General features: G+C 36.8%; 66 protein-coding genes and 1 rRNA gene. 6 read left to right on the top strand and 61 right to left on the bottom strand.

Going from position 1 to position 57,478, the window contains the following annotated elements; genetic code table 11:
* Positions 1 to 72 precede the first annotated feature (72 nt).
* On the top strand, positions 73 to 798 hold the full coding sequence (locus ACPLVE_RS00335; protein ID WP_424608799.1) for a ribonuclease HII: 726 nt from the start codon (positions 73 to 75) through the stop codon (positions 796 to 798).
* A 5-nt stretch (positions 799 to 803) separates the two neighbouring features.
* Positions 804 to 1,166 carry a YraN family protein gene (locus ACPLVE_RS00330; protein ID WP_424608797.1) on the top strand — a complete coding sequence of 121 codons (363 nt, stop codon included), beginning with the start codon at positions 804 to 806 and terminating at the stop codon, positions 1,164 to 1,166.
* On the opposite strand, the gene trpS is transcribed toward ACPLVE_RS00330, so the two are convergent.
* The 29 genes from trpS to pta form a co-directional block, all read right to left on the bottom strand.
* A complete protein-coding gene (gene trpS, locus ACPLVE_RS00325) occupies positions 1,163 to 2,146 on the bottom strand; it encodes a tryptophan--tRNA ligase (protein ID WP_424608795.1) in 984 nt (327 codons plus the stop codon). The genes ACPLVE_RS00330 and trpS overlap by 4 nt on opposite strands.
* 25 nt (positions 2,147 to 2,171) lie before the next feature.
* Positions 2,172 to 3,038, bottom strand: a complete 867-nt coding sequence (locus tag ACPLVE_RS00320; protein WP_424609156.1) for a YitT family protein — start codon at positions 3,036 to 3,038, stop codon at positions 2,172 to 2,174.
* Between the two features lie 13 nt (positions 3,039 to 3,051).
* On the bottom strand, positions 3,052 to 4,584 hold the full coding sequence (locus tag ACPLVE_RS00315; RefSeq protein ID WP_424608793.1) for a YifB family Mg chelatase-like AAA ATPase: 1,533 nt from the start codon (positions 4,582 to 4,584) through the stop codon (positions 3,052 to 3,054).
* A gap of 15 nt (positions 4,585 to 4,599) precedes the next feature.
* Positions 4,600 to 5,433: a ribosome biogenesis GTPase YlqF gene (gene ylqF, locus ACPLVE_RS00310; protein ID WP_424608791.1), complete on the bottom strand. Its 834-nt coding sequence runs from the start codon at positions 5,431 to 5,433 to the stop codon at positions 4,600 to 4,602.
* 47 nt (positions 5,434 to 5,480) lie between these two features.
* The gene (gene rplS, locus ACPLVE_RS00305; RefSeq protein WP_424608790.1) at positions 5,481 to 5,828 is read right to left on the bottom strand and encodes a 50S ribosomal protein L19; all 348 of its coding nucleotides are present in this window, start codon (positions 5,826 to 5,828) and stop codon (positions 5,481 to 5,483) included.
* Positions 5,829 to 5,850: 22 nt separating this feature from the next.
* Positions 5,851 to 6,576 carry a tRNA (guanosine(37)-N1)-methyltransferase TrmD gene (gene trmD / locus ACPLVE_RS00300; RefSeq protein WP_424608788.1) on the bottom strand — a complete coding sequence of 242 codons (726 nt, stop codon included), beginning with the start codon at positions 6,574 to 6,576 and terminating at the stop codon, positions 5,851 to 5,853.
* Positions 6,577 to 7,083 (bottom strand): ribosome maturation factor RimM, encoded by a 507-nt coding sequence (gene rimM / locus ACPLVE_RS00295; RefSeq protein WP_424608786.1) that lies wholly within the window; start codon positions 7,081 to 7,083, stop codon positions 6,577 to 6,579. It abuts the gene before it with no gap.
* A gap of 8 nt (positions 7,084 to 7,091) precedes the next feature.
* Positions 7,092 to 7,319, bottom strand: a complete 228-nt coding sequence (locus tag ACPLVE_RS00290) for a KH domain-containing protein (protein ID WP_424608784.1) — start codon at positions 7,317 to 7,319, stop codon at positions 7,092 to 7,094.
* Between the two features lie 25 nt (positions 7,320 to 7,344).
* Positions 7,345 to 7,593, bottom strand: coding sequence for a 30S ribosomal protein S16 (rpsP, locus tag ACPLVE_RS00285; protein ID WP_424608782.1), 249 nt, complete (start codon positions 7,591 to 7,593; stop codon positions 7,345 to 7,347).
* Positions 7,594 to 7,627: 34 nt separating this feature from the next.
* Positions 7,628 to 8,968, bottom strand: a complete 1,341-nt coding sequence (gene ffh, locus ACPLVE_RS00280) for a signal recognition particle protein (protein WP_424608780.1) — start codon at positions 8,966 to 8,968, stop codon at positions 7,628 to 7,630.
* A gap of 12 nt (positions 8,969 to 8,980) precedes the next feature.
* Positions 8,981 to 9,334, bottom strand: a complete 354-nt coding sequence (locus ACPLVE_RS00275) for a putative DNA-binding protein (protein ID WP_424608779.1) — start codon at positions 9,332 to 9,334, stop codon at positions 8,981 to 8,983.
* Between the two features lie 99 nt (positions 9,335 to 9,433).
* On the bottom strand, positions 9,434 to 10,321 hold the full coding sequence (ftsY, locus tag ACPLVE_RS00270) for a signal recognition particle-docking protein FtsY (RefSeq protein WP_424608777.1): 888 nt from the start codon (positions 10,319 to 10,321) through the stop codon (positions 9,434 to 9,436).
* Positions 10,314 to 13,877, bottom strand: coding sequence for a chromosome segregation protein SMC (smc, locus tag ACPLVE_RS00265; RefSeq protein ID WP_424608776.1), 3,564 nt, complete (start codon positions 13,875 to 13,877; stop codon positions 10,314 to 10,316). Before smc ends, ftsY begins: the two co-directional genes overlap by 8 nt.
* 42 nt (positions 13,878 to 13,919) lie before the next feature.
* A complete protein-coding gene (locus tag ACPLVE_RS00260) occupies positions 13,920 to 14,153 on the bottom strand; it encodes a hypothetical protein (protein ID WP_424608775.1) in 234 nt (77 codons plus the stop codon).
* A gap of 51 nt (positions 14,154 to 14,204) precedes the next feature.
* The gene (locus ACPLVE_RS00255; protein WP_011025734.1) at positions 14,205 to 14,465 is read right to left on the bottom strand and encodes a stage V sporulation protein S; all 261 of its coding nucleotides are present in this window, start codon (positions 14,463 to 14,465) and stop codon (positions 14,205 to 14,207) included.
* A gap of 105 nt (positions 14,466 to 14,570) precedes the next feature.
* Positions 14,571 to 15,635, bottom strand: coding sequence for an elongator complex protein 3 (locus ACPLVE_RS00250; protein ID WP_424608773.1), 1,065 nt, complete (start codon positions 15,633 to 15,635; stop codon positions 14,571 to 14,573).
* Entirely contained in the window at positions 15,632 to 16,336 is a 705-nt protein-coding gene (gene rnc / locus ACPLVE_RS00245) for a ribonuclease III (RefSeq protein WP_424609155.1), read from the bottom strand. The genes ACPLVE_RS00250 and rnc overlap by 4 nt, the downstream gene beginning before the upstream one ends.
* 7 nt (positions 16,337 to 16,343) lie before the next feature.
* Positions 16,344 to 17,573 (bottom strand): beta-ketoacyl-ACP synthase II, encoded by a 1,230-nt coding sequence (fabF, locus tag ACPLVE_RS00240; protein ID WP_424608771.1) that lies wholly within the window; start codon positions 17,571 to 17,573, stop codon positions 16,344 to 16,346.
* A gap of 56 nt (positions 17,574 to 17,629) precedes the next feature.
* Positions 17,630 to 17,860 carry an acyl carrier protein gene (gene acpP, locus ACPLVE_RS00235; protein ID WP_022587649.1) on the bottom strand — a complete coding sequence of 77 codons (231 nt, stop codon included), beginning with the start codon at positions 17,858 to 17,860 and terminating at the stop codon, positions 17,630 to 17,632.
* Between the two features lie 43 nt (positions 17,861 to 17,903).
* On the bottom strand, positions 17,904 to 18,632 hold the full coding sequence (fabG, locus tag ACPLVE_RS00230) for a 3-oxoacyl-[acyl-carrier-protein] reductase (protein ID WP_424609153.1): 729 nt from the start codon (positions 18,630 to 18,632) through the stop codon (positions 17,904 to 17,906).
* 18 nt (positions 18,633 to 18,650) lie between these two features.
* Positions 18,651 to 19,580 (bottom strand): ACP S-malonyltransferase, encoded by a 930-nt coding sequence (gene fabD, locus ACPLVE_RS00225; RefSeq protein ID WP_424608769.1) that lies wholly within the window; start codon positions 19,578 to 19,580, stop codon positions 18,651 to 18,653.
* Positions 19,581 to 19,584: 4 nt separating this feature from the next.
* Entirely contained in the window at positions 19,585 to 20,526 is a 942-nt protein-coding gene (gene fabK, locus ACPLVE_RS00220) for an enoyl-[acyl-carrier-protein] reductase FabK (RefSeq protein ID WP_424608767.1), read from the bottom strand.
* Positions 20,527 to 20,539: 13 nt separating this feature from the next.
* Positions 20,540 to 21,535: a beta-ketoacyl-ACP synthase III gene (locus tag ACPLVE_RS00215; protein ID WP_424608766.1), complete on the bottom strand. Its 996-nt coding sequence runs from the start codon at positions 21,533 to 21,535 to the stop codon at positions 20,540 to 20,542.
* Positions 21,528 to 22,526 carry a phosphate acyltransferase PlsX gene (gene plsX, locus ACPLVE_RS00210; protein ID WP_424608765.1) on the bottom strand — a complete coding sequence of 333 codons (999 nt, stop codon included), beginning with the start codon at positions 22,524 to 22,526 and terminating at the stop codon, positions 21,528 to 21,530. The genes ACPLVE_RS00215 and plsX overlap by 8 nt, the downstream gene beginning before the upstream one ends.
* A complete protein-coding gene (fapR, locus tag ACPLVE_RS00205; protein WP_424608764.1) occupies positions 22,510 to 23,112 on the bottom strand; it encodes a transcription factor FapR in 603 nt (200 codons plus the stop codon). Before fapR ends, plsX begins: the two co-directional genes overlap by 17 nt.
* Positions 23,113 to 23,258: 146 nt before the next feature.
* On the bottom strand, positions 23,259 to 23,444 hold the full coding sequence (rpmF, locus tag ACPLVE_RS00200; RefSeq protein ID WP_022587645.1) for a 50S ribosomal protein L32: 186 nt from the start codon (positions 23,442 to 23,444) through the stop codon (positions 23,259 to 23,261).
* 18 nt (positions 23,445 to 23,462) lie between these two features.
* Positions 23,463 to 23,948, bottom strand: a complete 486-nt coding sequence (locus ACPLVE_RS00195) for a YceD family protein (protein WP_424608763.1) — start codon at positions 23,946 to 23,948, stop codon at positions 23,463 to 23,465.
* Positions 23,949 to 24,016: 68 nt separating this feature from the next.
* Positions 24,017 to 25,222 (bottom strand): acetate kinase, encoded by a 1,206-nt coding sequence (locus tag ACPLVE_RS00190; RefSeq protein ID WP_424608762.1) that lies wholly within the window; start codon positions 25,220 to 25,222, stop codon positions 24,017 to 24,019.
* Positions 25,223 to 25,238: 16 nt separating this feature from the next.
* Complete coding sequence (gene pta, locus ACPLVE_RS00185) at positions 25,239 to 26,234, bottom strand: phosphate acetyltransferase (RefSeq protein ID WP_424608761.1); 996 nt, start codon at positions 26,232 to 26,234, stop codon at positions 25,239 to 25,241.
* A gap of 118 nt (positions 26,235 to 26,352) precedes the next feature.
* On the opposite strand from pta, the gene ACPLVE_RS00180 reads away from it, so the two are divergent.
* Together ACPLVE_RS00180 and ylbJ are read left to right on the top strand one after the other, a co-directional pair.
* Positions 26,353 to 27,558 carry a nucleotidyltransferase gene (locus ACPLVE_RS00180; RefSeq protein ID WP_424608760.1) on the top strand — a complete coding sequence of 402 codons (1,206 nt, stop codon included), beginning with the start codon at positions 26,353 to 26,355 and terminating at the stop codon, positions 27,556 to 27,558.
* Positions 27,559 to 27,605: 47 nt separating this feature from the next.
* Complete coding sequence (gene ylbJ / locus ACPLVE_RS00175; RefSeq protein WP_424608758.1) at positions 27,606 to 28,763, top strand: sporulation integral membrane protein YlbJ; 1,158 nt, start codon at positions 27,606 to 27,608, stop codon at positions 28,761 to 28,763.
* Between the two features lies 1 nt (position 28,764).
* Here the strand turns inward: ylbJ and ACPLVE_RS00170 are convergent, their stop codons facing one another.
* The 9 genes from ACPLVE_RS00170 to ACPLVE_RS00130 form a co-directional block, all read right to left on the bottom strand.
* Positions 28,765 to 29,229 carry an ATPase gene (locus ACPLVE_RS00170; protein WP_424608756.1) on the bottom strand — a complete coding sequence of 155 codons (465 nt, stop codon included), beginning with the start codon at positions 29,227 to 29,229 and terminating at the stop codon, positions 28,765 to 28,767.
* Positions 29,230 to 29,243: 14 nt separating this feature from the next.
* Entirely contained in the window at positions 29,244 to 29,726 is a 483-nt protein-coding gene (coaD, locus tag ACPLVE_RS00165) for a pantetheine-phosphate adenylyltransferase (protein ID WP_424608755.1), read from the bottom strand.
* A complete protein-coding gene (gene rsmD, locus ACPLVE_RS00160; protein ID WP_424608753.1) occupies positions 29,723 to 30,277 on the bottom strand; it encodes a 16S rRNA (guanine(966)-N(2))-methyltransferase RsmD in 555 nt (184 codons plus the stop codon). The genes coaD and rsmD overlap by 4 nt, the downstream gene beginning before the upstream one ends.
* A 210-nt stretch (positions 30,278 to 30,487) precedes the next feature.
* Entirely contained in the window at positions 30,488 to 30,715 is a 228-nt protein-coding gene (locus ACPLVE_RS00155; protein ID WP_011025749.1) for an alpha/beta-type small acid-soluble spore protein, read from the bottom strand.
* 133 nt (positions 30,716 to 30,848) lie between these two features.
* A complete protein-coding gene (locus tag ACPLVE_RS00150) occupies positions 30,849 to 31,076 on the bottom strand; it encodes a small, acid-soluble spore protein, alpha/beta type (RefSeq protein ID WP_424608752.1) in 228 nt (75 codons plus the stop codon).
* Between the two features lie 115 nt (positions 31,077 to 31,191).
* The gene (locus ACPLVE_RS00145) at positions 31,192 to 32,034 is read right to left on the bottom strand and encodes a DegV family protein (protein WP_424608750.1); all 843 of its coding nucleotides are present in this window, start codon (positions 32,032 to 32,034) and stop codon (positions 31,192 to 31,194) included.
* 21 nt (positions 32,035 to 32,055) lie between these two features.
* Positions 32,056 to 34,104 (bottom strand): ATP-dependent DNA helicase RecG, encoded by a 2,049-nt coding sequence (gene recG, locus ACPLVE_RS00140; protein WP_424608748.1) that lies wholly within the window; start codon positions 34,102 to 34,104, stop codon positions 32,056 to 32,058.
* A gap of 14 nt (positions 34,105 to 34,118) precedes the next feature.
* Entirely contained in the window at positions 34,119 to 35,738 is a 1,620-nt protein-coding gene (locus ACPLVE_RS00135) for a DAK2 domain-containing protein (RefSeq protein WP_424608746.1), read from the bottom strand.
* The gene (locus ACPLVE_RS00130) at positions 35,710 to 36,060 is read right to left on the bottom strand and encodes an Asp23/Gls24 family envelope stress response protein (RefSeq protein ID WP_424608745.1); all 351 of its coding nucleotides are present in this window, start codon (positions 36,058 to 36,060) and stop codon (positions 35,710 to 35,712) included. The genes ACPLVE_RS00135 and ACPLVE_RS00130 overlap by 29 nt, the downstream gene beginning before the upstream one ends.
* Before the next feature lie 149 nt (positions 36,061 to 36,209).
* Here ACPLVE_RS00130 and rpmB point away from each other — a divergent pair, with 149 nt between their 5' ends.
* A complete protein-coding gene (gene rpmB / locus ACPLVE_RS00125; protein WP_424608743.1) occupies positions 36,210 to 36,398 on the top strand; it encodes a 50S ribosomal protein L28 in 189 nt (62 codons plus the stop codon).
* Between the two features lie 30 nt (positions 36,399 to 36,428).
* Here rpmB and ACPLVE_RS00120 read toward each other — a convergent pair whose 3' ends face one another.
* The 21 genes from ACPLVE_RS00120 to ACPLVE_RS00020 all read right to left on the bottom strand — a co-directional run bounded on the left by ACPLVE_RS00120 (position 36,429) and on the right by ACPLVE_RS00020 (position 54,884).
* Positions 36,429 to 36,611, bottom strand: coding sequence for a hypothetical protein (locus ACPLVE_RS00120; protein WP_424608741.1), 183 nt, complete (start codon positions 36,609 to 36,611; stop codon positions 36,429 to 36,431).
* Between the two features lie 62 nt (positions 36,612 to 36,673).
* Positions 36,674 to 37,309, bottom strand: a complete 636-nt coding sequence (locus tag ACPLVE_RS00115) for a thiamine diphosphokinase (protein WP_424608739.1) — start codon at positions 37,307 to 37,309, stop codon at positions 36,674 to 36,676.
* A complete protein-coding gene (gene rpe, locus ACPLVE_RS00110) occupies positions 37,306 to 37,956 on the bottom strand; it encodes a ribulose-phosphate 3-epimerase (protein WP_424608738.1) in 651 nt (216 codons plus the stop codon). Before rpe ends, ACPLVE_RS00115 begins: the two co-directional genes overlap by 4 nt.
* Positions 37,953 to 38,840, bottom strand: a complete 888-nt coding sequence (gene rsgA / locus ACPLVE_RS00105) for a ribosome small subunit-dependent GTPase A (protein ID WP_424608736.1) — start codon at positions 38,838 to 38,840, stop codon at positions 37,953 to 37,955. Before rsgA ends, rpe begins: the two co-directional genes overlap by 4 nt.
* Complete coding sequence (gene pknB / locus ACPLVE_RS00100) at positions 38,841 to 40,718, bottom strand: Stk1 family PASTA domain-containing Ser/Thr kinase (RefSeq protein WP_424608734.1); 1,878 nt, start codon at positions 40,716 to 40,718, stop codon at positions 38,841 to 38,843.
* Positions 40,715 to 41,458 (bottom strand): Stp1/IreP family PP2C-type Ser/Thr phosphatase, encoded by a 744-nt coding sequence (locus ACPLVE_RS00095; protein WP_424608733.1) that lies wholly within the window; start codon positions 41,456 to 41,458, stop codon positions 40,715 to 40,717. Before ACPLVE_RS00095 ends, pknB begins: the two co-directional genes overlap by 4 nt.
* 5 nt (positions 41,459 to 41,463) lie before the next feature.
* Positions 41,464 to 42,492 carry a 23S rRNA (adenine(2503)-C(2))-methyltransferase RlmN gene (rlmN, locus tag ACPLVE_RS00090; protein ID WP_424608732.1) on the bottom strand — a complete coding sequence of 343 codons (1,029 nt, stop codon included), beginning with the start codon at positions 42,490 to 42,492 and terminating at the stop codon, positions 41,464 to 41,466.
* A gap of 19 nt (positions 42,493 to 42,511) precedes the next feature.
* Positions 42,512 to 43,843 carry a 16S rRNA (cytosine(967)-C(5))-methyltransferase RsmB gene (rsmB, locus tag ACPLVE_RS00085; RefSeq protein WP_424608730.1) on the bottom strand — a complete coding sequence of 444 codons (1,332 nt, stop codon included), beginning with the start codon at positions 43,841 to 43,843 and terminating at the stop codon, positions 42,512 to 42,514.
* 18 nt (positions 43,844 to 43,861) lie between these two features.
* A complete protein-coding gene (locus tag ACPLVE_RS00080; protein ID WP_424608729.1) occupies positions 43,862 to 44,545 on the bottom strand; it encodes a zinc metallopeptidase in 684 nt (227 codons plus the stop codon).
* Positions 44,546 to 44,549: 4 nt separating this feature from the next.
* Positions 44,550 to 45,302: a DUF116 domain-containing protein gene (locus ACPLVE_RS00075; protein ID WP_424608727.1), complete on the bottom strand. Its 753-nt coding sequence runs from the start codon at positions 45,300 to 45,302 to the stop codon at positions 44,550 to 44,552.
* Positions 45,303 to 45,328: 26 nt separating this feature from the next.
* Positions 45,329 to 46,258, bottom strand: a complete 930-nt coding sequence (fmt, locus tag ACPLVE_RS00070; protein WP_424608726.1) for a methionyl-tRNA formyltransferase — start codon at positions 46,256 to 46,258, stop codon at positions 45,329 to 45,331.
* A 3-nt stretch (positions 46,259 to 46,261) separates the two neighbouring features.
* The gene (gene def / locus ACPLVE_RS00065) at positions 46,262 to 46,741 is read right to left on the bottom strand and encodes a peptide deformylase (RefSeq protein WP_424608724.1); all 480 of its coding nucleotides are present in this window, start codon (positions 46,739 to 46,741) and stop codon (positions 46,262 to 46,264) included.
* Positions 46,742 to 46,767: 26 nt separating this feature from the next.
* Positions 46,768 to 48,966 carry a primosomal protein N' gene (priA, locus tag ACPLVE_RS00060; RefSeq protein WP_424608722.1) on the bottom strand — a complete coding sequence of 733 codons (2,199 nt, stop codon included), beginning with the start codon at positions 48,964 to 48,966 and terminating at the stop codon, positions 46,768 to 46,770.
* Positions 48,967 to 49,015: 49 nt separating this feature from the next.
* Positions 49,016 to 50,215, bottom strand: a complete 1,200-nt coding sequence (coaBC, locus tag ACPLVE_RS00055) for a bifunctional phosphopantothenoylcysteine decarboxylase/phosphopantothenate--cysteine ligase CoaBC (RefSeq protein ID WP_424609151.1) — start codon at positions 50,213 to 50,215, stop codon at positions 49,016 to 49,018.
* A 7-nt stretch (positions 50,216 to 50,222) separates the two neighbouring features.
* A complete protein-coding gene (gene rpoZ / locus ACPLVE_RS00050) occupies positions 50,223 to 50,435 on the bottom strand; it encodes a DNA-directed RNA polymerase subunit omega (protein ID WP_424608720.1) in 213 nt (70 codons plus the stop codon).
* The gene (gene gmk, locus ACPLVE_RS00045; RefSeq protein WP_424608718.1) at positions 50,432 to 51,046 is read right to left on the bottom strand and encodes a guanylate kinase; all 615 of its coding nucleotides are present in this window, start codon (positions 51,044 to 51,046) and stop codon (positions 50,432 to 50,434) included. The genes rpoZ and gmk overlap by 4 nt, the downstream gene beginning before the upstream one ends.
* 12 nt (positions 51,047 to 51,058) lie before the next feature.
* A complete protein-coding gene (gene remA, locus ACPLVE_RS00040) occupies positions 51,059 to 51,358 on the bottom strand; it encodes an extracellular matrix/biofilm regulator RemA (RefSeq protein ID WP_424608717.1) in 300 nt (99 codons plus the stop codon).
* A gap of 12 nt (positions 51,359 to 51,370) precedes the next feature.
* Entirely contained in the window at positions 51,371 to 52,243 is an 873-nt protein-coding gene (locus ACPLVE_RS00035; protein ID WP_424608715.1) for a YicC/YloC family endoribonuclease, read from the bottom strand.
* A gap of 57 nt (positions 52,244 to 52,300) precedes the next feature.
* A complete protein-coding gene (dapF, locus tag ACPLVE_RS00030) occupies positions 52,301 to 53,128 on the bottom strand; it encodes a diaminopimelate epimerase (RefSeq protein ID WP_424608713.1) in 828 nt (275 codons plus the stop codon).
* A gap of 90 nt (positions 53,129 to 53,218) precedes the next feature.
* On the bottom strand, positions 53,219 to 54,349 hold the full coding sequence (locus ACPLVE_RS00025; protein WP_424609149.1) for an MFS transporter: 1,131 nt from the start codon (positions 54,347 to 54,349) through the stop codon (positions 53,219 to 53,221).
* Positions 54,342 to 54,884 (bottom strand): Chromate resistance protein ChrB, encoded by a 543-nt coding sequence (locus tag ACPLVE_RS00020; protein WP_424608712.1) that lies wholly within the window; start codon positions 54,882 to 54,884, stop codon positions 54,342 to 54,344. The genes ACPLVE_RS00025 and ACPLVE_RS00020 overlap by 8 nt, the downstream gene beginning before the upstream one ends.
* A gap of 123 nt (positions 54,885 to 55,007) precedes the next feature.
* Between ACPLVE_RS00020 and ACPLVE_RS00015 the strand changes: the two genes are divergently transcribed.
* A complete protein-coding gene (locus tag ACPLVE_RS00015; RefSeq protein ID WP_424608710.1) occupies positions 55,008 to 56,717 on the top strand; it encodes an Rqc2 family fibronectin-binding protein in 1,710 nt (569 codons plus the stop codon).
* 2 nt (positions 56,718 to 56,719) lie between these two features.
* On the opposite strand, the gene thpR is transcribed toward ACPLVE_RS00015, so the two are convergent.
* Positions 56,720 to 57,268 (bottom strand): RNA 2',3'-cyclic phosphodiesterase, encoded by a 549-nt coding sequence (gene thpR, locus ACPLVE_RS00010; protein WP_424608708.1) that lies wholly within the window; start codon positions 57,266 to 57,268, stop codon positions 56,720 to 56,722.
* 126 nt (positions 57,269 to 57,394) lie between these two features.
* Positions 57,395 to 57,478: ribosomal RNA gene (rrf, locus tag ACPLVE_RS00005) — 5S ribosomal RNA — on the bottom strand; the annotation flags it as partial.

Genomic DNA, 57,478 nt, shown 5'->3' with positions numbered 1-57,478 from the left:
TTTACCTTTATTATAATACAAAAGCTGTGATAAAATAAAGGAGAACAAATAAATAAAAGGTGGTAAAATACAATGATAAAGCTGAACTTACGTCAGTTAAAAGAACGCTTATATAAAGAATATATTTTAGATTTAGATCTTTTAAACCTCACTTCTACAGCAAAGAACTGGCTTGAACAGGAAATGAAAAGGGTAGAAGAAATGAGTTTTTATGAAAAAGCTCTTTATAAAAAGGGTTTTAACCTCATAGGAGGAGTAGACGAGGCGGGAAGGGGCCCTTTAGTAGGTCCCGTAGTAGCCGCTTGTGTAATACTTCCCAAAGGCGTATTTATTCCTGAAATAAAGGATTCAAAAAAACTCTCTGAAAATAAAAGGGAAATATTAGCAGAAATAATAAAGAAACAAGCAGTTGCTTACGGAATAGGAATAGTAGACCATGATGAAATCGATGAAATAAATATATTAAACGCTACCTTAAAAGCTATGAAAGAAGCCGTACTCGAAGTAAAAGAAAAAATAGATTGCCTTTTAGTAGATGCCCTTACAATTCCAGACATAAGTATAGAACAAGTCTCCATTGTAAAAGGGGATGCAAAAAGTATATCGATTGCTGCAGCATCAATTCTTGCAAAAGTAGAAAGAGATAAAATCATGAGAAAATATCATGAGATATATCCCCAGTATAATTTTATAAAAAACAAGGGATATGGCACAAAGGAGCATATCGAAGCTTTAAAAAAGTATGGACCCTCTCCTATTCATAGAAAAAGCTATATAAAAAAATTTTTGAAAGGATGAATAAAGTGAATAAAAAAGCAATAGGCAGCCAAGGAGAAAAAATAGCTGCCCAGTATCTTCAGAAAAAGGGATACAAAATTTTAGAAAAAAATTTCAAATGTAAAATAGGCGAAATAGATTTGATAGCTCTTTACAAAGGGCAGATAATTTTTGTAGAGGTAAAAACTCGTACCTCCATGAACTTCGGTATTCCCAGCGAGGCCGTAAATTTTAGCAAACAGCAAAAAATTTTAAAAATAGCTCAAGTTTACATGTCCATTTCTAACTACAAGCATTTTCAACCCCGTTTTGACATAATAGAAATATACTTAAATCACAGTACGCTGACATTGGAAAAATTAAACCACATTCCAAACGCCTTCTTCTAATGAAACAGTATAAGCCCCATCTTTTCCTTTACTTCTCTAAGGGTTTCTACTGCAACTGCTTCTGCCTTTTCGGCCCCTTCTCTCAATACTTTCAAAACCTCTTCTTCGCTTATATCCTTGTAGTTTTTCTGTATATCGGAAAGCCTATCTATTACAACTTCTGCCAGTTCTTTCTTGAGGGCCCCATAACCCTGTCCTTTGAATTTATTCACAACCTCCTCTATTTCCATACCCGTAAATAGGCTGTATATCGTGAGCAGATTGCTTACCCCGGGTTTTTTCTCCCAATCAAGCCTTATTTCGGTCTCAGAATCCGTAACAGCCTTCATTATTTTTCTATATATAGTATCCGGATCATCCAAAAGATTTATTCGATTGTTGGGATCAGCATCGCTTTTGCTCATTTTTTTAGTCGGATCCGTTAAACTCATTATTCTCGCGCCAAGCTTTAAAATCATTGGCTCAGGTATTACAAAAGTCTCTCCAAATCTATTGTTAAATCTCTGTGCGATATCTCTCGTAAGCTCTAAGTGTTGCTTTTGGTCTTCTCCAACAGGCACATAATGAGTCTTATACAAGAGTATATCAGCTGCCATCAAGTCAGGATATGTAAAAAGTCCTACAGAGACTGTTTCTTTACCTTTGCTTTTTTCTTTAAACTGCGTCATTCTACTTAATTCTCCAAAATAAGTTATACATTGCAAAAGCCATGCCAGCTCTGCATGAGCGGAAACGTGAGACTGCACAAAAAGTGTAACCTTCTTCGGATCAAGACCTATAGCCATATACAAAGCTGCCAACTCAATGGTATTTTTTCTAAGCTCAACAGGATCTTGGGGAACCGTAAGAGCGTGTAAATCAACTACACAGAAAAAGCATTCATAGTCATCTTGAAGCGCAACAAATTGCCTCATTGCTCCCAAATAATTCCCTATGTGAATGTCTCCCGATGGCTGTACTCCTGAAAAAACCCTTTTCAAATTAGGACGCCTCCTTTTCAAGAATTTAAAAAAGTTCTCTGACAAAACCTTTCCCGTGAACCTCTGACACATCCAGTATGGAAAGAAAAGCATTAGGATCTGTTTGATGAACAATAAGCTTTAATTGAGGCAGTTGCGTCAAAGACACAATCGAATAAAGAACTTTTTTGCTCACCCCCGTGTAAGCTCCTTCCCCGTGTAAAAGAGTAACTCCCCTGTGTAATGTGGTCATTATCTCCTTGCTTACCTCTTCTACCTTGTCAGTCACGATTAAGACCATTTTTTGTCTGTTAAATCCTTTTATTGTTTTATCTACCATGTAGGAAGTTATGTACATTGAAACAAGGGTATACAAAGCACTCGTCAAACCAAAAAATACTGCTCCTAAAGCCACAATTATGGAATTTACTGTGAAGGATATGCGACCAATTTCAAAATTGTCGTATTTTTTCTTTACAATTACCGATATTATATCAAGACCACCTGTGGAGCCGTGATTACTAAACACTATTCCCATTCCAAGCCCATTTAATACTCCTCCATAAAGACTTAAAAGTAAAGGATCGTCAATACTAAGCAAATTTTTTAATGAATAAGTCAATACTAGGAAAAAAGAAAGTGATATAGTACCTATTATAGTAAAAACTGTAAAACGTAGATTCACCTTTTTATAACTTAATATAAGAAGAGGAATGTTGAGAATAAATATGGTGTATCCTGCAGGAAACCTTGTAAAGTACTGAATTATAAGGGCTATACCTGAAACTCCTCCACTTAAAAGTTTCGCATGAACAAGGAACATATTGATTCCCAAAGCCGACATCAAAGTACCAATCAGTATGAAAAAAATACTTTTGAGTCCATCTTTATTAAACAGTTCTTTAAAACTCACTTTGCACACCTTCTCATCTATACCAGTATTTACCATCTGCTATTCTGTATTGAAGTGCTTCCGCTACATGATCTAATTTTATGTTTTCTTCTCCTTCAAGGTCTGCAATTGTTCGAGCTACCTTTAAAACTTTGCTGTAACCCCTTGCACTCAAAGAAAGTTTATCAAAAGCCTCTTCTAAAAAACTCTTTGTTTTGCTATCAAGTTTACAATATTTTTTAAGCAAATTCCCTTTGAGCTGAGAATTTGAAAATATACCCGAATTTTTGTACCTATCTAATTGAATTTTTCTTGCCTTTTCAACTCTCTCTCTTATAGTTCTCGAACTTTCCGCTTCACGACTTTCATCGAAATAATGGTCCTTACTAAGGGGCTTTACTTCTACATGCAAATCTATTCTATCCAATAAAGGTCCTGAGATTTTGCTTTGATATCGTCTTATTTCATTAACTGTACAATGGCATATATTAGTGTCGCTTCCAAAAAATCCACACGGGCATGGATTCATTGAAAGGATCAGTACAAATTTGCTCGGATATGAAAAACTCCCATTTACTCTTGTAATAGTCACAAATTCATCTTCCAGAGGCTGTCTTAAAACTTCAAGAGCATCTTTCTTAAATTCTGGTGCCTCATCTAAAAACAAAACCCCGTGGTGAGCCAAAGAAACTTCTCCAGGTTTTGGATACTTTCCTCCTCCCACCAGCGCAACGGTAGAAACCGTATGATGGGGCGCTCTAAAAGGCCTTTCTGTAACAAGAGGCTTACCTTTAGGCAAAAGCCCCGCTATACTGTATATTTTTGTCACTTCTAACGCCTCTTCAAAAGATAGAGGAGGAAGAATAGTTGGAAACCGCCTCGCCAACATCGTTTTACCAGCTCCCGGTGGCCCAATCATTAGCACATTGTGGGAGCCAGCCGCAGCAATCTCCAAAACTCTTTTTGCATTTTCCTGCCCTTTTACTTCGGAAAAATCCTCTTTATAATCTGGATTTTCAAAAAAACTTTCCAATTCAACAGAAAAAGGTTTTATGTATGCCTCCCCATTCAAAAAATCTACTGCCTCCTTTAATGTCTTGATAGGATACACCTCTATACCCTTGACCACAGAAGCCTCTTCAGCATTGTCCAAAGGCACCACTATAGAAGAAATTCCTTCTCTAATTGCTCCCATAACCATTGGAAGTACACCATTTACCCCTCTTACACTACCGTCTAAAGAAAGCTCTCCAATAAAAGCTATATTTTCAAGGTCACTTTTTACCACATCGATTCCTTTTAAAATTCCAATCGCCAAAGGCAAATCAAAACCAGTACCTTCCTTTTTAACATCTGCAGGAGCCAGGTTTACTGTTATCTTTTTTAAAGGAAAATCAAAATCACTGTTTTTTATAGCGGCTCTCACTCTATCTCTTGCTTCTTTTATCTCTGTATCACCTAATCCAACTATATCAAAAGATGGTATTCCAGTCCCCAAGTCAACTTCTACATCCACTACATAAGAATCTATTCCTAAAATAGCCATAGTTTTTACTTTAGAAAGCATTTATTTGCTTCCCCCTTATGGTTCCTCAAGTGAAATTCTCCCCAAATTTCCCCTTCTAAAGTCTTCAAGCAATAAGAAAGAGGCTTTCATAAAATCTACTTTTCCTCCTGACACAAAGCAACCTCTTTTTTTACCAATCTCTTCTATGATTTTTATTTCTTCTTCCCATATTTTATCAAGTTTATAGCGATTTATCAAATGGTCAGGATAGCGATTTTTTAAAATAAAAACAAGATAAAGCGCTACCTCTTCTACATCCAGAATTTCATCCTTTATAGCACCTGTAATTGCAAGCATTAACCCTGTAGTCTTGTCTTCAAATTTAGGCCATAAAATCCCTGGCGTATCTAAAAGGTCAATATATTGAGTCCTTATCCAATGCAGGTTCTTGGTCACCCCAGGTTTATTACCCGTTTTCGCTTTTTTTTCTCCTATTAATGTGTTTATAAAAGTAGATTTACCCACATTTGGAATGCCAAGAATCATTCCTCTAAGCCTTGGAGTAAGTCCTTTTTGGACCTTCTTTTCTAAAATTTCCTTACAGACTTCTTTTGTCTTTTTTTCTAATTCCTTAAATCCTCTTCCAGTTATAGAATTTATTTTTACAGCTTCTATCCCACTCTTTTTATAATGCTCTATCCATTTTTCAGTTATATTTTCATCAGCTAGATCTTCTTTGTTAAGAAGTATTATTCTTTTCTTTTCCCCAATTATTTCATCAAAATCTGGATTCCTACTACTTTTCGGGATTCTAGCATCAACGATCTCGTACACCACATCTACGAGTTTTAAATTGTTAGTAATTTCTTTTTTAGCCTTTGCCATGTGCCCTGGGTACCAGTTTATCATCCTTTGATTCCTCCAGTATAGTCAAAAAAGGGGTAAAACCCCCTTTTTTAGTCCATCAATTCTTTTATCTTTGTTGCTGCCTTTCCTACTCTTTTTCTCAAGTAATAAAGTTTTGCCCTTCTTACTTTCCCTCTTCTTATAACTTCTATTTTCTCAAGCCTTGGTGAGTGAAGAGGAAAAGTTCTTTCTACCCCTACACCATAAGAGACTCTCCTTACAGTGAAGGTTTCTCTAATACCACTCCCACTTCTTTTAATGACTATTCCTTCAAAAGGTTGAATCCTTTCCCTATCTCCTTCTATGACCTTGTAATACACTCTTACAGTGTCACCTACATTAAAAGGAGTAATATCCTTCTTAAGCTGCTCATTTTCTACAGCTTTTATCAAATCCATGCCACATTCCCTCCTTCCTTTACTATATATCCCATCCTTTTTCTCTAAGAAATTTTTTATCTTCTTCGGTCAAATTAGCTTTTTTCAATAAATCAGGCCTCTTTAGAAAGGTTATCTCTAAAGACTTCTGCCTTCTCCATTTGGCAATTTCTGCATGATTGCCACTCAAAAGCACCTCAGGTACTCTCATCCCTCTGAAAACCTCTGGCCTTGTATACTGAGGGTATTCAAGAAGGTAATCAGAGAAAGAATCCTCTAAGGCGCTTTGAGGGTGAGATAAAACTCCTTCCACAAGCCTTGTCACTGCATCTATGACTACCATAGCAGCAAGCTCTCCACCTGTGAGTACAAAGTCTCCTATGGAAATTTCATCGTCTATTACTGAATACACTCTTTCGTCTATTCCCTCGTAATGTCCACACAAAAGAGCAATTCTTTCCATTTTTGAAAGTTCCCTTGCCATTTCCTGAGTAAAAACTTTGCCTTTCGGGCTTAAATAGTAAACAGGAATATTCCCCTGACTCTTCACAAATTCAATAGCATCAAAAAGGGGCTGGGGCATCATGACCATCCCCGGTCCCCCACCATAAGGATAGTCATCTACTCTTTTATGCTTATCTTTTGAAAAATCTCTTATGTTAATCAAATTGACTTTTAATTTACCTTTCTCTATTGCTCTTTTTAAAATGCTATAAGAGAGAATACATTCAAACATCTCAGGAAATAACGTCAAAACATCAAAAATCATCTAAAGCCCCTCCAAGAGGCGGACAATCATGACCTTACCTTCTACATCAACTTTCTTTATCACTTCTTTTATTGCAGGCAACAGTATCTCTCTTTCCCTGGCCTTAACGACATATACATCATTTGCCCCTGTCTGTAACACTTCTTTTAATGTACCTAACAATTCTCCCTCTTCTGTATAGACCTTTATACCTATGAGGTCGGCTATAAAATATTCATTTTCTTCCAATCTGAGTGCATTTTCCTCATCTACTTTGAGAAACACCCCTTTGAGTTTTTCTGCGTCATTTCTTGTATCAACGCCCTTTAGCTTTAAAAGTACCATTCCTTTCGGGGTAATCTTCACATTCTCGATCTCATACTTTATCTGCAAATCCTGTTCATGAAAGACCCATACATAAGGGAGTTCATAAAACCTTTCAGGCACATTAGTAAGGGGATATACCTTTACCTCCCCTTTTATCCCGTGGGGAGAAGTAACTTTCCCCACATTATAGTAGCGAGTCATACCATCACCTATATTATTTCAACAATAACTTTTTTCTTCTCTTTAAGGGCAGCAGCTTTGACCAGAGTCCTTATAGCTTGTGCAATTCTTCCCTGTTTTCCAATTACTTTACCCATATCTTCCGGAGCAACTTTGAGTTCTATTATCACAGATTGATGCCCGTGAATTTCTTTTACCTCTACTGCATCGGGATTGTCGACTAATGCCTTAGCTATAGTTTTAACTAGTTCTCCCATTTTTACACCTCCTCATCAGCGAGGATTAATTATTGATTATGCCTTCTTTTCTAAACAATGATTTAACGGTATCAGAAGGCTGGGCACCGACGCTTAACCATTTCTTTGCTTTTTCAACATCTATTTTAAGTTCCGCAGGTTCGGCAATTGGATTGTAATACCCTATTTCATCGATAAATCTGCCATCTCTTGGAGACCTTGAATCTGCAACAACTATTCTGTAAAAAGGTCTCTTTTTAGCTCCGAACCTTTTTAACCTTATTCTAACTGCCACTTTCTCACCTCCTTTAAAAGTCGCCCGCCTTCAACTACTGCAAGAAAGGCAACCTGAGTCTGCCTCTTTTGAGTTCCTTGTCTATATCAGCGAATCTCTTCATCATTTTTTTTGTCTCTTCAAACTGTTTCAAAAGATTATTTACTTCTTGAATAGTAGTGCCACTGCCCTTTGCTATCCTTTTTTTTCTGCTACCGTTTATAATAGAGGGGTTTTGCCTTTCTTCTTTTGTCATAGAGAGAATTATAGCTTCGATTCGCTTTAAATCTTTTTCAGATACCTCCACATTTTTCAAAGCACTTTTGTTTATTCCGGGAATCATGGAAAGAAGCTGATCAATAGGTCCCATGTTTTTAAGACTTTTCAACTGCTCTAAAAAGTCTTCTAAGGTAAATTGCTTTGACAATATCTTCTGGCCCATTTCAAGGGCCTTTTTTTCGTCTATTGCTGCTTGAGCCTTTTCTATAAGGGTCAAAACATCCCCCATTCCCAAAATACGAGAAGCCATTCTATCAGGATAAAAAGGCTCTAAATCCGCTAGCTTTTCCCCTACACCAACGTATTTTATTGGTTTTTGAGTCACAGCCTTTATGGACAGAGCAGCCCCGCCTCTTGTATCCCCATCAAGTTTTGTCAATATCACACCCGTTATGTCAAGCCTTTCATTAAAGGCAGAAGCCACGTTTACTGCATCCTGACCTGTCATAGCGTCAGCCACAAGCAGTATCTCGTTGGGATGAACTGCTTCTTTAATCCTCACAAGTTCCTCCATAAGTTCCTCATCGACATGAAGTCTACCCGCCGTGTCAATTATAACCACATCTATGTTGTGTGACTTGGCATAATCAATAGAGGCTTTAGCTATGTCAGCAGTGTCTACTTTGTCTCCCATGGTGAAAACCGGTACATTTATGCTAGAGCCTAAAACTTGTAATTGCTTTATGGCAGCCGGCCTTACGGTATCACAGGCTACCAACAAAGGATTTTTCCCTTGTTTCTTTAAGAAGTTGGCAAGTTTTCCGCAGGCGGTAGTTTTGCCAGACCCCTGCAGACCAACCATCATTACAATACTAGGCACTTTACTGCCCAGATTTAACCGGCTCTCCACAGGGCCCATGAGGTTTATGAGCTCTTCGTGTACAATCTTTATCACCTGCTGAGCAGGAGTAAGACTCTCCATTACTTCCTGCCCCAAGGCTTTTTCTGTTACAGTATTTATGAAGTCTTTCACTACCTTAAAGTTGACATCTGCTTCTAAAAGGGCAACTTTTACTTCCCTCATTGCCTCTTTTATATCTTTTTCTGTAAGTTTACCCTTACCTCTTAACTTTTTAAAAATTCCCTGCAGCCTTTCAGAAAGGCTTTCAAAAGCCATCAAAAAAACCTCCTAAAGATTTAACTCTTCAAGCTCGCGAGCCATATCTTCAACGATTTTCAAAATTTCTGGGTCTTTTTCCCTTTCTCTTATAAATTTTATGCATTCTTTAATCTTTTCAAGTTTTTTTTGCATCTCCTGATGCTTTTTTACAAGCCCCAATTTTTCTTCATAAAATTCTAGTGAGTCTTCTGCCCTCTTTAAGGCATCGTATACCCCTTGACGGGATATATCTAAGATCTCAGATATTTCACCAAGGGAATAATCATTAAGATAGTACATCTCAAAAATTTCTCTCTGTTTATCGGTTAGCAACGCCCCATAAAAGTCATATAAAAGAGTCATAAACAAAAAATCATCTTCCACAAGGAATCCCACCCGTTAAGGTTTTGACCTTTACATTAAGATTTTATATGAAGCCCTCGTTTTTGTCAACTCTCTTTTTTCATTTTTTTGCAGTTTTATTCATTGAAAAATAGCAGAAACAAAGGTTTTTGCGTCAAAAGCTTGTAAATCCTCCATTCCTTCCCCAATTCCTATATATCTTATAGGTAAGTTAAGTTCTTCTTTTATAGCTATTACAATACCACCTTTAGCAGTTCCATCCAGTTTAGTAAGTATTATCCCCGTTATATCTGCCACTTCCTTAAATATTTTCGCTTGCTGCAAAGCGTTTTGACCGGTAGTAGCATCTAAAACTAAAAAAGTTTCTACTCTTGCCTCAGGATATTCCCTATCTATCACCTTTCGTATTTTTCGAAGCTCTTCCATAAGATTTTTCTTGTTATGAAGTCTGCCAGCTGTATCGCAAATGACTACATCCATTCCTCTTGCTTTTGCTGCTTGAAGACCGTCAAACACCACTGAAGCAGGGTCCGAACCTTCTTGATGTTTAACTATAGGGCAATTTACTTTTTTAGCCCATATCTCTAGCTGATCAATAGCGGCAGCTCTGAAAGTGTCAGCTGCTACCATCATCACATTCATTCCTTCTTTTTTATACATATGAGCTAACTTCCCAATAGTTGTTGTCTTACCTACCCCGTTTACTCCCACTATCAAGATTACCAAAGGTGAAGTTAAAACGAAAGGTTCTACATCTTTTTGCAAGATTTCGTATATTTCTTCCGCTAGCATTTCTTTTACTTTGCCCGCATCATTCACTTTTTCTTCTCTGACTCTCTTTTTAAGGGACTGAATTATTTTATAAGTAGTATCAACCCCGACATCCGCTAATATGAGTGCTTCCTCCAGTTCCTCAAACAATTCTTCGTCTACTTTTTTACCAAAGGATAGAATTCCGTTCAATTTTTCACTTAAATTTTCTTTAAATTTTTGAAGGAAACTAAGCATAAAACAAACCTCCCGATCTATCTTCAGTACTTAGTTTGATTGAAAGAAGTTTTGAAACACCCTTCTCTTGCATCGTAACCCCGTATATAGCGTCCGCCACTGCCATTGTACCTCTTCTGTGGGTGACTACTATAAACTGAGTTTCTTCAGAAAGCTCTTTTAAAGCTCTGGCAAATCTATCTACATTGGCTTCATCCAACGCAGCATCTATTTCATCTAAAACACAAAAAGGTGTAGGTTTCATCGTGAGCATAGCAAATAAAAGAGAAATGGCCACCAACGCCTTTTCTCCACCAGAGAGAAGCGAAAGATTTTGAAGTTTCTTTCCGGGCGGTTGTGCTTTTATTTCCACTCCTGTTGTTAAAAGATTTTTTTCATCTGTCAATACAAGTTCTGCATTTCCTCCTCCGAAAAGTTTTTTAAAAGTTTCTTTAAACTGAGCGTTCAAGACCTCAAACCCGTCTTTAAATCTGACCCGCATTATTTTACCCGTTTCATCAATCACACGAAGAAGAGATTCTCTTGCCTTTATAATGTCTTCCATTTGGTTTTTCAAAAAGTCATACCTCTCTTTAACTTGTTTATATTCCTCTATGGAGTCTAAATTCACATTACCTAATTTTTTTATCTCTTCGTTCAGCCTATCGACTTCCATCCTAAGCTTTGTAATATCTTCTTTCCCTTCTACTTTTACCTCTTCAAGCGTCAGACTGTATTCTTGATACAACCTTTCTTTTATATTGTCAATTTCCATTTGAAATCTTTGCATGCTCATTTCCAGGTAATGAATTTTTTCTTTTAAAGCATTATATTCTTGTTGAACCAGGAGAAACTTTTCCCTGTCATGATGCGAACTTTTTTCTTCTTCAAAAACTTTCTCTTCTAAGGAGGCAAAATAAACTTTTGACTTCTCTGCTTCCTCCTTTAATAACATCAAATTTTTCTCTTTCTCTTCTACTTCCTTTTCAATACGCACAACGTCCATCTTTATATTTTCAATCTGTCCCTCTTTTTCTTTTATGGCTTCCACAGCCTCATCAAATTCTTTTTTCTTTTCTTTTAAATTATCGAACTCGTTTTGAAGTTTCTCCTCCAACTTAGCAATCTCTATTTTTAACTCTGTAACTTGCTTTTCAAGAGACGAAATCTCGTTTTTATTTTGAAGGTTCTTGTCATTAAAACTTTTCATCAAATCTTCCAATCGATTTTTTTCAGCTTCAAGAGCTTTTAACCTACTAAATCCTTTTTCTATTTCTTCCTTGTAATAGTATATGTTTTTAGAAATTTCTCTTTCTTCAATGAGGCTATCGTCAATTTTCTCTTTTAGGCTTTCCATTTCCTTCTCAATAAAAATTTTATCCTGCCTCAATGACTCTAATTCTCTTTGAGTTACATGTACTTTACCTTGCAGATCGTTAAACTGTGACCTATAGAGTTCAATCTTACTCTTTATCCTTTTTATTTCTTCTTTTACTCCCTCTTCTAGCCTTGATAAATTTTCTATTTCACTTTTTAACTTTTTTATCTCATTTTTTCTGGATAAAATACTGCCATTAGTCGTTTTCCAGTTGCCACCAGTTATAGGCCCTCCCACATTAACTACTTCTCCCTCTAAAGTGACAATTCTAAAAGCCTGGTCATACTTCTTGGCAAGGTAGATTGCTGTTTCAATCCTATCTACGACGACAGTCCGCCCCAGCAAAAATTCAAATATCCCCTCTAAAAAAGGGGCGTATTTTACAAGATTTGATGCCAATCCTATTACTCCCTTTTCCTTAAAAACTTCTTCTCTTTCTATCTTCTTCCCTCTAACCAGATCAAGAGGCAAAAAGGTTAATCTTCCCAAGCCATCTTTTTTTAAAACTTCTATCAACTCAGAAGCTTTTTGAGCATTTTCTACCACCACATTCTGTATTCCAAAACCCAGCGCCACTTCTATAGCCTGTCTGTAGTCTTCTTCAACCTCGACCAATTCTCCAACAAGGCCAATTATTCCTTTTTTATCTGCCTTTTTAAACAATTTTTTTACGGTGTCACTATAACCCTCATAATTTCTTTCCATTTCTTCAAGTATAAGAAGGCGTGAAACAACTTTCTCGTGCTTCCCATTTAATTCTTTTAAAAAGTTTTCTTTTTTGTCAAGAATTTCCTCGTAGTTTTTTAGGTCTTCCTCCACATTTTTCATTTCTTTTTCATGCTCTAAAAATAATTTTTGCAAATTCTCCTCTTTTTGCTTTAGTTCTTGGTTCTTTAAAAGGATATCCTTAAATCTTTTTTCCAGGTTCCCTCGAGCCAAGATAAGGTCCTCTTTTTTCTTCTCTGCTTCCTCCTTTAAAGATTTATTCAAAGAAATCCTGCTATTTATTTCTGCAATATTGTTAAGTATTTCAATCATGTCTGCCTTAGCCTTTTCGATCTCTTCCTCTCTCTCCCTAAAAATTCTGCTCATCTCTTCTTGCTCTTTTTTTATCTTATCCAATTCTTCACGAAGGTTTTTCCTATTTTCTTCCAGTCGAACAATTCTCTCTTCACTTTTTTTAATTTCCGACTCAAGAAAGAGCTTTTTCTTTTGGAGTTTTCCTACTTCTTCCTCATAGCGTTTAAGATTTTCCTTTAAATTATTGACTTTTTCCAGTAAAAGTTCCCTTTGCCCTGATATAATTTCTATCTCCCTTAATAAACCATGATACTTATCTTTTTCCTTTTCTAGCTCTTTCTTCAATTTTCCAAGTTCTCCTTCAAGAAGTAAAAACCTTCTTTCTTCTTCCTCCTTTTCCCTTGTTTTTTGTTCCAGCTTCTTTTTTAAGAGGTCGTATTGATTCTTTAATTCTTCATACTTTTTGGAAGCTCTCGCTGCAAGTTGGGCATAAAGAGTCACTTCAGCCTTTTTCTTTTCTTCTTTAAGGGACAAAAATCTCTCAGCTTTTTCTTTCTGGAAACTTAAAACTTCTATCTGTTTTTCCAGCTCTACCACGATATCATTTAGCCTTACGAGATTTTCTTCGGCTGAAACTAATTTTTTCTCTGCTTCTTCTTTTTTATACCGATACTTTGATATCCCTATAGCCTCTTCTATTATAAGCCTTCTTTCTTCAGGTTTAGCCAATAAAATCTCGTCTATTTTCCCTTGTCCGATAACAGAATATCCCTCTTTCCCTATACCCGTGTCAAGGAAAAGCTCGTGGACATCCTTAAGTCGGCAGGGAATTTTATTTATAAAAAACTCGCTTTCGCCAGAACGGAAAATCCTTCTCGTTATTACAACTTCATTATAGTCAAAAGGAAGAGATCTATCCGAATTATCAAGTGTCAAGTTTATTTCACAAAATCCTAAAGGCTTCCTTGTTTCGCTTCCTGCAAAAATCACATCTTCAAGCTTTGACCCCCTCAAGCTTTTCATGCTCTGTTCCCCTAAAACAAGCCGTATAGCATCAGAAATATTGCTTTTACCACTGCCATTGGGGCCTACTATTGCCGTAATCCCTTTTTCGAAATTTAATATAGCTTTATCCGCAAAAGATTTAAATCCGTATAATTCTATCTTTTTAAGGTACATACCATCACTCCTCATGCACCTTACATTTTACCATAAGCTACTTTAATTTTCACCTCTATTTTTTCTTACCTCTTCTACAAGGGAGATGATGGTATCCCTGTATTCGGAAGGGGCAAAAATTTCCCCATATCCTTCCACCATTTGAATGAGCCCGTCATAAGCGGTATCGTGAAAGCTCCTTATGAAGTGAGGAATACCTCTTTCCTGTAGTATACCCTCAATAAGCTGTGCTTCTATTTCATTTTCTAGCTTTATAACTTTTTCAAAACTTTCCATACAAAATCACCTCTACCATAAAAATAAAACCTGCTAAAAAGCAGGTTTAAATTATCTTGGCTCTACAATGAACTTTATAGCTGTCCTAGTTTCTCCGTCTATCTCGATCTCTGAGAAAGCGGGAATCGCTATCAAATCAATCCCATTAGGTGCTACAAACCCTCGTGCAATAGCTATTGCCTTAACTGCTTGATTGACTGCTCCCGCCCCTACTGCCTGAATCTCAGCAGAAGATTTTTCCCTCAGGACAGCAGCCAACGCACCTGCTACAGATTTAGGTTTAGATTTCGCTGACACCTTGAGAACCTCCACTGTTAAATTACCTCCTTCATTTATTATTGTGAAAATGAATACATGTGATATATTATTATATATTCGCTAAAAAATCAACATTTCCTTCTTTTTCACAAAAAAAATTTAAAAATTCTCTTTTATAAATTCAGGAATAGAAATAGGGTATAATTTTTTGTCATAACTAAACACTATCTTATCCTCATCTAGCCTTTCTAAAATCTTTACCCTCATTTCTACACCATAATTTTCTTCTAAAAATTTCTTATTGTATCTTTTTTGCCCAATTATCGTAGATAGTTTTCTTCCATTGCAAAAAATGGTCAATTTTTTCCCTTTAATAGTTTCTCTGTCCAAAACTTTTTTTAATACCTCAAGCATTACTGCTGACTCTACTAATTGACCTATGGCAGGATGGAAAGGCCCTGCTACTACATCTTTATTAAAATTTATATTTTCTGTCGTCTGAAGTCCTATCCTTATCACATCTATATCTTCTTTAGCAAAGATTATATACATTTTCTTTGCAATTTTTATAGCTTCTTCCAGAGAAAGAGGTGTATATTTGCCTTCTCGATACATCCTTTCAAGATGTGTATTTTTTAGAACAATAGTCGGATATATTCTTACGAAATCTGGTCTTAAGTTTACAATCTTTCGCGCTGTATTTAAAGATTTTTCTTCTGTATCACCTGGCAATCCTATCATAAGTTGAAGTCCAAGTTTAAAACCATACTTTCTTATAAGACTTACGGCTTTCACTACATCTTCGCTAGTATGGCCTCTTCTGCTTTTTTGAAGTACATCGTCTTCCATAGACTGAACACCCAGTTCAATCACTGAAACATCATGAGCTTTTAAGTTTTCTAGAATTTCTTCACTTATATAATCAGGGCGGGTAGAAAGGCGTATTCCTTGTATTTTGCCTTTTAATAAATACTCTCTTGCTATAGAAAGATATAAATTTTGTTTTTCAATGGGTATACCTGTAAAGCTACCACCGAAAAAAGAAACCTCTATATTGGCCCCGTCTGGTATTGTCTTTAAATGGGTTTCTATAATTTCTACAACTTCTTCTATTGTAACATCTTTTCTTTGACCAGTTATAGCGTTTTGGTTACAAAAAACACATTTAAAAGGACATCCCCAGTGAGGGATGAAAATCGGAATTATATACATCTTCCTTTTCATTTCAATATCCCCAACTTACTTAATGCTTCCATCGCAGCTGCCTGTTCAGATTCTTTTTTGCTTTTTCCCTGCCCTTTTCCTAAAACTACATCTCCTATTTTAACTTGGGTCACAAAAATCTTATTGTGATCCGGTCCTATTTCTTCTATAAGCTCATATGTTATCTTGCCGACTTCCATACTCTGGACCACTTCCTGCAATCTTGTCTTATAATCTCTATAAATTATTCCTTTCAAAACCTCATCTATAATTTCTTTAAAAAGGTCTAAAGTAACTTTTCTCGCAACTTCCAAACCTCCATCCAAGTAAACAGCCGCCAACAAGGCTTCCATTGCATCTGCTAAGATAGAATCCCTATCTCTTCCTCCTGATATTTCTTCTCCTCTACCCATCCTCAAAAAGCTTCCCAATTCAATCTTTCGTGCACACCTGGCAAGAGAAGGCTCGCATACTATTTCTGCTCTGTATTTTGAAAGAGCCCCCTCTTCCAGGTCTTTTCTGTTTTTATAAAGATATTCACTTATAATAAGGCTTAAAACGGAATCGCCTAAAAATTCCAATCTTTCATTGCTAATCTTTTCATTTCTGCCATCGTGAGCCCAGGAACTATGAGTCAAAGCTTCTAAAAGCAAAGCTTTATTTTTAAATTCATAATTTATTTTCTGTTCCAGATATGAAATATCCTTCCTACTCACTTTTATACCTCTTTCAAAATTTTTTAAAAAGCAAAGTAGCGTTATGTCCACCAAATCCAAAAGAATTAGAAATGGCGTAGTTGACTTCTTTTTCTATAGCCTTATTGGGAACATAATTTAGATCGCACTCAGGGTCTGGAGTCTCATAATTAATGGTTGGAGGCACTATACCATGTGTTATGGTAAGCACAGTAGCTACAGCCTCTACTGCCCCAGCTGCTCCCAATAGATGACCTATCATTGATTTGTTCGAGCTTACATAAAGTTTATAAGCATGGTCTTTAAAAACTTTTTTTATCGCCATAGTCTCAAACTTGTCGTTGTATTCGGTAGAAGTTCCGTGAGCATTTATATAATCTATCATGTCATAACTTACTTTTCCATCCTTCAATGCTGCTTCCATAGCCCTTGCAGCACCTTCTCCCTCTGGCGCAGGCGCCGTTATGTGGTAAGCATCATCGGTAGCACCGTAACCTATTATCTCTGCGTATATGTGGGCTCCCCTTTTAAGAGCATGTTCCAATGACTCTAAAACCAGAGTAGCAGAGCCCTCTCCCATTACAAATCCATCTCTTTTTAAATCAAAAGGCCTTGAAGCAGTAGAAGGATCTGGATTCGTCGACATAGCTTTCATGGCACAAAAACCCGCAAAAGCCATAGGAGTTATGGCAGCTTCTGTACCACCGGTAACAATCAAATCTGCATCTCCTCTTTGAATGGCTTTAAAAGCCTCTCCAATAGCATTAGTACTAGAAGCACAGGCATTCACTATCGTTTCGTTTATTCCTTTAAGGCCAAAAGTTATGGCTATTTGCCCAGCTGCCATGTTGGCTATCATCATGGGAATGAAAAATGGGCTTACTTTGCTAGGTCCTTTTTCAAACATCACTCTCATCTGATTTTCAAAAGTTTCAATTCCTCCTATACCAGTCCCGTAGATGACTCCAAATCGATTCAAATCTACTGTGCCAAGGTCAATGCCTGCATCCTCCAATGCAAGTTTTGTGCTTGCTACAGCAAATTGTATAAATCTGTCCATTCTTCTGGCTTCTTTTTTATCTATGTATAAAGAAGGCTCAAAATTCTTCACTTCAGCAGCTACCTTCGTAGGAAATTCAGAAGTATCAAATTTTGTAACGGTTCCTATTCCATTCCTTCCGTTTATAAGCGAATCCCAAAATTCTTCAATAGTATTACCCAGCGGGGTTATTACTCCTACTCCTGTTACAACTACTCTGTTCATAGATTTTTAACCTCCAAATCTTTATTTACATAAAGTCCCGCAATGCGGGACCTTATTTACTCGACGATATTGCTCAGATATTCTACAACATCACCTACCGTCTTTATCTTTTCAGCATCCTCATCAGGAATTTCAATGTCAAATTCTTCTTCTAAAGCCATTATAAGCTCTACTATGTCCAAGGAGTCTGCTCCTAAATCATCTATAAATGAGGACTCCATCGTAATTTCCTCTGGATCAATGCCAAGCTGCTCGGCAATGATATTCCTCACCTTTTCAAAAATCATATCCTTCTCACCTCCTCTCAAAAATTGTACACTTATGATAATATTACATAACCATTCCTCCGTCAACATTTATTACTTGCCCAGTTATGTAATCTGAAGCTTTACTTGCCAAAAAAGCTACAACTTCTGCGACTTCCTCTGGTTTTCCTGCCCTTTTTAGAGGAATACTTTTTATCATGGCTTCTTTTATCTCTTCTTTTAAAACACTTGTCATATCCGTTTCGATGAATCCAGGAGCAACTGCATTTACAGTTATGCCTCTTGCTGCAAGCTCTTTAGCTGCCGACTTTGTGAGTCCTATCAATCCAGCTTTTGAAGCTGCATAGTTTGCCTGTCCTACATTCCCCATAAGCCCTACTACAGAACTTATGTTTATTATTTTCCCCTTTCTTTTCTTTATCATATACTTTGAAGCAAATTTTATAACATTAAAAGCTCCTTTAAGATTGACATCTATTACGCTGTCCCACTCATCTTCTTCCATTTTCAATATTAAATTGTCCTTCGTAATACCTGCATTATTTACAACCACATCTATGCTACCTAACTCCTGCACGACTTTTTCAACTGCCTTTTCGACCTCGTGGTAGTGAGAAACATCACATTTTAGTGCTATCCCATTGACTCCATGTTTTTTTATTTCTTCCACAACCTCTCTGGCACTTTCCTCATCTTTAACGTATGTTATGGCTACATCAAAGCCGTCTTTTGCAAGCCTTACTGCAATAGCTCTGCCAATTCCTCTCGAACCTCCCGTAACAAAAGCTACCATATTTTTATTCTCCACGGATTATACCCCCAATACAGAAAGAGCTTCTAACATAGATTTCTCATCCTCTACATTTAACGCATTTTTCTTTTTATCAATCTTTTTCACAAAACTGGTTAAAGTCTTACCCGGGCCTATTTCTATAAAAATATCTACCCCATCTTCTATCATTTTTCTAACAGACTGCTCCCATAGTACAGGATGACTTACTTGCTTTATCAGCAATTCCTTAATTTCATCCTTTTCTACGTAGTTGGCAGTCACATTCGATATCACAGGAATCTTTGGAGTTTTTATATTTATTTTTTTTAATTCTTCTGCCAAAAGTTCCCCAGCTTTTTTGAGCATACTGGAATGAAAGGGAGCACTCACAGCCAGCACTACAGACTTTTTTGCCCCTCTCTCTTTCGCAAGCTCTACGGCTTTTTCTACTGCTTTTGTTTCTCCGGAAATTACTAACTGACCAGGGCAATTGTAATTTGCCGGTTCTACTACTCCAAATTCTGAAGCAATTCGGCATATTTCTTCAACTTCTTCATTGGGAAGACCAAGGATAGCAGCCATCGTACCTACTCCTTCAGGTACTACTTCTTGCATATATTTTCCTCTTTTTTTAACCAGCTTTACTGCATCTTCAAACTCCAATGCCTCTGCTAACACAAGGGATGAATACTCTCCTAAACTTAAACCAGCTGTGACATCAGCTCTTATACCTTTTTTAAGTAAAACCTTTGTAATTGCCACTGAAACGGTCAAAATAGCCGGCTGAGTGTTTTCTGTCTTCATAAGTTCTTCTTCAGGTCCTTCAAAACAGAGCTTAGATATTTTAAAGCCTAAAGCCTCGTCTGCTCTTTCAAAAATCTCTCTCGCTTCCTCATATTTTTCATACATTTCTTTTCCCATCCCGGCGTATTGAGCACCCTGTCCCGGATATATAAAAGCTACTTTCATCTTTTCACCTCATTTTATTCAGGTTTTCTATGACTCTGGCAGCCTCTTCTATTATATCTTCAATGATCTCTTTAACAGGTTTTATGTCTTTTATAAGTCCAGCAATCTGTCCTGCCATCACAGAACCATACTCAACATCTCCATCAACAACTGCAGCTTTTAACTTTCCTTCACCAAGTTTTTCTAACTCTTCTTTTGAAGCCCCCATTTGCTCCAATTTTTCAAATTCTCTCGACAACCTGTTCCTCAATACCCTTACGGGATGCCCTGTGCTTCTTCCCGTTACCACGGTATCTCTATCCTTTGCCTTTATAATGTATTCTTTGTACCGCGGATGAGCAGTACATTCAGTAGAACAAACAAATCTAGTACCCATCTGTACGCCTGAAGCTCCAAGGCATAAAGCTGCCGCAAATCCTCTACCATCCGCAATGCCACCTGCCGCGATTACTGGAATACTTACGGCATCCACCACTTGGGGAACCAATGCAAAGGTAGTCAGTTCGCCTATGTGACCTCCTGACTCCATCCCTTCAGCCACCACGGCATCAGCTCCTATGTCTTCCATCCTTTTAGCTAACGCCACTGATGCCACCACTGGTATGACCTTTATCCCTCTCTCCTTAAGCTTAGGTATGTACTTTCCAGGGTTTCCTGCTCCAGTAGTTATAACTTTAACTCCTTCCTCAAGTATCACCTCCATGACCTCATCTACAAAAGGTGACAAAAGCATGACGTTTACACCAAAGGGTTTGTCTGTGAGCTCTTTAGCTTTTTTTATCTGCTCCCTCACAAAGCTTCCAGGAGCATTTCCTGCCCCTATAATTCCCAACCCCCCAGCATTAGAAACTGCTGCCGCTAACTCTGCAGTTGCTACCCATGCCATGCCTCCTTGCAATATAGGATACTCTATATCAAGCAATTCGGTTATTTTCGTCTTAAACATCGTATACACCCCTTTACTTGCTCCATTTTATCACATTTGAAGCCCAGGTTAAACCAGCTCCAAAAGCCACCATAAGTATTATGTCTCCTTTTTTTAATAACCCTTTTCTGTAAGCTTCGTCTAAAGCTATTGCGACGGATGCAGCTGAAGTGTTACCGTACTTATCTAAATTTATGTACACTTTTTCTTCAGACAGCTTAAGCCTTTTCCTTGCAGCATCAATTATCCTCGTATTCGCCTGGTGAGGAATCAACATGTCTATATCTTCGGGAGAAAGACCCGCCCTTTCTAGGACTTCTATTGTTGCACTGTCCATAACTCGCACCGCAAATTTAAAAACTTCCTGTCCTTCCATAAAAATGGTATGCAGATTTTTCTCGACAGTCTCATGGCTCGCTGGCATCCTTGAACCACCAGCAGGCATGTAAAGATATTTACCTCCCGTTCCATCGGCACCCAAGTAACTTGCGAGTATGCCATATCCCTCCTCAACTTTCCCAACCACTGCCGCTCCCGCTCCATCTCCAAACAAAACACAAGTATTCCTGTCTTTCCAGTTAGTTATCTTAGAAAGGGTCTCTGCCCCTATCACAAGTACGTTTTTATATAGACCGGTTTCGACAAACTGTTGAGCAATTGCCAAACCGTATATAAAACCAGAACAACCTACAGAAATATCAAAGGCAGCTGCATTCAATGCCCCTAAATTTGCTTGAACTATGCAGCCAGTAGAAGGAAAATTCATATCGGGAGTAACAGTAGCAACAATTATCATGTCTATATCTTCCGGCTTTAAATCGGCATCCTCTAAGGCTTTTTTAGCAGCCTCCGTTGCCAGGTCAGAAGTGGCCTGTGACGGATCCGCTATTCTCCTTTCCTTTATACCTGTTCTTGTAGTTATCCACTCGTCGGAAGTATCCACCATTTTTTCTAAGTCATAATTTGTCAATATTTTCTCTGGAAGATAACTTCCTGTACCAAGTATTCCTGCAGAAATCTTTTCACACACTTATCTCATCTCCCATAAGTTCAATTTGTTCTTTTATATGATTTAATACATTGTTTTCTACAAAATTTTTAGTCTGCTTTATAGCATTGAAAATCGCCTTTTCTTTTGAATTGCCATGGGCTTTTATCACAGGTTTACTGATTCCCAAAAGAGGTGCTCCTCCATATTCGGTGTAATCCATTTTTTGAGTTATTCTTTTAAGCCCTCCCATTATGAGAAGAGCAGCTATCTTTGTAACAATGTTTCTCGACAGTTCCTCTTTTAAAAGTCTTGAAATCACAGAAGCAATACCTTCCATCGACTTTAATATGGCATTTCCCACGAATCCATCACAGACCACGACTTCAGCAACTCCATAAGGTATATCTCTTCCTTCGACATTGCCTATGAAATTAAGACCCGAGTTTTTCAATTTCTCATAAGCTTTTTTTACAACTTCATTTCCCTTCTCTTCTTCTACACCGACATTAAAGAGGCCAATCCTAGGCCTTTCAATTCCGAACATTTTTTGTGCATACACATGCCCCATTATTGCAAATTGAAACAAATTTTCTTCATCGCAGTCTGTATTAGATCCCGCATCCAGTAATACTGTAGCTCCATTTAAAGTGGGAAGAATAGGTGCTAAAGCAGGCCTTTTTATTCCTTTTATCCTCCCCAATAAAAGAAGTGAACCCGCCATCAAAGCTCCTGTGTTCCCTGCTGACAGGAAAGCATCTACCTCTCCATTTTTTAAAAGTTCTAAGCCCACTACCATAGAAGAATCCTTCTTTTTTTTCACTGCTGCTACAGGGCTTTCATTATTATCTATAATTTCACTAGCATAAACGACATTTAATCTTTTATTTTCTCCTTCTAACTTATCTAAAACCTCTTTTTTGCCAATTAAAAAAATTTCTATATCTTTAAACTCATTTAGCGCCTTTAAAGAACCTTTTATTACTTCATCTGGCGCATAGTCGCCTCCCATTGCATCAACTGCCAACCTCAACCGTGTCACTCCTTTTTCGCAAAAAATCCTCGTCTAAAGCCACCAGTATAAACTTACCTCTGAATACTTCTTTTTCTTTGACTTTTATCTTCACCCAGACAAAATACTTGTTCCCTCTCTGCCTTATTACTTCTGCTTTAGCAACCAACCTATCTCCAACCTTGACAGGATACTTATATTTTATGTTAGCAACCCCAATCAAAGCTGCAGGAGCATCAATTAAAGATAGAGCGAGAGATTCTGCCTGAGAGTATATATACTGTCCCTTTACAATTTTTGTTTTTACAAAAACCATTTCTTCAGTAGGCTCAAATATAGATATCCCTCTTTTACCCAATTCCAGATCTATTAACTCTCCTACTACTTCTGCCCCAAGAATGGTCTTTACCTTTCTATAATTTTCTTCTGCAACATTTTTTATCCTTTCTCTAACTTCAGGAATGCCCAATTCCATTCTATCAAGCCTTATAGTCTGCACGCTTACTCCGAACATCTCCGCCAGTTCATCGTCTGTATAAAAGGGATTCTCGTTTATCTTTTCTTTTAAAAGTCTTTGCCTTTCCGCCTTGCTCACTCTCACAGCCATATTACCAGCTCCAAATATCAGTTGTTTTTATGACCTACCCAAAATTATAAATTATTTTTTTCTCAAAATCAACAAAAAACTCATTCTGAACAGCTACTTAAAAAACAAAAAAGTAGTAATAGGAACTTCCTATTACTACTTTTTTGCTATTCTTCTACTTTAATCACTTCTTTGTCCTTGTAGTAGCCACAGTTAGGGCACACTCTGTGGGGAAGCTTTGGCTGATGACATCTTGGGCACAGTACATATGCTGGTGGAGCAATCTTAAAACTGTTATTCCTTCTTGTATCCCTTCTGGCTTTAGACGTTCTTCTTTTTGGTACACCACCCATTCTCAACACCTCCTACATTTACTGCAACAATTTAGAAAGCACTTCTAAACGAGGATCTATATCTTCCCTCTTACAACTACAGCTTCCATAGTTTAGATTAGTACCGCAAATAGGACATAGCCCTTTGCAATCCTCTTTACACAAAAACTTCATAGGAAGAGAGAGTATCACAAAATGGAGGACAAAAGTAGTAATATCAAAATTCTCATAAAAACTATCATCCACCTCTTCGTCCACAGCTTCTTCTACATACTCTCTTAACTTAAGGTCTAATGGATACACAAACTCTTCCAAACATCTGTCACAAGTCGCTCTTATGCTTCCCTTGATGTCAAGCTCAGCAAATAACCCTTCCTTCTGGGCAGTAATTTTCCCTTTTACCCTCAAGGGATCTACTATTTCAAATACTTCCCCCTTAAAATCGAAACTTGTAAGGTCTTCCACGTAATCCACGTACACGCTGCGCCCAAGCTGCCCTTTGATCTTCAAAAGGTCGATTCTCATTTTTCTTCACACACCTTAATGTAATTGACAACACCTATTATACTAACCCCTCTATCAATTGTCAATATCTACTTAAGCCCCTTTACCAATTTTTCCGTGTCCTTTGCAATCATGTACTCTTCGTTTGTAGGAATGACCATTACTTTAACCTTTGAATCCTCTGTCGAGATTATCGCCTCTTTTCCCCTTACTTTATTCTTTTCCTTATCAAGATTAAAGCCCAAAAATTCCAATCCCTCTAAAATGAACTCCCTCATCTCTGGACCATTTTCTCCTACACCAGCAGTGAATACAATAACATCTACTCCTCCCATCGCTGCAACATAAGCTCCTATCGTCTTTTTCGCTATGTATGCAAATACTTTAAGGGCCAACATGGCTCTTTTGTTGCCCTCATTAAAAGCTGCATTTTCTATGTCCCTAAAATCATTGCTGATACCAGAGATTCCATAAACCCCTGATTTCTTATTCAAGATATCAATTACTTCATGGGCTGTAAGCCCTTCTTTTTCCATTAAGAAAGTCACAATAGAGGGATCAATGCTTCCTGAACGAGTTCCCATCGCTAGTCCCTCTAAAGGAGTAAAGCCCATACTAGTATCAATAGATTTTCCGTGTTTTACAGCTGTAATACTCGCACCATTCCCTAAATGGCAAGTAACAATCTTCAACTCTTCTATCGGCCTACCAAGCAATTCTGCCGCCCTCATCGAAACATATTTGTGAGAAGTGCCGTGAAAGCCATATCTCCTTATCCTGTACTTTTCATAATATTGATAAGGAATTGGATAAATGTAAGCGTAATCCGGCATTGTCTGATGAAAAGCTGTATCAAAAACTGCCACCATCGGTACCTCCGGCATTATCTGCCGGCACGCTTTTATACCTTCAATATTAGCAGGATTATGCAAAGGTGCAAGGTCAATACAATCTTCTAATTTCTTTATGACATCATCATCGATGATTACAGAATCCGTAAAATACTCTGCTCCATGAACGACTCTGTGTCCAACTGCATCTATTTCCTTCATATCCTTTATGACACCCATTTCTTTATCAATAAGAGCATCTAAAACCAGCTGTATAGCTTCTTTGTGATTTTTCATATCTCTTTTTATCTTCACTTTTTCTTTACCGTCTGCCTGATGAGTCAAAAGGGAATCGTTTATTCCTATCCTTTCTGCTAGCCCCTTAGCCAAAACCTTATTGCTTTCCATATCAATTAATTGATACTTTAAAGAAGAACTGCCACAATTCATAACCAAAATCTTCATGGTCATTGCCTCCTTTTTACATTATTCCTTGAGCTTGTACACTCGTTATAGCTATAACATTTACAATATCCTCCACACTGCAACCCCTTGATAAATCGTTAACAGGTTTGGCCAAACCTTGGGAAATAGGTCCAATAGCATTTGCCTTAGCAAGCCTCTGCACAAGTTTGTAACCTATATTTCCGGACTGTAGATCGGGGAATATGAGCACATTAGCTTGACCAGCAACAGGACTACCTGGAGCCTTTAACTCTCCAACTTCTTTAACAATCGCGGCATCCACCTGCAGTTCTCCATCAATTAGCAAATCAGGTGCCAGACTTTTTGCTATTTCAGTAGCTTTCTTCACCTTATCTACTAATTCATGGCTGGCACTGCCTTTGGTGGAAAAAGAAAGCATGGCTACCTTTGGCTCAATTCCTACCAAAACTCTTGCAGTATGGGCCGATGCAATGGCTATCGCAGCCAGCTCCTCTGCTGTTGGATTTGGATTTATAGCACAGTCAGCAAAAACAAACACCCCATCGCTCCCGTAATTACAATCAGGAACTTCCATTATAAAAGCACTAGAGACAACTTTTACATTAGGAGCCGTTTTTATGATTTGGAAAGCAGGTCTGAACACATCGGCAGTAGCGTGAATCGCTCCTGAAACCATTCCGTCTACCTGCCCTAATTTTACCATCATACACCCATAATACATCGGATCTTTCATCAACCTTTTTGCTTCCTCCAGCGTCACTCCCTTATTCTTCCTCAACTCATAATACTCCATAGCATATCTCTCAAAATCAGGAGAGACCTCTGGGTCTACAATCTCGGCCTTCGAGATATCAAGCCCCCCTGCTTTTGCTTTTATCTCTTCTTCTTTACCCAGGAGAACCAAATCTGCAATTCCTTCTCTCAGAACTATCTCAGCCGCCTTCAAAGTCCTTGTTTCAGTACCTTCAGGGAGAACAATCTTTTTTCTATCGGACTTGGCCTTTTTTATAATATTGTCCATCACAGACATCATAAAATCTCCTTTCTCTTGTAATATTGTATACACGGTTTCCCTTTTACATTTTACCATATTTCGTGTAAAATAATAAGTACATTATTAAAATTTTTTTGAAAGGAATACAAACTATATGGAAGTCTTAGGAATTGTGGTAGAATACAATCCCTTACACAATGGACATCTTTATCATCTTCAAGAATCTATAAAAATTACAAAATGTAACTATGTAATAGCAGTAATGAGCGGAAACTTTGTACAAAGAGGAGAACCAGCAATCTTAGATAAATGGCAGAGGGCAGAAATGGCTCTAAAAGGAGGTGTAGACCTAGTAATAGAGCTTCCTGTAATATACGCTACTTCTACAGCAGAAAACTTTGCCTACGGAGCCATTAAACTTTTAGATTCCCTTAAAGTGGTAGATTGTATCTCTTTTGGAAGTGAAGAGGGTTCACTAGAGAAACTTACAAAGATTGCAGACATACTTTTGGAAGAGCCTCCAGAATATAGGAAACATTTGAAAAAATACTTAGAAAATGGGCTCACTTTCGCCAAGGCGAGGGAATTGGCTCTTTTAAGGATCACTGGGGACAAAGAACTTTCCAAAACCCTTCAAACTTCCAATAACATCCTGGGAATAGAGTATTTGAAAGCTTTAAAAAAGATAAGAAGTCCTATCGTACCTTTCACTGTTAAAAGAAAGGGGGCTTTATACACCTCGACTAAATTAGAAGGAGAATTTGCCAGTGCAACTTCTATACGAAAAACTATAAAAGACCATACTACTGAAAAAATCAAAAACTACGTGCCATCCTTTACCTTAGAGATACTTGAAAGAAATTTTAGTGAAGGAAAAGGACCTGTATATTTTGAGCATTTTTCTCCTATAATATTTTATCTTTTAAGACAAGGACATCCTCTACAAGATATATTTGATGTAGCAGAAGGCATAGATAATAAAATTTACAAAGCTGCTGCCGAAACAAATCATTTGAAAGAACTGATAAAGCTCGTAAAATCAAAAAGGTACACTGAAAGCCGTATAAGGCGCATACTTTTACATCTCATTCTTGGAATAGATAAAAGATTGTTCAAGGAATTTGATGGTCCTAATTACATAAGAGTATTAGGTTTTAATGAAAAAGGCCAGAAAATTCTAAAAGAGATAAAGAAAAAATCGTATATTCCAATCATTACAAAAGTAGCCCAGTACAAAGAAAAAATCTCAGATACCAGAATGTTTGAAAAAGACTTATTTGCAACAGATGTCTACACTCTTGCCTACAAAAACTTTGGCATCTCAAAGTTAGATTTTTATCACCCCATCATAAAACTCTAACCTCACCATATAATATTTAATGACAAGACTTGAGGTGGGGATAAAATTTGAAAAAAACTTCTTATACCATTTTAGTTTCCATAATCTTTTTAATGGTCATCTCCCTTGTAATCTTCCCCAGAGAAGCTTTAGATGCTGCAAAAAATGGCATAAACCTCTGGCTCTTTACTATCGCACCCTCACTTTTCCCTTTCTTTATAGGCTCTGAACTTTTAATACAACTGGGAGTCGTCCATCTTTTGGGTCGCCTTCTTGAACCTCTAATGAGGCCTCTTTTTAATGTTCCGGGCAGTGGTTCCTTTGCAATGGCAATAGGCTACACCTCAGGATATCCTGTAGGAGCACAAGTAATAACAAGATTATGGGAAGAAAGACTTTGCTCCACTGAAGAAGCCGAAAGACTTATGTCTTTTTGCAACAATTCCGGCCCTCTTTTTATGCTAGGAGCAGTAGCAATAGGCATGATGAACAACCTTCAAGCAGGATACATTATTATGGCTTCCAATTATTTAGCTGCCATCACCACCGGCCTATTATTTAGATTTTACAAGAAAAACAATGCAAAAACTATGTACTCTGCAAAGAATTCTCTATATTTGACTTCATTTCAAAATAAAAAAAATTTTAGCCTCCTCCTTTCAGAGGCTGTTACAAAATCTGTAAACACCCTCCTTTTAATAGGAGGCTATGTTGTCTTTTTTTCTGTCGCAATAGAATTTTTGAAGATTTACAGTATATTAGACTTTTTATCTCTCTTACTTAAACCACTTTTGGGATACATTGGCATTCCTGATGAAGCTATTCCTTCTTTTTTAAGCGGATTATTGGAAATAACAGTCGGATCAAACCTTATAAGTCAACTTTCTATCCCCGTATCCCAAAAAGTAGTACTCATAAGCAGTATAATAGCGTGGGGAGGAATATCTATACACGGCCAAGTATTAGGAGTTATATCAAAAACAAAAATATCTTACTTCCCCTATTTCATCGCAAAATCTCTACAGTTCGTTTTTGCAGGAATTTATTCGTATGGGATGGTAAAACTTATGCCCCTTAAAGAGCAAGCCTTGTCAGTACCAGCCTTTAACATCTATTCTCCAAAAAATTTTACCGGCTTGATTGAGCTTGCTACCCTTCTTTTTATAGCTCTGATGGTATTTTTAATTACACTTTCGCTTCTATTGTCTTTAAATACAAAAAGCTAGTTCATTTTACACCCCTTAATTCTTCTCTATTCTTTCTGATAGTATTCAAAATCTCTGCTACCTGATTTTCAAGCTTTCCAAGTAACTCGTCTGCATACTCACGGCTTCCCAGCCTTATCTCCTTTGCATTGGCTTGCGCAGCAGAAATTATCTCCGAGGCTTTTTTCTCAGCTTTTTTCACTATTTCACTTTCGCTCACCATTTCTTTTATCTTCTGCTCTGCTTCCTTAAGGATCATCTCGGCTTCTTGCTGAGCCTCCAGCAAAATCCTCTGTCTTTCCTGCTTTATCCATTCTGCCCTCTTAAATTCATCAGGAAGTTTTATCCTTATCTGACGTATGAGCTCCAATACTTCTTCCTTATTTATTAAAACCTTATTAGAAAGCGGTATTGAAGAACTATTCTCTATGATGTCTTCCAGTTCTTCCAAAAGGCTTATAACCTCTAATCCCTCGAAATTTGGCAAAAACAAAACCCCCTTCAGCTTTTCTTAAACTTATCAACAAGCTTTTCCGCCACCACATCCGGCACAAATTCCGACAGACATCCACCAAATTGAGCGATCTCCTTGACAAGGCTAGAACTCAAATAGCCGTACTTGGCGCTTGTCATTAGAAAAACCGTTTCAATTGAGGGATTTAGTTTTTTATTCACAAGAGCCATCTGAAATTCATATTCAAAATCTGAGATCATTCTCAAGCCTTTTATTATCACACTTGCATTAACTTTTCTGGCATATTCTACTAAAAGTCCATCAAAATAATCTACCTCTACATTAGGAATGTCTTTGGTAACCTCTTTTAAAAGTTCTATCCTCTCTTCAATAGAAAACAAAGGTTTCTTAGCCGGATTACGTAAAACAGCTACAATTAATCTATCAAAAAGATTTGCACCTCTTTTTATTATGTCAATATGACCATATGTGACTGGATCAAAACTTCCAGGATAAATCGCTACTCTCATAGTTCCTCCTCATAAAACACAAGAATTGTTTCTCCATATCTATTCTCTTTTACTTTTTTTAAATTCCCGTATCTTTCTTTCAGTTCTTCTCTTTTATGAATTTCTGCCACAACCACTCCTCCCTCTTTTAAAACTTCAAGGGAGGCTATTCGTTTTAGCGCTTTTTCCGAAAGATTTTGGTGATAGGGCGGGTCCAAAAATATTATATCAAATTTTATGCCTTTTTTGTGAAACATGTCTAAAGCCACAAAAGCATCCATGTGAAGTATCCTGCAGAAAGGTTTAAGATTGAGTTTATTTATATTTTCTATGATACATCTTATACTGCTCAAATTTTTATCCACGAAATAGCAAAACTCTGCTCCTCTGCTCAAAGCCTCGATACCCACATTCCCCGTACCTGCAAAAAGGTCTAAAAAAACACTGCTTTCAATCCTGCCCATTAGAATATTAAAAAGTGCTTCTTTGACCCTGTCCGAAGTAGGCCGTACTTCCTCCCCCACCAAAGAATTGATTTTTCTACCTTTCAGGCTACCTGATATGACTCTCAAGCTCTTTCCCCCACTTTCCTCTATTTATTTTAACATATTTTTTTAAAATCTTATAAAAAACATGTATAAAAGTTTTTGATTTTGGCAAATAATATTAACGGGAATAAAAATTTCCCCAATTCTTCCTTCAATTTCTCCTCTCCCAGTCCAGGCAGGAGAATGCCTGCCTGGATTAAAAATTTAAAAAGGGAAGCCTTTTTTGGGCCTCCCTTATTTCCATGTTCCTTTGCTGGCCATTTGACTTTCTGCCATTTGTATCATCTTTCTTACCATGTGGCCACCTACAGCACCGCAATCTCTTGAAGTTAAATACCCCCAATATCCATCGGCTGGAGGAGTGATTCCTAACTCATTAGCTATCTCATATTTCCACTGGTTCATTACTTGCCTAGCTTCTTTTACTACAAGGGGATTTTTGTTTTCTGAACCTACTGCCACTTTAATCACCTCCTGCAATCTGTTTCATTATTAATTTATCCACCCTATTTATCTAATATACCTGTAAACTATTGCTATATATAACAAAGTGAAATAAAGTAGGGATATCTTAATAGATATCCCTACTTTTTGTCTATTTCCAGGTACCTTTGCTGGCCAACTGGCTTTCTGCCATTTGTATCATCTTTCTCACCATGTGGCCACCTACAGCACCGCAATCTCTAGAGGTTAAATTTCCCCAATAACCATCAGCGGGAGGATTAATTCCTAATTCTCTTGCCACTTCATACTTCCACTGATTCATTATCTGTCTTGCTTCTTTAACTACGAGAGGATTTTTGTTCTCTGAACCTACTGCCATTTCAATCACCTCCATATATGTTTGTATTATTAATTTAACCGAAATATCACAACCTAAACTATAAATTTGTTTTCAAAAATGTATAAAAGTGATTGAAATGGCAAATAATAAAAATTTATTTTTCTTCAAAAAATACTCCTACTGCGTCAGGTCCAGCATGAGTGCCTATCCCACATCCTGCCTGAGACCTTATAAACTTAGTGATTCCCAATTCACTTCGCAAAGCTGCTTCTATTTCATTCAAAAATTCTTCTTTGTCGGTATGAATTAACCCTACTTCTTTTTCAGAAAAATCTATGCCGGTATTTTTCATATAGTCTATTATCCACTTGATAGCCTTTTTCTGACCTCTTACCTTGTCTATTACTTTTAACTCTCCCTCATAGTTGGTCAATATAGGTTTTACGTTTAGAATTCCTCCTATGATCGATTGAGTTTTGGAAAGTCTTCCACCTCTATAAAGATAATCCAGCGAATCAAAGACCATTAAACCTCTTATTTTAGGAATTGTCTCATATACTGCTGAGACTATCTCTTCTTTAGAAAAACCCTCAGCAGCCATTTTAGCAGCTTTTAGCACAAGCAAACCATTTCCAAGGCTGAACTGCCTCGAATCTATCACTTCTATTCTATTTTTATCTACCATATCTTTTGCTATCATAGCAGATTGGTATGTACCACTGAATTTGGAAGTTAGAATAATTGCAATAACGTAATCGAAGCTTTTCAGTAAATCTTCAAAGAGTTCCATAAACTCTACTGGAGAAGCTTGTGTAGTGGTAGGCATTTTACCTTCTCTTAAAAGCTTGTAAAACTCTTCCTTCTTTATGTCTACACCATCTTTGTAACTTTTCCCCTCTATGTTTATGGTAAGCGGAACCACAAAGATTCCATAAGTTTTTATAAGGTCTTCAGGTATATCGGATAAGCTGTCAGTGACGATTGCAATTTTACCCATACAGCTCTTCTTCCTTTCTGTTTAATTTAATATTATATCCTTTACTCTATCATAAAATTCTGATACAAGGGTCTGTTTCAATTTCGGATATTTCTCAAGCTTTGGGTCTTCATATAAGAGGTTTTCAACATCTTTTTGCACCTTCTTTAGTATATCAATATCTTCAAAAAGATTAGCAATCTTTAACTCTGGAAGACCATGTTGCTTTTCCCCTAAAAATTCACCCGGTCCTCTTATCTCAAGGTCTTTTTCAGCAATTTTAAACCCATCAGAAGTCTTAGCTAATACTTCCAGCCTCTTTTTACTGAGCTCAGAAGAAGAATAGTTTATCAAAATGCAGTAAGATTGATATTCAGACCTCCCAACTCTTCCCCTCAACTGGTGAAGCTGAGCAAGTCCAAATCTATCCGCATTTTCTACAATCATCACCGTAGCATTGGGAACGTTCACTCCTACTTCTATTACTGTAGTCGAAACGAGAATATCGATCTCCCCCTTTACAAACGCTTCCATAATCCTTTCTTTCTCGCTATCTGACATTTTACCGTGGAGAAGACCCACCTTCGCCTCTCTAAAAGCATCTTGATAAATTTCCTTATATACTATTTCGGCAGAAACCGCTTTTATTTTATCCGATTCTTCAATCAAAGGACACACTACGTATACTTGTCTCCCTTTTTTCACTTCCTTCATCGCAAACTCATAAGCCTTTCTTCGCATATAAGAGGGTATTATATAAGTTTTTACTTTTTTTCTTCCTGGTGGCAACTGATCTATTATCGATATGTCTAAATCCCCGTACAAGATCAAAGCCAAAGTCCGTGGAATGGGAGTAGCTGTCATTACTAATACATCCGGATTTTCTCCCTTTTGAGCTAATAAAGCTCTTTGCCTCACTCCAAAGCGGTGTTGTTCATCTGTTATACAAAGGCCTAACTTTTTGAAGGTCACATCCTCTTCTATCAAGGCATGGGTACCAACTACTACGTCGTATTCTCCTTCTTTGATCTTTTCCAATACTTCTTTTCTCAAAGAAGGTGAGAGACTTCCAGATAACAGCCCAATGCGAATATCTGTGCCTTTAAAAATCTCTTCCAATGTTTTATAGTGTTGTTTTGCTAATATTTCCGTTGGAGCCATCATAGCTACTTGATATCCATTTTTTGCTGCAATATACATAGCAAAAGCTGCTACTACTGTTTTGCCTGCCCCCACATCCCCTTGTACAAGTCTATTCATGACTTTATCAGATGCCATATCGATCACAATTTCTTTTAAAACTTTTATCTGGGCAGGAGTGAGTTTAAAAGGAAGGTTTGAAGAAAAAGGAGTAATGTCTACTTTTCTAAATCTTATACCTTTTTTTTCTTTAACTGACTTTTTCACCAAAAACAGTGCCAGTTGCAGCAAAAATAGTTCCTGATATTTAAGTCTGTATTTTGCCTTCAGAAGTTTCTCTTCGTTTTTAGGAAAATGAATGTTCAGTAGAGCTTCTTTCAAATCCATAAGTCCTTTGGCCTGCAGGAATTCTCTATCAAAAAAATCCTCTATTTCATCGAGATATTCGCCTAACACGTTAAATACCGCTTTTCTCACGATGTTTTGCGTAAGCCCTTCAGTCAAACTGTATATAGGCACAATTCTACCTGTATTGAGATTCAGGTCCTCTTCAGATTTTTCTAATACAGGATTTTCTACTACAAGCTGCCCGTATTTAAACTGCAGTTTCCCGTTTATGATGTATTCTTCTCCTACCTTAAAATTATTTTTCATATAAGGCTGATTATACCAAACAAGCTCTACCGCTCCTGTACCATCCTTTACAGGAACTTTTGTAATAATAACACGAGAAGTCCTTATCTCTCTTGCATTTCCTGCAACGTAAGCCTTAAAAGTCTGTTTTTCTCCTACCTCTAAATCTTCAATTCTTAGTATCCTACTTCTATCCTCGTAATCTCTGGGAAAATAAAATATCAAATCTTTTACCGTAGTTATACCCAGTTTTCTAAAAAGTTTTGCTCTTTTAGGTCCCACACCTTTAACATATTGTATATCCAAATCTATGGACATGCTTTTTCACCTTTTTATTCAAGTGATATGACGTAATAATAGAGCGGCTGACCTCCATAATGAACCTCCACATCCAGCTGATCGGAAACAAAATCTCTAAGAGTTTCTGCTTCTTCCCTTGTAACATCTTTACCATAATATATAGTCACAAGAGAAGTTTCTGGAGTTACAGAGTTCATTATAAGATTTTTTGCCACTTCGTTATAATCTTTCCCTACCATCTCCAGTTTCTCATTTACAAACCCTAATATGTCTCCTTCTTTTATATCAAAACCGTTTATCTTCGACTTCCTGATGGCAAAGGTAACTTCAATGGTTTTTACACCCTTTAACACTTCTTCAATATCCTTTATATTTTCATCAAATCCCTTTTCCAAATCGAGAGCTAAAATAGCAGCAATCGCCTCGTTAAAGTTTCTGGTAGGAATAACTTCTACTTTCTTATCCGTCAATTTTTTTGCCTGTTCACACGCCATCACTATATTTTTATTGTTGGGAAATACAAGAATATGTTCTGCATTAATCTTCTCTATTCCTCTTAAAATCTCGTTAGTACTGGGATTCATAGTTTGTCCCCCGTCAATTATTACATCGCATCCCAAGTTCTTAAAAATCTCTTTTACTCCATCCCCTGTAGCTACCACAAGAATACCATATTTTTTATTGGGCTTTTTATTTTCTTCTATAATGGTCTCATGTTGGAACTTCATGTTGTCAATCTTGACTTTTATTAGTTCCCCTATCTTTACTCCTTCTTCCAGTACTAGACCAGGATTGTTAGTATGAACATGCACTTTCAAAAGGTCATCCTCTGCCACAACCACTAAGCTATCTCCAAAAATTTTAAAACGCTCTTTTAAAAGCGCCTCTGAATAACTTTTGTTAGTTTTGACAAGTATTTCTGTACAATAAAGATACTTAAGTTCTCCCTCAGGGAGCTTTAACTCTTTTTTATCTTCAAAGACCTCCTGAAGCTCTATCTTATTTCCTTTAAGTCCTTCCAGCATCCCCCGAAGCACGTATACAAAACCTGTTCCACCTGAATCAACTACACCAGCTTCTTTCAAAATGGGAAGTAAATTAGGAGTATTCTTTAAAGATTGTTCTGCTTTGCTAATTAAAATTTCTAAGAAATCTTCGAATTCTTGCACTTCACGACATATGTTTATAGCCTCTTCTGCTGTCTCTCTTGCCACAGTGAGAATAGTACCTTCCACCGGCCTCATAACTGCTTTGTAGGCAGTCTCCACTCCAGCCTTTAGCCCCTTCGCAAAATCACAGGTAGTGATTTTCTTTAAACCCTTTAGCTCTCTTGTAAATCCCCTAAAAATCTGGGACAAGATTACTCCCGAATTCCCTTTTGCTCCCATTAAAGTGCCTTTAGAAATTGTTTCCAATACTTCTCTTATAGTATCCCCAGTTTTCTCCAGTTCCTTTGCGGCATAAAGAAGCGTATGAGCCATGTTAGTGCCAGTATCTCCATCAGGTACAGGAAATACATTTAACTTATCCACTTCACTTCTATTGTTGTACAAATAATTAGCACCGGTTATTATCATATTCTTTAAAATCTTTCCCTCTATATTTTTCAACGTACCTTCCTCCTTAATTGTCAACCTTGATTCCCTGAACATTTATTGTAACATTTGATACCTTAAGGCCTGTAAACTTTTCTACAGCATACTTTACTCTTTCGATCGCATTCAAAGATACAGTCTTTATATTCACTCCATAAAGTACCACTATGTATACTTCTAAAACTAAGCCCTCCTGGGAAGAGGATACTTTGACACCTTTCCCGGAATTTTCCGTCTTGAATATCTCTACCAAGCCATTTGCTCCTTTTCTTCCTAATCCCACTATTCCATAGCATTCTGAAACAGCCCTGCTGGTCACTGCAGCAATGGCATCATTTGAAATGGTTATGCTACCATAGTTGTTTTTTATCTGAACCATACTCTATCCCTCCGATTCTTATTTATATTTTACCTGAAAGTTTCTCTGCTATCAACCAAATTGTCAAAGAAGGTATTTACATTTAAACAATATGATGATAAAATGGTATTGTTGCGAAAAATACAGGTCTTAAAAGGAGGTAATCAACAATGCCAAAATGCGACATTTGCGGCAAAGGCTCTATAAGGGGCTTTCAATACAGCCACTCCAACAGAAGAACCATAAGAAGGTGGAAGCCTAATATAAGAAAAGTAAGAGCTATTGTGGATGGTACCCCTGTAACTCTCAACGTGTGCGCAAAATGTCTCAAGGCAGGAAAAGTTCAAAGAGCTCTATAAAGAAGACGTGCAGCTTTGCACGCTTTTATTTTATTTAAAATATATGTTAACATAGTATCCCGTTATTACAAGTAAAATACCTAATAAAATCATCCACAGCCATGGTGGAATAGACATAACAAAAATAAAAGCCCCAATCCCCATCAGCAGGTACCCAAGTGCATAATTTGTTTGCCTATTGAATCTTTTTAGCTTTTGAATAAATTTATTCATAAAAACGCCCCTTCCTTTTCATGAAGCTAATACATACTATTCAAAGGAAGGGGATTAAGACACTAGTCTTTAGGTTTTATGACAAGTAGAAGCCCCTTTTTTATTTTTACGGAGGCTTTTTCTTCTATAAAAACATTGCTTATCCCATAGGGGTTTTCCATTACCATAGTCTCTCCAGAAAGAGGATAAAAAAGTCCTTTTGTATATATTCCCTCTACCTCTCCAGAATAAGGAAGTAAAGACAGTAAGTCCCCTTTTTCCCCCTCAAGCTCTATCTGGTCATCTATCAAGTAAATTTCATTTTTCTCGTTTATAATCCTGCTCTTTACACCTCTTTTCAGCGAATAAAGCAAAAGAGAAAGGTTGGCATAGGAATGGTCAAATCTGTCGCCAATAACTCCTATAAAAGTTATTTCATTGGCTCCCAGTTCTATAGCTCTTTTCAGTGCAAGCTGTGTATCTGTTTCATCCTTCATTGTAGGAAATTTTTCTACCATAACCCCTTGCTTTTGATAAAATTCCAGTATCTCTTTATCTACCGAATCAAAATCACCTATTATTAAAAAAGGCTTTATTTTCATCCTATAAGCATGATTCGCTCCTCCATCAGCACATATAACCATATCTACTTCTTCCAAAAGGCTTTTATAGAATTCATAGTCTCTTATTTCGCCATTGGATATAATCAGCACTTTCATACTCCTACAGCCTCTCTAAAAGCTTTTATAGTAGCCGAAGGATCGGGCGAATCGAATATTGCAGACCCCGCCACTACTATGTCTGCTCCAGCCTCCACAACCTGTTTTATATTGTTTACGTTTATTCCACCGTCTACCTCGATTTCAAAACTCAAATTCTGTTCTTTCCTGATGGTATCTAATTCTTTAATTTTTTTAAGCATGGAATCTATGAATTTTTGACCACCAAAGCCCGGATTTACAGTCATAATAAGCACCATATCCACGTATTCTAAAATGTATTTTAAAGTTTCAAGGGGAGTGGCAGGATTTAGAGCAACTCCCGCCTTTATCTCATGGTTTTTTATCCTTTGTATCGTCCTGTGCAGATGTACACAGGCTTCCTGATGTACTGTAATAATATCTGCTCCAGCCTTTACAAAGTCTTCTATATAAAAATCAGGATTTTCAATCATAAGATGGACGTCAAAAGGTAAAAACGTATATTGTCTAAGGGCCTTTACTACCAAAGGACCAACTGTTATATTAGGAACAAAGTGTCCATCCATCACGTCTATGTGCAAAAGATCTGCATCTTCTTCTATTTCTTTTACTTCTTGCAAAAGGTTAGCAAAATCGGCCGAAAGTATAGAAGGAGCAATTTTCAACTTTTATACCTCCTCTTTTCCTTATCTTTTATCTCCCTCAAAAGAGTTAAATAGCTTATATACCTCTGTCTATCTATGTGACCCTCATCTAAAGCTTCAATTACCGCACAGCCCGGCTCACTCACATGAAGGCAAGAAGTAAATCTGCAGTTTTCTTGAAATTTTAAAAATTCTCTGAAATAATTCCTAAGCTCCTCCTTAGCAATATCAATCTCCAAAGCTGTAAAACCAGGCGTATCTAAAACATATCCTCCAAAATCCAAAGACAAAAACTCCACGCTCCTAGTAGTATGCCTTCCCCTCCCAAGCTTCTCACTAAGTTCTCCCGTCTTTAATTTTATATTTGACTGTATCGAATTTATCAAAGAAGACTTACCTACTCCAGAAGGCCCTGCAAAGAATGAGATCCTGTCTTTTAAATACTCCTTTAACTCTTTTAGACCTTCTCCAGTTACAGCAGAAGTCGCTAAGGCTTTGTAACCTATTTTTTTGTAAACCCCAATTAGATTATCTACTGCTTCCCTTTTTTCCATGTCTACTTTATTTATGCAGATTATAGGTTCTATATGATTGACCTCTGCAAGGACAACCATTTTATCCAAAAGCACCCTGTTTATTTCTGGCTTAGATATTGTAAAAACTATTATGGCTTGATCTACATTGGCAACAGGAGGCCTTATGAGTTGATTCTTCCTGGGCAAAATCTCTAATATATACCCCTCTTTTTCATTCACCAGCTGTATTTCAACTAAATCTCCAACCATAGGTACAATGTTCTCTTTTCTAAATTTTCCTCGCGCTCGACACTCTATAATACCTCGATCCGTAGCCACATAATAAAATCCAGCGATTCCCCTCGTGATTCTTCCTTTTACCCTCTCCAATTAAAATCTCGCCTCCACTCTGCTGTATACTTGTCCATCAATGTCAACTTCAATAATGGCTTTCCCTTTTTTAGCTGTCACAGGAACATTCAAAGGGCTATCGTTAGAAGTATGTTCTCCAGAATAGACTAGGCTCTTCTTTCCGTCCTGTATAACATAAACCTCTACTTTCATAGGCCCGTCTTTATTTGGCAAATTAATGATAACATTTTTCGTCGACTCTTGCAAAGAATTTTGTGGCAATTTACTAACTATCAAATCTATCGGACTTCCCTTTTTAACTTGAGTATCAGGTGGGACGCTTTGCTGAAGCACTGTATTTTCCGGAACATCGGTGGTTTCATTGTAAATAACTTTCCCCAGCGTCAATCCAGCATTTTCAAGAGCGACTTTAGCTTCATCAAGACTCATATTCACTACATTTGGAACAACCGAAGGTTGTGAGCCTTTGCTCACGTACACGTCGATTGTAGTACCATATTCTACCTGAACTCCGTATCGAGGATTCTGATCAAATACATATCCCTTTTGATACTGGTCATTGTAGTTTTCAATAAAATTGACTTTAAGACCTGCATTTTCCAAAATGCTTTTAGCCTCAAGATAATCACGCCCTATTACATTTGGAACAATAACTACCTGTCTTCCTTTGCTTATTATAACATATACTGTACTCCCCGGTTTTACTAACGTACCCTCTGCAGGCTGTTGTTCAATTATAGTATTTTCTGGTTTATCACTGTATCGTTCCTCGCTTATCTCCATTTTCAAATTATGTTCGGACAAAATTTTGCTCGCCTGACTAATAGAAAGTCCTACCACATTTGGAACAACTACATCGCTCACTTTAAAGAAATTATTAAGGACATAAAAAGTTCCATAAGAAAGAGAAGCTAGAAACATCAAAACAAGAAGAATAACTCCCACTTTTTTCCACAAATCTTTCCTCTTTTTCTCTCTTTCTGCTTTTAAAGCAGTTCTCTTTAATTCTTCAGCCTCTTTTGAGGGCATAACCTTTGTCTTTTCAAAATCTCTTTCTTCAAATACGAGGTCTTTCGGATTTCTGAGAAAAGTATCCAGGTCTTTCAAAAATTCGGATGCTGTTTGATATCTCAAGTTAGGGTCTTTCTGCGTAGCTTTCATAACTATTTTATCGAGTTCTTCGGGAACTTTTTCATTAAACCGCGATGGGGGTATTATATCTTCCTGTATGTGCTTTAAAGCCACAGAAATAGGGCTTTCTCCCTCAAAAGGAACTTTACCCGTCAGCATCTCAAAAAGCACTATACCAAGAGAATATATATCTGTTCTCTCATCCACTATACTACCCTTTGCTTGTTCAGGAGAAAAATAGTAAGCAGTTCCAATCACATCTCCTGTATAAGTTATGGTAGCTCCGTTAGCAGCTCTAGCTATCCCAAAATCGGTCACCTTTACTACATCATCTTCTGTAATCAAAATGTTTTGAGGTTTTATGTCTCTATGAATTATCTTATTTTTATGAGCATGATCTAAGGCTTTAGCAACCTGCCGAGCAATGTTTACCGCTCTTTCTATCTCAAGAGGTCCCCCATTTTCTTTAATAATTTCCTTTAATGTATGACCCTTTACATATTCCATTACAATATAGTATATATCTCCTTCTTGTCCTACATCATATATACTTACTATATTTGGGTGAGAAAGACTAGCTGCAGCCTGCGATTCCCTCTTAAACTTCTTTACAAAACTCTCATCCGCTGCAAATTCTGGCCTTAAAATCTTTATGGCAACAATTCTGTTAAGGAGGTGGCATTTGGCCTTGTAAACCTTTGCCATTCCACCTTCTCCTATTTTTTCCAATATCTCGTACCTGTTCCCCAGTATTTTCCCTATCACAGTCCCACCTCCTTAACAGCTACGATAGTTATATTGTCATAGCCGCCATTTTCTTTAGCCATGTTTACAAGGTTCTCACATGCTTTAGTTATGTCCTTATTTTTGCTGAATTCTTGCAGTATGTCTTCATCCCTTACCAAATTTGTAAGCCCGTCAGTGCATAAGCATAGGATGTCCTGAGGCAGCACATCCCCATAAAAGATATCCACTTCAACTTCTTCATCAACACCCAGAGCCCTTGTAATGATGTTCTTCTGTGGATGAACCCTCGCTTCTTCTTGTGTTATCTTGCCCATTTTCACTAATTCTTCTACAAATGAATGGTCTTCTGTTATTTGCAAAATTTTTTTATTTCTTATTAAATACGCTCGGCTGTCGCCAATATGACCTATAAAAAAGTGATTTTTTTCAAAAAACAGTAGGGTAAGGGTGGTTCCCATGCCTTCAAGCTCACATTCAGCACAAGCATAACTGTACACAACTTTATTGGCAAACTTTACAGAATTCTTTACCAATTCTTCTATAGCGTTGGCTTCTTTGGTTTTCAACTTGGGATAATTATCTTTGAAATACTCTACTACCGACTCTACAGCCAATTTACTAGCGATCTCTCCTCCGTTATGTCCTCCCATCCCATCTGCTACTATGAAAAGCGGAAAATCCTTATCAAAAGAAGCATAATAATAGTCCTCATTTTTTTCTCTAAAATTGCCTATATCAGTAAGGGCAGCCACAATCATAAACCTTACCCCTCTTTCAGATACTTTCTTCTCAACTGCCCACAAGCAGCCTCAATATCGCTTCCTAACTCTCTTCTCACAGTACACGGTATCCCAGCATTTTCAATGATCCTTTTAAACATCATTACTTTTTCATTACTGGACTTCCTAAAACCTATTTCTTTCACGTAATTTATAGGAATCAGATTTACATGGCATAACATGCCTTTAAGAAGGTCTACCAGCTGGTAAGCATGTTCTTTTTTGTCGTTTATTCCATCAATTAATGCATATTCGAAAGTGATCCTTCTGTTAGTTTTTTCTGTATAATATCTGCAGGCTTTCATCAAATCTTCCAGTGGATACGCTCTGTTTATCGGCATAAGTTCGCTTCTCAATTCGTTGTTAGGAGCATGCAAAGATATAGACAAATTCACCTGAAGATTTTCCTCTGCAAATCTGTAAATCTTAGGAACTATACCTACAGTAGAAATGGTGATATGCCTTTTCCCTATATTTAAACCAAAAGGATTATTAACTATCTTAATAAATTTCATAACTTCATCATAATTGTCAAAAGGCTCTCCACTCCCCATAAGAACTATATTGGAAATCTTACCGTAATCCTGGTCTATTGCCATTACTTGGTCTACCATTTCTGACGCTTTTAGGTCCCTTACTTTTCCTCCTATGGCAGAAGCACAAAATTTGCACCTCATATTACACCCAACCTGAGTAGATACACAAGCTGTATTTCCATATTTATACCTTATTCCCACACCTTCAATTATATTTTTATCTTCTAGCAAAAACAAATACTTAACCGTATCATCTATCTGGGAAACTCGTCTTTCTATGATTTTCAACTCAGATACATAAGCGATTTCTTTAAGTTTTGCTCTTAAATCTTTAGAAATATCCGTCATCAAGTCAAAATCTTTGACTCTTTTTTCATAGATCCATTTGTAAAGCTGTTTCGCCCTAAACTTGCTTTCTCCCAACTTTTCAAAAAATTCTTCCATTTCTTCCAAAGTCATGTCCTTTAAGTTGTACAAGTTGTACTACCCCCACTTTTCAGTATATTCTTTTTAACTTTGCAATAAAAAACCCGTCAATTTTATGTTCCAAGGGAGTTGTCTGTATATACCCCTCCTTAGAAGTTTCATCCTTAAGATTTGAAGGCAAACAATCTGAAATGTCGACGGCTACAAAATTTTTATGCTCCTTTAAAAACCTATCTATTACTTCTTGATTTTCTTCCTTTCCAATAGTACACGTACTGTAAACCAGAACCCCTTCTCTTTTTAAATAAAGTGAACTGGATTTCAAGATATTATACTGCTTCTCAATGAGGTTTCTGATCTCTGTTTCATCGTAATGTTTAAGTTTGATATCAGGCTTTTTCCTTATTATCCCTATTCCTGTACAAGGGACATCGGCTAAAACTTTATCTGCTCTTCCTAAATATTTTTCGTTAACTGAAGTAGCATCAAATAGTTCAGCCTTGACATTTAAAACTCCTAATCTTTTACTATTCTCCTCTATAAGCTTTAATCTATGTGGATGCAAATCAAAAGCTATAACCTCGCCCGTGTTTTCCATAATCTGACTTATATGAGTGGTCTTACCCCCCGGTGCAGCACACACATCTATTACCATTTCTCCTTTTTGAGGAGCCAAAATTTTAGAGACAAGCATAGAAGCCTCATCCTGAGGATGTATCAAGCCCTCTTTGTAAAAAGGATGGTTTTCTGGATTCTTCAGGTCAATATAAAAAGCTTCCTTAAGATAGTAGCCTCTTTTATAAGTGATTCCTTTTTCTTTTAGTTTTTTTTCAAATTCTTCCGGTGAAATCTTTAAAGTGTTAACTCTGTAAGAAATTTCTGGTTTCTCATTTAAACTTATAAGCAGTTCTTCGGATTTCTTTTCACCAAAATTTTTTAGGAATCTCTCAATTATCCAATCAGGATAAGAGTAAGTAACTTTCAAATAAAGGCGCAAGTCCTGTCTATCAGGAAACCTGACTTTTTCTCTTTCACGGAGATAATTTCTTAAAACTGCGTTCAAAAAGCTAGCCATTTTTTTACCAAGAAACTTCTTAGCTACTTCTACTGTCTCATTTATAGCCGCATAGTCCGGAACTTTTCCCATGTATAAGATTTGATATAGTCCCATCTCAAGAAGCAATAGTGCCTTTGCATCAGGAAATTTCTTTACAAAAAAAGAAAGTATAAAGTCCAAAGTATATTTTCTTTCAATAACTCCATAGACTAACTCTTTCACAAATGCTACATCAATTTCTTTTATCTTTTCTTTCTGCAAATGCTTAGAAAAAGATATATTTATATACGCTTTTTTGATTATCACATCATACAATATTTTATAAGCCAATTCTCTTGGTTTCATTTATTGGACAAATCCCCTTTACTCTCTGGTATCCCTTATGATGAAGAGTCTTAAAAGCTGCATTATAGAAACCAGCGCAGCCGCTACGTAAGTTAAAGCAGCTGCCTGCAATACTTTCCTTGCAGGCTCTAAATCTTCTCTTGTAAAAAATCCGTTTTTTTGAAGCAATGCTATTGCTCTTCTGCTGGCATCAATCTCTACAGGCAGAGTAATTACCTGGAAAAGTACAGCTGCACTGAAAAGTATTATTCCCAAGTTTATAAAGTGAATTCCTGCAGACCCCATGAAGAAACCTAAAATCACCATCGGCCATGCCAAATTTGCCCCTAAGTTAGCTACGGGCACGAGGCTATTCCTCATCAAAAGAGGAATGTAACCTTTTGCATGCTGCACTGCATGGCCTGCCTCATGAGCAGCTACACCTATTGCGGCTATGGAATCATTCCCGTATACTGAATCTGACAATCTCAAAACTTTTACTCTTGGGTCATAATGGTCTGTCAAATTTCCGGGAATCCTTTCAATTCTGACGTCATAAAGGCCTACACTGTCAAGTATTCTCCTGGCTACCTGTTCTGCAGTATAACCGTACACATTTCGTACACGCGAATACTTGCCAAAAGTACTCTGAACTTGCGCCTGCGCATACATGGCAAATAGTAATGCAGGGATTAGAAGGATTATAGTGCTATCCCAGAACATAACCTCACCCTCCGTTTAACAACCTTTTGACTGTGTTTTCAACTTCAAAAACATCCACTTTAGTATTAAAACATGGCCCATTTGGCCTATCATTTATTATACCATACACGGGAATTTGTTTCACATCCTGCATCCCACTTGTTAAGTCTCTTTCGCAAGCAATAGCTATTATCACCTTAGGTCTTAAATCCCTTACTATTTTTCTTGCCATAGTCCCTCCAGTAGCCACAGCTACGTTGATTCCATACTTTTCTTTTAAGTTTACTAAATCGTTTATCTGGCATTGCCCGCATCTCTTGCAATTGTCTATATCGTATGTAACTTTGAATTTACAACCGCTATATTGTATACAATGAGGTGCAAGGATTAGTATATCTTTAGCTTCATATTTCTTCAAATTTTTATTGAAAAGAAAATTTTTTATAGCTATATAGGACTGTTCTATTTTTTCTTCTTTAATCTGTAGTGTTCTTGATGCAAAAAGCACAACAGGATAAAAAATGTCTACAAAATTGGAAATAAAATAAAGTGATGAACTGCTGCTTTTTCGAAACAATATTACATAAAATGCTACTCCTAGCACCAAACCTACCAAAATAGTAATCACAAGGAAAAAAAGCGCTATAGTTACTATGAAATACCTGTAAAATTCGGTCTTATCATTGTAAAGTGAGTACACAAAAGCTGTGAGCACTGACGCAAAAAACACAAAGCTTAAGCCTAAAATTCCAAAGAATAACCTCTTTCTCCCTTTCAAGAAAAATTCTCCTCTTTTTTATTTTTTTATTTTAAAATTGTTCCCTCAGGTATATTGTGACCCCTTAAATACTCTCTAATACTCATTTTTCTTGAACCTTCTTGTTGGATCTCTAAAACCTTAAGAGCATTTTCACTACATTTTATAACAAGTTCATCTTTTGATTTAAGAACACTTCCTGAAGGTTCAAGCCCTGAGTACTCTACTACTTCTGCTTTCCAGATTTTCAGCATCTTGTCATCATAAAAAGTATAACAGCCAGGCCAAGGTTTTAACCCTCTTATCAAATTCCTAATCTTGTAAGCCGGCTTCTTCCAATCGATATGCCCCATTTCTTTGGTTATAATTGGAGCATATGTAGCTTCTTCTTCTCTTTGCTTTTCAGGAATTAAGGTCCCTTCTTCAAGTTTTCTTAAAGTCTCAATCAAGACTTCTGCTCCCAAATTGGCAAGTTTATCATGAAGAGTCTCTGCATCATCCTCTTCCTCTATAGGTATGGCTTTTCTTATAAGCATGTCTCCTGTATCCAAACCCTTGTCCATCAACATAGTGGTAATACCTGTTTCTTTTTCACCGTTTATTATCGCCCAGTTTATAGGAGCAGCTCCCCTGTATTTAGGCAACAAAGAAGCGTGCACATTTATACAACCATACCTTGGCAATATTAAAACATCCTCAGGCAAGATTTTCCCATAAGCCACTACTACGATCACATCCGGGGCTAATTCTTTTAATTCCTTTAAAAATTCGTAATTGTTCTTTACCTTTTCTGGCTGGAGCACTCTTACTCCTTTTTGTAACGCCAATTCTTTTACAGGTGAAAAACTAACCTTCATTCCTCTTCCCTTTTGTTTATCTGGCTGAGTTACAACCGCTACAACCTCATATCCTTCCTCGAAAAGCTTTTTTAAAGAGGGGACGGCAAATTCTGGCGTCCCCATAAAGACAACCCTCAAAATCTATACCTCCTTGACTCCTTCTAATTCTTCCTTATCCAGATACCTTATCACCTTATCTATAAATAGCACACCTTCTAAATGGTCTATTTCATGGCACAATGCCCTTGCTAAAAGTTCTTCGCCTACTATTTCTTTAACATTTCCATCCCTATCCTGATACTTAACTTTAACTTTTTGAGGCCTTTTCACTTCCCCATATACTCCAGGAATACTAAGACATCCTTCTGGCCCGATTTGTTCTCCTTCCACATAGATAATCTCAGGATTTATAAGTTCTAAAAGCCCTTCTCCAACATCTATTACAACTAACCTTCTTAGAATTCCTACTTGATTAGCTGCTAAACCAACTCCGTCGTTTAGATACATAGTCTCTGCCATATCTTCTAAAATGGTGATGATATGAGAATTTATTTCAGTAACAGGCTTCGCCTTCTTTCTTAGCACAGGATCTCCGATTTTTCTTATATACCTTATAGCCAACACAAATACCTCCTTAAAATTTAATTTTACATTATATTAAGCGGATCAATATCAAAAGCAACCCTTACTTCCTTTGGATGTCTCATATTTTCTATGTGTCCTGCAATTTCCTCAAGTACTTTTCTATCTTCACTTTTTACGATTACCTGCCACCTGTATCTATTATTAAGCTTACTTATTGGAGCAGGAGCAGGTCCTAATATTTTATTATAACTCCCAATTTGAAGTTTGTTAATAACTTTCTGACAGATTAAATAAGTGTTAGCTGAAGTATTTTTTACCTCTTCCTCATTCTCTCCTGATACCACAATATTCATAAGATGGGCAAAAGGAGGATATTTAAATGCTTCTCTATATTTTATCTCTTCCTTAAAAAACTTGACGTAGTCCTGCTCTTTTGCGGTAACAATGCTATAATGGGTATCGTCGTAAGTCTGTATAACTACTCTTCCGGGCTTTTCACCTCTTCCCGCTCTCCCCGCCACCTGCGTCAATAACTGAAAGGTTCTCTCGCTAGACCGAAAATCTGGCAAATTTAAAGTTATATCAGCAAGTATAACTCCCACCAAAGTTACATTGGGTATGTCAAAACCTTTTGATATCATCTGCGTCCCTATCAAAATATCTGCTTTCCCACTTTTAAACTCGTAAAATATTTTTTCGTGAGAGCCCTTTTTCCTAGTAGTGTCTACATCCATCCTTAAAATCCTTGCCTCCGGAAAAAACTTTTTTACATCCATCTCTACCCTTTCTGTCCCAATTCCCATATAGCGTATCCTTTTGCTGCCGCATTTAGGACATATATCCTTCATAGGCTCTTCATAACCGCAATAATGGCACACCAGTTTCTTATCCTCAAAATGATATGTCAAAGATATATCGCAGTTAGGACATTTAGGAACATAACCGCAATCTCTGCAGGCAACAAAAGACGAATAGCCCCGTCTATTCAAAAAGAGAATTGTCTGCTCACCTTTTTTTAGATTTTCCTTAATATACGAAAAAAGTCTTCTGCTAAAAATAGAAGTATTTCCTTTTGCTAACTCTTCACTCATGTTGACAATCTCTATCTTAGGCATAGAGGCTTTTATTCGCTTTGTAAGCGTCAAAAGCTTATATTCTCCCTTTAAAGCTTTATGGTAAGTTTCAAGTGAAGGAGTAGCACTTGCCATAACCAATACTGCATTTTCTATTTCGCACCTTTTCTCTGCAACTTCTTTAGCGTTATAACGGGGTCTTACATCTGATTGTTTGTAAGTAGCTTCGTGCTCTTCATCTATGATTATAATCCCGAGATTATCAAAAGGGGCAAAAACTGCACTTCTCACTCCTACTACCACATCTACCTCTTTATTTTTAACCTTACGCCATTCATCAAATCGTTCTCCGGGAGAAAGACCACTGTGAATAACGGCAACTCTGTCACCAAAACGGCTTACAAATCTTTCAATTGTCTGGGGAGTTAAGGATATCTCTGGGACAAGCACTATTGCAGCTTTACCCATTTTTATCGCTTCTTCTATAAGATTTAGATAAACCTCTGTTTTCCCGCTCCCCGTAACTCCAAAGAGCAGGAAGGCATCAGAATGACCAGACAAAATAGACTTCTTTACCTCTTCTACTGCTTTTTTCTGTTCCTCTGTTAATACCGGTGGAATAGACTTCTGTACAAATTTCACTTGAAATCTTTTTATCTCTTCTTCGTAAACCTCTATATAACCTTTTTTTTCAAGAACCTTTATTGTCCCATAATCCGTATTTAAGGCCCTCACTAAGTCAGAAAGCTTTATAGGGTTTCTTTTCCTTAGGTATCGAAGGATTTCCCATTGCTTTGGTGCCCTTTTAAAGTCCTCTTCAAAAATGTCATCTACCTTCAGCCGCACAAGCTTTATCTTCTTCTCTCCCTTATCTATTCCTGCTGGCATCATTGTCTGAAAAACCTCGGAAAAATAGCATTTGTAATATTCCTTCATCCACTTCGCCAATTCTATCATTTTTTTGTTAAAAATTGGATACCTGTCTAGAACCTTGTAGATACTTTTTATCTTTTCCTCCGAATAAGAAGGATTATCCGTAAGGCTTGTAACATAGCCTTCTACAAGCCTATTTCTAAAAGGGACTAAAACCCTCATTCCAACATCAAGTTCCATCCCTTCCGGTACCTTATAAGTATAAAGCCTATCAGTATTAGAAGCTTTTATCTCCACTATGACTTCGGCAAACATGGCAACCTCCGCCTGATAAGATTTTATAAATAAAAAAAGCCAAAAAGGCTTACAATAAATTTGCAATCTCGTCTAAAATAACGTGGGCTGCTTCTTTTTTTGTCATCAAAGGATATTCTTTTACTTCAAGGTCTTTATTTATGATTTTTATTATATTAGTATCCACTTCAAAACCGGCCCCTTCTTCAGATACATTATTTGCGACTATTAAATCCATATTTTTTTCTTTTAATTTCTTTTTCGCATACTCTAACAGGTTTTCGGTTTCAGCTGCAAAACCAATTGAAATCTTATCACCTTTTCTCTGCCCCACCTCATACATTATATCTGGATTCCTTATAAATTCAACTATCATCGTCTCTTCTTCTTTTTTTATTTTTTCTTTTTTTACCTCCTTAGGCCTGTAATCTGCAACGGCTGCTGCCCCAACTATTATGTCTGCATCTTCTAAGTGCATCATCACGGCGTTGTACATATCAGTAGCTGTTTCAACCGGAATAAATGTGACCCCTTTAGGAATATCTATATGCGTGGGACCGGATACAAGTACCACATGGGCTCCTCTTTCCATAAACGCCTTAGCAATCTCGTATCCCATCTTACCAGAGGACCTGTTAGTAATATATCTCACGGGATCCAAAGGTTCCCTTGTTGGACCAGCTGTTATCAAAACTCTTTTGCCTTCAAAATCTTTTTTCTTTTCCCTATATAAAAGGTCAAGTATAATTTTCTCAATCTCTTCTACATCTGCCAACTTGCCAGCTCCAACTGTGCCACAAGCCAATCTTCCTGCAGCAGGTTCAACAAAAATAAACCCCAGATCTTTTAATGTCTTAATATTTTTTTGAGTCAAGGGATTTGTGTACATGTTAGTGTTCATGGCTGGCGCAATTAGCACTGGGCTTTTTGTAGCAAGTAAAGTCGTAGTCAACATGTCGTCAGCAATTCCATGAGCAATTTTTGCAATTATATTAGCAGTGGCAGGAACTATAGCAAAAAGGTCTGCTTTTTCTGCAAGAGATATATGCTCAATCTCCCAATATTTTCTATCTTCAAACATGTCCACAGTTACCTTGTTGTGGGTCAAAGCCTCAAATGTCAGAGGATTTACAAAATTAGTGGCTTCTTTAGTCATAATGACATCTACATTTATATCTCTCTTCACAAGCCTTGAAGTAAGGTCTGCAGCCTTGTATGCAGCTATACCTCCTGTAACGCCGAGTACTAAATTTTTTTTTCTATCCATAATAACACCTCTATTTTATTCCATATTTCTGAGGTCTTTCATAGGTAATAAGTCCCCTATAGACTTCTTCCGTAGCGATTGTGACAGGTTTATCAGAATCTATATCTACTAATTTTTTATCTCCGGCTACCAGTTGTCTTGCTCTTTTTGCCACAAGAGCACATAAAGTGTACTTACTATCTACTCTCTCCATTAAGTCTACTATGGAGGGGTATAAAATCATACTAATTCCTCCTTTATCTTAAGGTATAGCTCTTTGTTTCTATCGACACGGCATTTCTCAGCTATAATTATAGCACGGATTTTTTCTACTGCTTTATCTACATCATCGTTTATAACTACATAATTATACTTGGACACATAATTGAGTTCTTCATAGGCACTTTTAAATCTTTTTATTATCTCTTCTTCGCTTTCAGTTCCTCTTTTCTTGATTCTGTTTTTCAACTCTTCCATAGAAGGAGGAAGAATAAAGATAAAGACACCCTCTGGAAATTTCTCCTTTACCTTGAGTGCACCTTGAATGTCGATTTCTAACACAACATCGTTACCCTCTTCTAAATTTTTTAAAACAAACTCTTTGGGGGTACCGTAATAATGGTCATAAACTTTTGCCCATTCCAAAAAGGCATCCTCTTCTATCATCCTTTTGAATTCCTCTTCTGACTTAAAAAAGTAGTTTTTCCCGTCAACTTCCCCTGCTCGCGGTTGACGCGTAGTAGCAGATATACTAAGTTTTAAATCTCTTTCTTTTTCTATTAAAGCCTTACAAACAGTCCCTTTTCCTGCTCCAGAAGGACCGGATATCACTATTAATAGCCCTTTTTTCGACAAACCAAATTCCCCCTACTCTTCTTCCTCTTCTTCCTCTTCTTCTTCTTCAAACTCTTCTTCTTCTATAATCTCTTTAGATGTCAGTCTGTTTGCAACAGTCTCTGGTTGAACCGCTGAAAGGATGATGTGATCACTATCAGTTATTATGACAGCCCTGGTCCTTCTACCGTATGTAGCGTCAATCAACATTCCCCTATTTTTAGCCTCTTGTATTATCCTCTTTATTGGTGCAGATTCTGGACTTACAATCGCCACCAACCTATTGGCCGATATTATATTGCCAAAACCTATATTTATTAGTTTAATTGACATACTTGTTCCTCCTTACTCTATATTTTGGATTTGTTCTCTAATTTTCTCAATTTCATCCTTCAAATTAATGACTTCTTTAGAGATTCTATAATCTATTGCCTTGGAAGCTATAGTATTAGCTTCTCTGTTCATCTCTTGAAGGATAAAATCCAATTTTTTACCCACAGGTTCCTCTTCCTCAAGTGAAGATTCAAATTGGCTGATATGGCTTTTAAGCCTTGTGATTTCCTCGGTGATACAAGCCCTGTCAGCAATTAAAGCCACTTCCATAGCAATTCTCATCGGCTCCACTTCCACTCCAAGTTCCTTTATTCTTTGTTCTAATCTTCTTTGATAATCTTCTACCATTGTAGAACTCAAATCTTCGACTCGTTCCACAATTCTTGTAATTTTTTCTAGCCTTTTTGCAACATCAACATATAATTTTCTACCTTCGCTTATTCTCATGTTGACCAATTTCTTTAGTGCATCCTCCAAAGCTCTCTCTAAAACTTCCCAAACCTCCTCCAAATTGACTTCCTCATTTTCTAATTTTATCACCTCTGGAAGGTTAATCAAGTCATGTACAGTTATAGACCCTTCTAAACTAAACTTAGACTTTACCTCAGAAAAAGCTTTTAAATATTCCTCCAATAAAGGATAGTCAATCTTTATAAAGTTCAAAGTCTTATCATATACGTCAAAACTTATACTTAAATCTACCCTCCCCCTTTTTATCTTTTCCCCCACAAACTCTCTTACTCTCTCCTCTAATCCACTCAATAATTTATTAATCCTCAAATTTATGTCTAAAAACCTGTGATTTAGTGACCTAACCTCGACGGAAACTTTATATCCTTTATCTTGAATTTCACTTCGTCCATATCCGGTCATGCTTTTTATCATTAAAACCACCTTTTCTTATTATAGTCATTATACTCGAATTTCAAGCAGCACAAGAATTTAAATTTCAATTTCTCCTCTGAAAACTTCAACCGCTTCACCAGTTAAATAAATACCATTATCATCTTCCCTCCACTCTACAAAAAGCGCCCCTGCTTTGAAATGAACATGCACATTTCTCTTTGTTTTTCCTAATAGCGAAGATACAACAGCAGAAGCCGAAGCTCCGCTTCCACAAGCCAGGGTAAGCCCCACACCTCTCTCCCATGTCCGCACAAATATATTTTCTTCATTTTCTACCTTAACAAAGTCCACATTTGTCCCTTCTGGGAAAAGGGAACTTTTTTCAATCTTAGGCCCTAAATCTTTAATAAAACTTTCTTCTAAAGACGTAACAAATAAAACTGTATGCGGGACTCCTATTCTAACAGAAGACAATCTATAAGTTTTACCGTCTATTTTGACTGTTTCATCTATAAACCTCTGTTTTTCAGTTTTTACAGGTATTCTACTACTTTCAAAAACAGGACTTCCTATGTATACTCTGACACTTTTTACCTTTGCATCTTCTACAACAAGATCTGGCATTATTACTCCTGCCAGAGTTTCCACTGTCATTTTCTTTTTTGGAACTATACCCTTTTCATACACATATTTTGCGAAGCATCTGGCGCCATTACCACACATTTCTGCTTCGCTTCCATCTGCATTAAAAATCCTCATTTTCACATCAGCAATATATGAAGGCTCCACCACTAAAAGCCCATCTGCTCCTATGCCAAAGTGCCTGTCACAGAGTTTAACAGCTAGTTCGCTGTAATCAACCCCTTCTACTGCTTCAATCACTATGAAATCATTGCCCAAACCGTGCATTTTGGTAAATCTCACTTTAATACCACTCCTTCTAATCTTCAAAAATATTATAACATAAAAAAGGTCAATTTGGTTAGATATTTTGAGAAAACTTGAGCAAATAAGTCATAAAACAAATAAAAGCCCAATAGAAGCCAAAATTCCTAAAATTCCTCCGAAATAGAAAGGAGCACTGGCTCCAAATGCATCCCATAATAATCCTGCAATAAAAGATGCAGGTAAAAGACCAATACCCGTTAAAGTAGCATGAAGACCTATCACTGTTCCTCTCAAATGATCCGGAGAAATTTCTGCTACTAAGGCCTTTTCGACTCCCTCTGTCAAGGCCATATATAATCCATATACAGAAAACAACCACCACATGGCGGATTTAAATCCAAGCCTTCCAAATCCCAAGTATACCAAACCGTAAAATAAATATCCAAGTACAAGGAGTTTTTTTCTCCCTATCCTATCTGAAAGTCTCCCTGCCGGGTATGAAAAAAGCATGTAAACTACATTATACAATAAATACAAAAGTATCACATCGGCATCATTAAATCCTACATTTTTAGCTCTTAAGAGTAAAAACTGATTTGAAGAATTTCCTAAAGCGAAAATGAATATCACTATAAGAAAAAATTGTAATCTCTTATCTAAAGCTCTCCATGAAAAAGACATTCTCTTTGAAATTACTTTCCTTTTTGTGCTCTCTTTTGCAAAGAATAAAACTATCACTCCTAGCAGTGCAGGAACAATAGAGAACAAGAATACTAATTTATAATCTCCCTTGTAAGCAGTAATAAAATAATAAGCCAACACAATGCCTATAGTAGCTCCAAGAGTATCCATCGCTCTATGAAGCCCATATGCTCTTCCTATGGTTTCTCTATCCACCGTCTCTGCGATTAGCGCATCCCTTGGCGCAGTTCTTATGCCTTTTCCAAATCTATCCCAAGTTCTTCCCCAGAATACCCATCCCCAAGAGGAAGCAAAATATAAAAAAGCTTTTCCAACAGTAGAAAAAGAATAACCGAGTATAGCAAGAGACTTCCTTTTCCCTACCCTGTCAGATATGTATCCTGAAAATACTTTGAGAAGACTGGCAATGCTTTCTGCAACTCCTTCTATAAATCCTACTATGGCAGGACTTGCTCCAAGTTTTGAAGTCAAGTAAAGGGGAATCAACGGATATACCATTTCTGTAGATATATCAGTCAAAAGGCTCGTCAATCCGAGGATTATTACATTAAGCATTAAAATCCTCCTCTCTGTTCTTTTCATAAACTATTTTGGAAAATTTCTCAAACTCTTCGCTCGCTTTCTTCAAAAGCTCCTCTGCTTTTCTCTTCATTTCGCAATTGAAAACATCTCTTTCTGTCACTTTTTTGAACCATCTGTAAAGCTTATTAAGTTCGTCCTCATTTTCTTCTAATTCTGCAAAAGTGAAGTTCTCTCTGTTTATTTCTTTTTCAATTTCTTTGAAAAATTCCTCACATTGCTCAATCACTTCGTTGTACTCTTCTCTTCTCTGTTTATTAAACTGCTCAATCAAGTCCTTTTCAATTTCTTCTCCAAGCGCTACTACCTCGAAGGATTTAAAGTCCCCTCCAAATCCTTTTACCTCTTTTTCTAAATCTTCTACTTCTTTTAGAAATTTTTCCATATAAGGCACGATACAAACAGACTGTTGTAAATATAAAGCTCCAATTCTTTTTACTTTTCTCCATATAGTGACTCTCGCAGTAGAAGAATCACTAGGCACTTTATACACAAAAAGAAGCCATTTCATTCCAAAGGCCTCCCCACTTTTCATTTATTTAATTGTAACAACTGTTACAATTAAAGTCAATATTGTACAAATTTTTTTTGTAAGTTATACTCTTAATGTAGACAAAAAACTGGAGGTATGATTATGGCCTTCGATGGTGTGACTTTACATGCAATAGTAAAAGAGCTCAAAAAGGAAATTGAGGGAGGCAGAATTGAAAAAATCTATCAGCCTGAAAAAGAAGACTTGATTTTTACAATCCGGTCAAAAAGCAAAAACTATAAACTCCTATTATCTGCCAATGCCAATTATCCTAGAATTCACCTTACAAAAGAAGATAAAGAAAACCCCCTAGAACCTCCCATGTTTTGTATGCTTTTAAGAAAACACCTCCAAAACGGAAGAATAGTGGAAATAAAACAATTAGAGTTTGACAGAATAGTAGAAGTTGATATAGACACAAAAGACGAGCTTCAAGGTCAAACAATCAAAACGCTAGTTATCGAGATTATGGGGAGACATAGCAATGTAATATTAGTAGATAAGGTAAGTCAAACAATCCTTGATAGCATAAAAAGAGTTTATCCCGATATGAGCAGATTAAGAGAAGTATTGCCTGGCAAAAAATACACCTATCCTCCCTTGCAGCAAAAATTGAGTTTAAAAGACCTCACTTATGAATCTTTTAAAGAAGCCTTGTTGCATCAAAAAACAAAGAAAATAGAAAAGGCTTTAGTAGAAATATTGCAAGGCTTCAGCACCACATTAAGTAGTGAAGTTTCTTTTCAATGTGGCATATCAGATTCATTTGTAGAAACTTTGGGTGAAGAAAAAATTGAACAAATTTATCAGAAAGTAAGAGATATATATGAAAAAGTCTATAATTTAGAAGTTAAACCCTGTGTTGCTTTTCTAGAAGACAAAGTAGCTGATTTTTCTTGTATTGAACTCACTCAGTACAAGAAAAGGCTTATTTTTGATACAGTAAATGAAGCTGCTGATAAGTTTTTCTTTGAAAAAATAAAATCGGTAAATTTTCAAATGAAATCCTCTGACCTAAAAAAAATTGTACAAAATATTCTAGAAAAACTTTATGTCAAATTAAATAAATTACAGGAAGAATTAACAGAAGCAGATAAAGCAGAAATTTATAAATTATATGGTGAGCTCCTCACTGTTAATCTACATTCCATAGAAAAGGGAATAGAAAAGTTTAAAACTATTAATTATTACACAGGTGAAGAAATAGAAATCCCTCTGGAGAAAAGGCTTTCTCCTTCTCAAAATGCGCAAATGTACTATAAAAAGTACAACAAGCTGAAAAACGCTTTAAAAACAATTAAAGAGCAAATCTCTGAAACATTAGAAGAAATAAACTATTTAGAGGGACAGCTCATTAACATAGAAAATTCAACAACGCTTGAAGAATTAGAGGAAATAAAAAATGAACTTATAGAAGAAGGATATATACACAAGCAACAGAAGAAAAAAGCAACTTCTTCTACTTCTCAGCCACTTCATGTAGTATCCTCCGAAGGTTTTGACATATATGTAGGTAAAAACAATAGACAAAATGATTATTTAACACTAAAATTAGCTAATCCAAACGACATATGGCTTCACACAAAAGACATCCCAGGAGCACATGTAGTAATAAAGACTAACAATAGAGAAGTCCCTGAAAGTACTCTAGTTGAAGCAGCAAAATTAGCAGCAAAATACAGCAAAGCAAAATACTCTTCCAATGTTCCAGTAGATTATACCTTAAAAAAGTATGTAAAAAAACCCCCAGGTTCAAAACCGGGGTTTGTAATTTACACTAACCACAAAACCATCTATGTAAATCCTGAGTGAGCTCATTTAAGGGGCACAGTGAAAACTGGTATGTATTTTCTTTTGCCCTCAATAACAGTACTTTCATAGAGAGATATCTCTTTTACAGGGATATCCTTTTTTTCTATTTGGCTGAAAAGCTTATTTGCCTCTTCAATTCCAATTTTTAGCTTAATATCTCTCGCTATGGTAATGTGAGAAGTGAATTTTTTTTCTTCTTTGGGAAAACCAATCTTGTAAAGCTCATCTTCTATATTGGCGTGCAAAACATTTAAAAGTTCACTTTCCTCAGTTCCTAACCATAAAACCCTGATATTTTTGTTCCCTTTAAAAAAACCCACTTCTGAAAAACAAAGATAGAAAGGCTTTATTCCCTTTGTTGCTTTTTTTACTGCCTCTTCTATCTGGGGGACAAACTCTGGTTGTATTTCTCCCAAAAATTTCAATGTAATGTGAAAATTTTCTTTATTAGTCCACCTTCCTTCTATAGTGTATTCTCTAAGCATAGACTGAAATTCATAGATTTTCTCTATTATTTCTGTTTGCAGCCCTATTCCAATAAATGCTCTCATTTCCCTCTATCCTTCCTTTAAAGTTATTATTTCCCAGGAAATTTACTTAGGATTACTCTATAATTATACCATAAAAAGAGAAGAGGTAATTTGGCTTTTACCAAATTACCTCTTCTCTTAAAACTTTCCCGGCAGCGTCCTACTCTCCCGCTTACGCAGTACCATCGGCGCTGGAGGGCTTAACTTCCGTGTTCGGAATGGGAACGGGTG

It is taken from the genome of Caldanaerobacter sp. (genome assembly GCF_049701115.1).
Lineage (GTDB): Bacteria > Bacillota > Thermoanaerobacteria > Thermoanaerobacterales > Thermoanaerobacteraceae > Thermoanaerobacter.
This window is presented reverse-complemented; position numbering and strand designations above follow the sequence as displayed.

Excerpts from the sequence above, each read along its gene's own strand:
- ACPLVE_RS00335 (WP_424608799.1), top strand. The coding sequence starts at position 73 with ATGATAAAGCTGAACTTACGTCAGTTAAAAGAACGCTTATATAAAGAA.
- ACPLVE_RS00315 (WP_424608793.1), bottom strand. The coding sequence starts at position 4,584 with ATGCTTTCTAAAGTAAAAACTATGGCTATTTTAGGAATAGATTCTTAT.
- ylqF (WP_424608791.1), bottom strand. The coding sequence starts at position 5,433 with ATGATAAACTGGTACCCAGGGCACATGGCAAAGGCTAAAAAAGAAATT.
- rplS (WP_424608790.1), bottom strand. The coding sequence starts at position 5,828 with ATGGATTTGATAAAAGCTGTAGAAAATGAGCAGCTTAAGAAGGATATT.
- trmD (WP_424608788.1), bottom strand. The coding sequence starts at position 6,576 with ATGATTTTTGATGTTTTGACGTTATTTCCTGAGATGTTTGAATGTATT.
- rimM (WP_424608786.1), bottom strand. The coding sequence starts at position 7,083 with ATGACTCGCTACTATAATGTGGGGAAAGTTACTTCTCCCCACGGGATA.
- ACPLVE_RS00290 (WP_424608784.1), bottom strand. The coding sequence starts at position 7,319 with ATGGGAGAACTAGTTAAAACTATAGCTAAGGCATTAGTCGACAATCCC.
- ffh (WP_424608780.1), bottom strand. The coding sequence starts at position 8,968 with ATGGCTTTTGAAAGCCTTTCTGAAAGGCTGCAGGGAATTTTTAAAAAG.
- ftsY (WP_424608777.1), bottom strand. The coding sequence starts at position 10,321 with ATGCTTAGTTTCCTTCAAAAATTTAAAGAAAATTTAAGTGAAAAATTG.
- smc (WP_424608776.1), bottom strand. The coding sequence starts at position 13,877 with ATGTACCTTAAAAAGATAGAATTATACGGATTTAAATCTTTTGCGGAT.
- ACPLVE_RS00260 (WP_424608775.1), bottom strand. The coding sequence starts at position 14,153 with ATGGAAAGTTTTGAAAAAGTTATAAAGCTAGAAAATGAAATAGAAGCA.
- ACPLVE_RS00250 (WP_424608773.1), bottom strand. The coding sequence starts at position 15,635 with ATGAAAAGGAAGATGTATATAATTCCGATTTTCATCCCTCACTGGGGA.
- fabF (WP_424608771.1), bottom strand. The coding sequence starts at position 17,573 with ATGAACAGAGTAGTTGTAACAGGAGTAGGAGTAATAACCCCGCTGGGT.
- acpP (WP_022587649.1), bottom strand. The coding sequence starts at position 17,860 with ATGATTTTTGAAAAGGTGAGGAATATCATTGCCGAGCAGCTTGGCATT.
- fabG (WP_424609153.1), bottom strand. The coding sequence starts at position 18,632 with ATGGTAGCTTTTGTTACGGGAGGTTCGAGAGGAATTGGCAGAGCTATT.
- fabD (WP_424608769.1), bottom strand. The coding sequence starts at position 19,580 with ATGAAAGTAGCTTTTATATATCCGGGACAGGGTGCTCAATACGCCGGG.
- fabK (WP_424608767.1), bottom strand. The coding sequence starts at position 20,526 with ATGTTTAAGACGAAAATAACCGAATTGCTTGATATAGAGTATCCTATA.
- fapR (WP_424608764.1), bottom strand. The coding sequence starts at position 23,112 with ATGGCTGTGAGAGTGAGCAAGGCGGAAAGGCAAAGACTTTTAAAAGAA.
- rpmF (WP_022587645.1), bottom strand. The coding sequence starts at position 23,444 with ATGGGTGGTGTACCAAAAAGAAGAACGTCTAAAGCCAGAAGGGATACA.
- ACPLVE_RS00195 (WP_424608763.1), bottom strand. The coding sequence starts at position 23,948 with ATGAGAATCGACCTTTTGAAGATCAAAGGGCAGCTTGGGCGCAGCGTG.
- ACPLVE_RS00190 (WP_424608762.1), bottom strand. The coding sequence starts at position 25,222 with ATGAAGATTTTGGTTATGAATTGTGGCAGTTCTTCTTTAAAGTATCAA.
- pta (WP_424608761.1), bottom strand. The coding sequence starts at position 26,234 with ATGTCTGTGATGGACAATATTATAAAAAAGGCCAAGTCCGATAGAAAA.
- ACPLVE_RS00180 (WP_424608760.1), top strand. The coding sequence starts at position 26,353 with ATGGAAGTCTTAGGAATTGTGGTAGAATACAATCCCTTACACAATGGA.
- coaD (WP_424608755.1), bottom strand. The coding sequence starts at position 29,726 with ATGAGAGTAGCGATTTATCCTGGAAGTTTTGATCCAGTCACATATGGT.
- ACPLVE_RS00150 (WP_424608752.1), bottom strand. The coding sequence starts at position 31,076 with ATGGCAGTAGGTTCAGAGAACAAAAATCCTCTCGTAGTTAAAGAAGCA.
- ACPLVE_RS00145 (WP_424608750.1), bottom strand. The coding sequence starts at position 32,034 with ATGGGTAAAATTGCAATCGTCACTGACAGCTTATCCGATATACCTGAA.
- recG (WP_424608748.1), bottom strand. The coding sequence starts at position 34,104 with ATGTCCATAGATTTGGATATACAATATGTTAAAGGTGTGGGACCTAAA.
- ACPLVE_RS00135 (WP_424608746.1), bottom strand. The coding sequence starts at position 35,738 with ATGTTCAGGGAATCAAGGTTGACAATTAAGGAGGAAGGTACGTTGAAA.
- ACPLVE_RS00130 (WP_424608745.1), bottom strand. The coding sequence starts at position 36,060 with ATGGTTCAGATAAAAAACAACTATGGTAGCATAACCATTTCAAATGAT.
- rpmB (WP_424608743.1), top strand. The coding sequence starts at position 36,210 with ATGCCAAAATGCGACATTTGCGGCAAAGGCTCTATAAGGGGCTTTCAA.
- ACPLVE_RS00120 (WP_424608741.1), bottom strand. The coding sequence starts at position 36,611 with ATGAATAAATTTATTCAAAAGCTAAAAAGATTCAATAGGCAAACAAAT.
- ACPLVE_RS00115 (WP_424608739.1), bottom strand. The coding sequence starts at position 37,309 with ATGAAAGTGCTGATTATATCCAATGGCGAAATAAGAGACTATGAATTC.
- ACPLVE_RS00095 (WP_424608733.1), bottom strand. The coding sequence starts at position 41,458 with ATGATTGTGGCTGCCCTTACTGATATAGGCAATTTTAGAGAAAAAAAT.
- rsmB (WP_424608730.1), bottom strand. The coding sequence starts at position 43,843 with ATGAAACCAAGAGAATTGGCTTATAAAATATTGTATGATGTGATAATC.
- ACPLVE_RS00080 (WP_424608729.1), bottom strand. The coding sequence starts at position 44,545 with ATGTTCTGGGATAGCACTATAATCCTTCTAATCCCTGCATTACTATTT.
- priA (WP_424608722.1), bottom strand. The coding sequence starts at position 48,966 with ATGTTTGCCGAAGTCATAGTGGAGATAAAAGCTTCTAATACTGATAGG.
- rpoZ (WP_424608720.1), bottom strand. The coding sequence starts at position 50,435 with ATGATTTTATACCCCTCCATAGTAGACTTAATGGAGAGAGTAGATAGT.
- remA (WP_424608717.1), bottom strand. The coding sequence starts at position 51,358 with ATGTCAATTAAACTAATAAATATAGGTTTTGGCAATATAATATCGGCC.
- ACPLVE_RS00035 (WP_424608715.1), bottom strand. The coding sequence starts at position 52,243 with ATGATAAAAAGCATGACCGGATATGGACGAAGTGAAATTCAAGATAAA.
- ACPLVE_RS00025 (WP_424609149.1), bottom strand. The coding sequence starts at position 54,349 with ATGCTTAATGTAATAATCCTCGGATTGACGAGCCTTTTGACTGATATA.
- ACPLVE_RS00020 (WP_424608712.1), bottom strand. The coding sequence starts at position 54,884 with ATGAAATGGCTTCTTTTTGTGTATAAAGTGCCTAGTGATTCTTCTACT.
- ACPLVE_RS00015 (WP_424608710.1), top strand. The coding sequence starts at position 55,008 with ATGGCCTTCGATGGTGTGACTTTACATGCAATAGTAAAAGAGCTCAAA.
- thpR (WP_424608708.1), bottom strand. The coding sequence starts at position 57,268 with ATGAGAGCATTTATTGGAATAGGGCTGCAAACAGAAATAATAGAGAAA.